The 56,808-nt window shown below is 44.9% G+C and carries 61 protein-coding genes (1 of these 61 only partly in view); 16 read left to right on the top strand and 45 right to left on the bottom strand.

The features are described 5' to 3' along the window. A protein-coding gene (gene aceE, locus A3IE_RS0114345; protein ID WP_020396316.1) for a pyruvate dehydrogenase (acetyl-transferring), homodimeric type crosses the window boundary here: on the bottom strand, positions 1-550 show its 5' portion. Its footprint begins 2,114 nt before the window's first position; 550 of the gene's 2,664 nt are visible here — the first part of the coding sequence; the start codon lies at positions 548-550; its stop codon lies beyond the left edge, outside the window. 169 nt (positions 551-719) lie between these two features. Here aceE and rnt point away from each other — a divergent pair, with 169 nt between their 5' ends. After that, positions 720-1,361: a ribonuclease T gene (gene rnt, locus A3IE_RS0114340; protein ID WP_020396315.1), complete on the top strand. Its 642-nt coding sequence runs from the start codon at positions 720-722 to the stop codon at positions 1,359-1,361. 67 nt (positions 1,362-1,428) lie between these two features. Here rnt and panC read toward each other — a convergent pair whose 3' ends face one another. From panC to guaB, 6 genes are all read right to left on the bottom strand, one after another. Further along, positions 1,429-2,304: a pantoate--beta-alanine ligase gene (gene panC / locus A3IE_RS0114335; RefSeq protein ID WP_020396314.1), complete on the bottom strand. Its 876-nt coding sequence runs from the start codon at positions 2,302-2,304 to the stop codon at positions 1,429-1,431. 13 nt (positions 2,305-2,317) lie between these two features. Continuing rightward, complete coding sequence (gene panB, locus A3IE_RS0114330; RefSeq protein WP_020396313.1) at positions 2,318-3,145, bottom strand: 3-methyl-2-oxobutanoate hydroxymethyltransferase; 828 nt, start codon at positions 3,143-3,145, stop codon at positions 2,318-2,320. Between the two features lie 299 nt (positions 3,146-3,444). Beyond that, a complete protein-coding gene (locus A3IE_RS0114325; protein WP_020396312.1) occupies positions 3,445-4,734 on the bottom strand; it encodes a hypothetical protein in 1,290 nt (429 codons plus the stop codon). Continuing rightward, entirely contained in the window at positions 4,734-6,311 is a 1,578-nt protein-coding gene (gene guaA / locus A3IE_RS0114320; RefSeq protein ID WP_020396311.1) for a glutamine-hydrolyzing GMP synthase, read from the bottom strand. Before guaA ends, A3IE_RS0114325 begins: the two co-directional genes overlap by 1 nt. Before the next feature lie 52 nt (positions 6,312-6,363). After that, on the bottom strand, positions 6,364-6,768 hold the full coding sequence (locus A3IE_RS0114315) for a GNAT family N-acetyltransferase (RefSeq protein ID WP_020396310.1): 405 nt from the start codon (positions 6,766-6,768) through the stop codon (positions 6,364-6,366). Positions 6,769-6,843: 75 nt separating this feature from the next. Continuing rightward, complete coding sequence (gene guaB / locus A3IE_RS0114310) at positions 6,844-8,301, bottom strand: IMP dehydrogenase (protein WP_020396309.1); 1,458 nt, start codon at positions 8,299-8,301, stop codon at positions 6,844-6,846. A gap of 114 nt (positions 8,302-8,415) precedes the next feature. Between guaB and A3IE_RS20790 the strand changes: the two genes are divergently transcribed. Continuing rightward, on the top strand, positions 8,416-9,846 hold the full coding sequence (locus tag A3IE_RS20790) for a S1C family serine protease (RefSeq protein WP_083900652.1): 1,431 nt from the start codon (positions 8,416-8,418) through the stop codon (positions 9,844-9,846). Continuing rightward, positions 9,833-11,161, top strand: a complete 1,329-nt coding sequence (xseA, locus tag A3IE_RS0114300) for an exodeoxyribonuclease VII large subunit (RefSeq protein ID WP_020396307.1) — start codon at positions 9,833-9,835, stop codon at positions 11,159-11,161. Before A3IE_RS20790 ends, xseA begins: the two co-directional genes overlap by 14 nt. Here the strand turns inward: xseA and A3IE_RS0114295 are convergent. From A3IE_RS0114295 to A3IE_RS0114270, 6 genes are all read right to left on the bottom strand, one after another. Beyond that, positions 11,141-11,803: an HAD family hydrolase gene (locus tag A3IE_RS0114295; RefSeq protein ID WP_020396306.1), complete on the bottom strand. Its 663-nt coding sequence runs from the start codon at positions 11,801-11,803 to the stop codon at positions 11,141-11,143. The genes xseA and A3IE_RS0114295 overlap by 21 nt on opposite strands. Then, positions 11,796-12,293 carry a CYTH domain-containing protein gene (locus A3IE_RS0114290; RefSeq protein WP_020396305.1) on the bottom strand — a complete coding sequence of 166 codons (498 nt, stop codon included), beginning with the start codon at positions 12,291-12,293 and terminating at the stop codon, positions 11,796-11,798. The genes A3IE_RS0114295 and A3IE_RS0114290 overlap by 8 nt, the downstream gene beginning before the upstream one ends. Positions 12,294-12,304: 11 nt before the next feature. Next, positions 12,305-13,273, bottom strand: a complete 969-nt coding sequence (locus tag A3IE_RS0114285) for a beta-ketoacyl-ACP synthase III (protein WP_020396304.1) — start codon at positions 13,271-13,273, stop codon at positions 12,305-12,307. Next, the gene (plsX, locus tag A3IE_RS0114280; protein WP_026154956.1) at positions 13,270-14,304 is read right to left on the bottom strand and encodes a phosphate acyltransferase PlsX; all 1,035 of its coding nucleotides are present in this window, start codon (positions 14,302-14,304) and stop codon (positions 13,270-13,272) included. Before plsX ends, A3IE_RS0114285 begins: the two co-directional genes overlap by 4 nt. 109 nt (positions 14,305-14,413) lie before the next feature. Next, entirely contained in the window at positions 14,414-14,614 is a 201-nt protein-coding gene (gene rpmF, locus A3IE_RS0114275) for a 50S ribosomal protein L32 (RefSeq protein ID WP_020396302.1), read from the bottom strand. A gap of 6 nt (positions 14,615-14,620) precedes the next feature. Then, positions 14,621-15,139, bottom strand: coding sequence for a YceD family protein (locus A3IE_RS0114270; RefSeq protein WP_026154955.1), 519 nt, complete (start codon positions 15,137-15,139; stop codon positions 14,621-14,623). Positions 15,140-15,337: 198 nt separating this feature from the next. Here A3IE_RS0114270 and A3IE_RS0114260 point away from each other — a divergent pair, with 198 nt between their 5' ends. Together A3IE_RS0114260 and A3IE_RS0114255 are read left to right on the top strand one after the other, a co-directional pair. Further along, positions 15,338-15,931, top strand: coding sequence for a Uma2 family endonuclease (locus A3IE_RS0114260; RefSeq protein WP_020396299.1), 594 nt, complete (start codon positions 15,338-15,340; stop codon positions 15,929-15,931). Between the two features lie 9 nt (positions 15,932-15,940). Continuing rightward, on the top strand, positions 15,941-16,531 hold the full coding sequence (locus tag A3IE_RS0114255; protein WP_020396298.1) for a Maf family protein: 591 nt from the start codon (positions 15,941-15,943) through the stop codon (positions 16,529-16,531). Here the strand turns inward: A3IE_RS0114255 and aroE are convergent. Then, complete coding sequence (gene aroE / locus A3IE_RS0114250; protein ID WP_020396297.1) at positions 16,526-17,350, bottom strand: shikimate dehydrogenase; 825 nt, start codon at positions 17,348-17,350, stop codon at positions 16,526-16,528. The genes A3IE_RS0114255 and aroE overlap by 6 nt on opposite strands. Before the next feature lie 32 nt (positions 17,351-17,382). Then, complete coding sequence (locus A3IE_RS0114245) at positions 17,383-17,742, bottom strand: hypothetical protein (RefSeq protein WP_157832881.1); 360 nt, start codon at positions 17,740-17,742, stop codon at positions 17,383-17,385. 285 nt (positions 17,743-18,027) lie between these two features. On the opposite strand from A3IE_RS0114245, the gene A3IE_RS0114240 reads away from it, so the two are divergent. After that, a complete protein-coding gene (locus A3IE_RS0114240) occupies positions 18,028-18,519 on the top strand; it encodes a hypothetical protein (protein ID WP_157832880.1) in 492 nt (163 codons plus the stop codon). A gap of 12 nt (positions 18,520-18,531) precedes the next feature. Here the strand turns inward: A3IE_RS0114240 and A3IE_RS0114235 are convergent, their stop codons facing one another. Further along, on the bottom strand, positions 18,532-19,695 hold the full coding sequence (locus A3IE_RS0114235) for a UbiH/UbiF/VisC/COQ6 family ubiquinone biosynthesis hydroxylase (protein ID WP_020396294.1): 1,164 nt from the start codon (positions 19,693-19,695) through the stop codon (positions 18,532-18,534). A gap of 135 nt (positions 19,696-19,830) precedes the next feature. Between A3IE_RS0114235 and argB the strand changes: the two genes are divergently transcribed. Further along, complete coding sequence (argB, locus tag A3IE_RS0114230) at positions 19,831-20,694, top strand: acetylglutamate kinase (protein WP_020396293.1); 864 nt, start codon at positions 19,831-19,833, stop codon at positions 20,692-20,694. On the opposite strand, the gene A3IE_RS0114225 is transcribed toward argB, so the two are convergent. The 6 genes from A3IE_RS0114225 to cmk form a co-directional block, all read right to left on the bottom strand. Beyond that, positions 20,691-21,047: a YajD family HNH nuclease gene (locus A3IE_RS0114225; RefSeq protein ID WP_020396292.1), complete on the bottom strand. Its 357-nt coding sequence runs from the start codon at positions 21,045-21,047 to the stop codon at positions 20,691-20,693. The two genes, argB and A3IE_RS0114225, sit on opposite strands and share 4 nt — an antisense overlap. Before the next feature lie 19 nt (positions 21,048-21,066). After that, positions 21,067-21,765: an orotidine-5'-phosphate decarboxylase gene (gene pyrF / locus A3IE_RS0114220; protein ID WP_020396291.1), complete on the bottom strand. Its 699-nt coding sequence runs from the start codon at positions 21,763-21,765 to the stop codon at positions 21,067-21,069. 9 nt (positions 21,766-21,774) lie between these two features. Further along, positions 21,775-22,914, bottom strand: a complete 1,140-nt coding sequence (locus A3IE_RS0114215; protein WP_020396290.1) for a hypothetical protein — start codon at positions 22,912-22,914, stop codon at positions 21,775-21,777. A gap of 57 nt (positions 22,915-22,971) precedes the next feature. Further along, positions 22,972-23,280 (bottom strand): integration host factor subunit beta, encoded by a 309-nt coding sequence (locus A3IE_RS0114210; RefSeq protein WP_020396289.1) that lies wholly within the window; start codon positions 23,278-23,280, stop codon positions 22,972-22,974. A gap of 155 nt (positions 23,281-23,435) precedes the next feature. Continuing rightward, positions 23,436-25,103 (bottom strand): 30S ribosomal protein S1, encoded by a 1,668-nt coding sequence (gene rpsA / locus A3IE_RS0114205; protein ID WP_020396288.1) that lies wholly within the window; start codon positions 25,101-25,103, stop codon positions 23,436-23,438. Between the two features lie 131 nt (positions 25,104-25,234). Continuing rightward, positions 25,235-25,888: a (d)CMP kinase gene (gene cmk, locus A3IE_RS0114200; RefSeq protein ID WP_026154953.1), complete on the bottom strand. Its 654-nt coding sequence runs from the start codon at positions 25,886-25,888 to the stop codon at positions 25,235-25,237. A gap of 136 nt (positions 25,889-26,024) precedes the next feature. On the opposite strand from cmk, the gene A3IE_RS0114195 reads away from it, so the two are divergent. Beyond that, positions 26,025-26,450 (top strand): GFA family protein, encoded by a 426-nt coding sequence (locus A3IE_RS0114195; protein ID WP_020396286.1) that lies wholly within the window; start codon positions 26,025-26,027, stop codon positions 26,448-26,450. A gap of 81 nt (positions 26,451-26,531) precedes the next feature. Here the strand turns inward: A3IE_RS0114195 and htpX are convergent, their stop codons facing one another. The 6 genes from htpX to A3IE_RS0114165 form a co-directional block, all read right to left on the bottom strand. Then, positions 26,532-27,419, bottom strand: coding sequence for a protease HtpX (htpX, locus tag A3IE_RS0114190; RefSeq protein ID WP_020396285.1), 888 nt, complete (start codon positions 27,417-27,419; stop codon positions 26,532-26,534). 77 nt (positions 27,420-27,496) lie between these two features. Beyond that, positions 27,497-29,737, bottom strand: coding sequence for a DNA topoisomerase IV subunit A (gene parC / locus A3IE_RS0114185; protein ID WP_020396284.1), 2,241 nt, complete (start codon positions 29,735-29,737; stop codon positions 27,497-27,499). A 95-nt stretch (positions 29,738-29,832) separates the two neighbouring features. Next, positions 29,833-30,930 (bottom strand): agmatine deiminase family protein, encoded by a 1,098-nt coding sequence (locus A3IE_RS0114180; protein WP_020396283.1) that lies wholly within the window; start codon positions 30,928-30,930, stop codon positions 29,833-29,835. A gap of 29 nt (positions 30,931-30,959) precedes the next feature. Next, positions 30,960-32,078 carry an agmatine deiminase family protein gene (locus tag A3IE_RS0114175; protein ID WP_020396282.1) on the bottom strand — a complete coding sequence of 373 codons (1,119 nt, stop codon included), beginning with the start codon at positions 32,076-32,078 and terminating at the stop codon, positions 30,960-30,962. Between the two features lie 68 nt (positions 32,079-32,146). Next, positions 32,147-33,361 (bottom strand): sensor histidine kinase, encoded by a 1,215-nt coding sequence (locus A3IE_RS0114170; RefSeq protein WP_020396281.1) that lies wholly within the window; start codon positions 33,359-33,361, stop codon positions 32,147-32,149. Further along, the gene (locus tag A3IE_RS0114165; RefSeq protein WP_020396280.1) at positions 33,354-34,028 is read right to left on the bottom strand and encodes a response regulator; all 675 of its coding nucleotides are present in this window, start codon (positions 34,026-34,028) and stop codon (positions 33,354-33,356) included. Before A3IE_RS0114165 ends, A3IE_RS0114170 begins: the two co-directional genes overlap by 8 nt. Positions 34,029-34,158: 130 nt before the next feature. On the opposite strand from A3IE_RS0114165, the gene A3IE_RS0114160 reads away from it, so the two are divergent. Then, complete coding sequence (locus tag A3IE_RS0114160; protein WP_020396279.1) at positions 34,159-35,325, top strand: YbfB/YjiJ family MFS transporter; 1,167 nt, start codon at positions 34,159-34,161, stop codon at positions 35,323-35,325. Here A3IE_RS0114160 and A3IE_RS0114155 read toward each other — a convergent pair. The 5 genes from A3IE_RS0114155 to A3IE_RS0114130 all read right to left on the bottom strand — a co-directional run bounded on the left by A3IE_RS0114155 (position 35,309) and on the right by A3IE_RS0114130 (position 41,388). Then, a complete protein-coding gene (locus A3IE_RS0114155; protein WP_020396278.1) occupies positions 35,309-36,259 on the bottom strand; it encodes a DMT family transporter in 951 nt (316 codons plus the stop codon). The genes A3IE_RS0114160 and A3IE_RS0114155 overlap by 17 nt on opposite strands. 33 nt (positions 36,260-36,292) lie before the next feature. Further along, positions 36,293-37,387, bottom strand: coding sequence for an ABC transporter ATP-binding protein (locus tag A3IE_RS0114150; protein WP_020396277.1), 1,095 nt, complete (start codon positions 37,385-37,387; stop codon positions 36,293-36,295). A gap of 42 nt (positions 37,388-37,429) precedes the next feature. Next, positions 37,430-39,076: an alpha-glucosidase gene (locus tag A3IE_RS0114145; RefSeq protein ID WP_020396276.1), complete on the bottom strand. Its 1,647-nt coding sequence runs from the start codon at positions 39,074-39,076 to the stop codon at positions 37,430-37,432. A gap of 215 nt (positions 39,077-39,291) precedes the next feature. Next, positions 39,292-40,257 (bottom strand): carbohydrate porin, encoded by a 966-nt coding sequence (locus tag A3IE_RS0114140; protein WP_020396275.1) that lies wholly within the window; start codon positions 40,255-40,257, stop codon positions 39,292-39,294. A 297-nt stretch (positions 40,258-40,554) separates the two neighbouring features. Then, positions 40,555-41,388 carry an alpha/beta fold hydrolase gene (locus A3IE_RS0114130; protein WP_020396273.1) on the bottom strand — a complete coding sequence of 278 codons (834 nt, stop codon included), beginning with the start codon at positions 41,386-41,388 and terminating at the stop codon, positions 40,555-40,557. 157 nt (positions 41,389-41,545) lie between these two features. Here A3IE_RS0114130 and A3IE_RS0114125 point away from each other — a divergent pair, with 157 nt between their 5' ends. The 3 genes from A3IE_RS0114125 to A3IE_RS0114115 are packed head-to-tail and all read left to right on the top strand — an operon-like array spanning position 41,546 to position 44,490. Then, entirely contained in the window at positions 41,546-41,740 is a 195-nt protein-coding gene (locus A3IE_RS0114125) for a hypothetical protein (protein WP_020396272.1), read from the top strand. Positions 41,741-41,756: 16 nt separating this feature from the next. Then, positions 41,757-42,737, top strand: a complete 981-nt coding sequence (locus A3IE_RS0114120) for a magnesium transporter CorA family protein (protein ID WP_020396271.1) — start codon at positions 41,757-41,759, stop codon at positions 42,735-42,737. 1 nt (position 42,738) lies between these two features. Next, positions 42,739-44,490: an ABC transporter ATP-binding protein gene (locus A3IE_RS0114115; RefSeq protein WP_020396270.1), complete on the top strand. Its 1,752-nt coding sequence runs from the start codon at positions 42,739-42,741 to the stop codon at positions 44,488-44,490. Here the strand turns inward: A3IE_RS0114115 and A3IE_RS0114110 are convergent. Then, the gene (locus A3IE_RS0114110) at positions 44,487-44,987 is read right to left on the bottom strand and encodes a GNAT family N-acetyltransferase (protein WP_020396269.1); all 501 of its coding nucleotides are present in this window, start codon (positions 44,985-44,987) and stop codon (positions 44,487-44,489) included. The two genes, A3IE_RS0114115 and A3IE_RS0114110, sit on opposite strands and share 4 nt — an antisense overlap. Before the next feature lie 5 nt (positions 44,988-44,992). Continuing rightward, positions 44,993-46,054 (bottom strand): alkene reductase, encoded by a 1,062-nt coding sequence (locus A3IE_RS0114105; RefSeq protein WP_020396268.1) that lies wholly within the window; start codon positions 46,052-46,054, stop codon positions 44,993-44,995. A 174-nt stretch (positions 46,055-46,228) separates the two neighbouring features. On the opposite strand from A3IE_RS0114105, the gene lhgO reads away from it, so the two are divergent. Continuing rightward, the gene (gene lhgO / locus A3IE_RS0114100; protein ID WP_020396267.1) at positions 46,229-47,437 is read left to right on the top strand and encodes an L-2-hydroxyglutarate oxidase; all 1,209 of its coding nucleotides are present in this window, start codon (positions 46,229-46,231) and stop codon (positions 47,435-47,437) included. Here lhgO and A3IE_RS0114095 read toward each other — a convergent pair. From A3IE_RS0114095 to A3IE_RS0114085, 3 genes are read right to left on the bottom strand one after another with little or no spacing between them, the layout of a single operon-like run. Next, the gene (locus A3IE_RS0114095; protein ID WP_211206838.1) at positions 47,434-48,357 is read right to left on the bottom strand and encodes an alpha/beta hydrolase; all 924 of its coding nucleotides are present in this window, start codon (positions 48,355-48,357) and stop codon (positions 47,434-47,436) included. The two genes, lhgO and A3IE_RS0114095, sit on opposite strands and share 4 nt — an antisense overlap. 11 nt (positions 48,358-48,368) lie before the next feature. Then, the gene (locus A3IE_RS0114090) at positions 48,369-48,926 is read right to left on the bottom strand and encodes a YqiA/YcfP family alpha/beta fold hydrolase (protein ID WP_020396265.1); all 558 of its coding nucleotides are present in this window, start codon (positions 48,924-48,926) and stop codon (positions 48,369-48,371) included. Further along, positions 48,917-49,963 carry an NADP(H)-dependent aldo-keto reductase gene (locus tag A3IE_RS0114085; protein WP_020396264.1) on the bottom strand — a complete coding sequence of 349 codons (1,047 nt, stop codon included), beginning with the start codon at positions 49,961-49,963 and terminating at the stop codon, positions 48,917-48,919. The genes A3IE_RS0114090 and A3IE_RS0114085 overlap by 10 nt, the downstream gene beginning before the upstream one ends. Before the next feature lie 128 nt (positions 49,964-50,091). On the opposite strand from A3IE_RS0114085, the gene A3IE_RS0114080 reads away from it, so the two are divergent. Both A3IE_RS0114080 and A3IE_RS0114075 read left to right on the top strand, forming a co-directional pair. Beyond that, positions 50,092-50,859, top strand: a complete 768-nt coding sequence (locus A3IE_RS0114080) for an inositol monophosphatase family protein (protein ID WP_020396263.1) — start codon at positions 50,092-50,094, stop codon at positions 50,857-50,859. A gap of 23 nt (positions 50,860-50,882) precedes the next feature. After that, positions 50,883-51,887 carry an adenosine deaminase gene (locus tag A3IE_RS0114075; RefSeq protein WP_020396262.1) on the top strand — a complete coding sequence of 335 codons (1,005 nt, stop codon included), beginning with the start codon at positions 50,883-50,885 and terminating at the stop codon, positions 51,885-51,887. 22 nt (positions 51,888-51,909) lie between these two features. Here A3IE_RS0114075 and A3IE_RS22895 read toward each other — a convergent pair whose 3' ends face one another. Together A3IE_RS22895 and A3IE_RS0114065 are read right to left on the bottom strand one after the other, a co-directional pair. Continuing rightward, positions 51,910-52,050 (bottom strand): hypothetical protein, encoded by a 141-nt coding sequence (locus A3IE_RS22895; protein WP_020396261.1) that lies wholly within the window; start codon positions 52,048-52,050, stop codon positions 51,910-51,912. A gap of 222 nt (positions 52,051-52,272) precedes the next feature. Beyond that, positions 52,273-52,680, bottom strand: a complete 408-nt coding sequence (locus A3IE_RS0114065) for an Imm32 family immunity protein (RefSeq protein ID WP_020396260.1) — start codon at positions 52,678-52,680, stop codon at positions 52,273-52,275. Positions 52,681-53,246: 566 nt separating this feature from the next. Here A3IE_RS0114065 and A3IE_RS0114060 point away from each other — a divergent pair. After that, positions 53,247-53,570 (top strand): hypothetical protein, encoded by a 324-nt coding sequence (locus A3IE_RS0114060; protein ID WP_157832879.1) that lies wholly within the window; start codon positions 53,247-53,249, stop codon positions 53,568-53,570. 39 nt (positions 53,571-53,609) lie between these two features. Here the strand turns inward: A3IE_RS0114060 and A3IE_RS0114055 are convergent, their stop codons facing one another. The 5 genes from A3IE_RS0114055 to A3IE_RS0114040 all read right to left on the bottom strand — a co-directional run. Continuing rightward, positions 53,610-53,954, bottom strand: coding sequence for a hypothetical protein (locus A3IE_RS0114055; RefSeq protein ID WP_020396258.1), 345 nt, complete (start codon positions 53,952-53,954; stop codon positions 53,610-53,612). Positions 53,955-54,113: 159 nt separating this feature from the next. After that, positions 54,114-54,500, bottom strand: coding sequence for a hypothetical protein (locus A3IE_RS21680; RefSeq protein ID WP_020396257.1), 387 nt, complete (start codon positions 54,498-54,500; stop codon positions 54,114-54,116). Between the two features lie 54 nt (positions 54,501-54,554). Next, positions 54,555-54,752, bottom strand: a complete 198-nt coding sequence (locus tag A3IE_RS23090) for a hypothetical protein (RefSeq protein ID WP_211206837.1) — start codon at positions 54,750-54,752, stop codon at positions 54,555-54,557. A 259-nt stretch (positions 54,753-55,011) separates the two neighbouring features. Next, entirely contained in the window at positions 55,012-56,094 is a 1,083-nt protein-coding gene (locus tag A3IE_RS0114045; protein WP_020396256.1) for a hypothetical protein, read from the bottom strand. A 435-nt stretch (positions 56,095-56,529) separates the two neighbouring features. Continuing rightward, on the bottom strand, positions 56,530-56,808 hold a 279-nt coding region (locus A3IE_RS0114040; protein WP_020396255.1), incomplete at its 5' end, for an IS1 family transposase.

The raw sequence follows: 56,808 nt of genomic DNA, 5'->3' as shown, positions 1-56,808 counted from the left end.
TTAACCAAGGATGTGGATAGGAAGATAAACCGTTTCCGCCCACTTCTTGACGAAAATTATTTAATTCCTCTTCCCCTAAACGCCCTTCTAAAAAAGAACGTGCATACATGCCTGGAGCAGCATGGCCTTGGATATATAATAAATCGCCACCGTGTTGTGGGGTTGGCGCGTGCCAAAAGTGATTCATGCCCACATCATATAAAGTCGCAGCGGAAGCAAAGGTCGCAATATGCCCCCCTAACTCAGTACTTTTTCGATTGGCCTTTACCACCATGGCAGCGGCATTCCAACGAATATAAGAACGTAAGCGAACCTCAATGGCTGGATTTCCCGGCGTATATTTCTCTAAATGGGGGGGAATCGTGTTAATGTAGGCAGTTGTAGCAGAATACGGTAAGTTAGCACCGTTGGAACGCGCAGTAGCAATTAATTGTTCGAGCAGGAAATGGGCACGCTCTATACCTTCAGCTTCGATAACCGCGTCCAATGAATCAATCCATTCATTGGTTTCTTGAGTATCGATATCTTGGACAGTTTTTTCTTTACTCATGACATCCTCCTAGTTGGTAGTCGCGCGAAAACATAACATCAATAGTGCTAAAAAGAAAGAACCAAAAATACAACAAAAAAAACAAACTTATTTATCAGATAGTTAGAACGGAGAAATAAATATTGAGCCCATGCTATGCGAATAAAACAACTTGCGCTACGCTTAGATTATGAGTGATGAAATCGAAATTATTCCACTGGCCAATCGCTTTCGTGGATTTTTACCCGTAGTTGTCGATGTAGAGACAGGTGGTTTTAATAGCCGTAAAGACGCCTTGTTGGAATTGGCGGCCGTTATTTTGCGCATTGATGAAAAAGGTGAGCTATCCCGCTATCGTACCCACCATTGGCATATCGAGCCCTTCCCGAATGCCAACATGGATCCAAAGTCTTTAGAAATCAATGGCATAAAACCTTTCAGCCCGCTGCGACTAGCGATACCTGAAGAGCGTGCACTGAATGAGTTTTTTAAAGTCGTGCGTAAAGAATTAAAGTTAAATCGCTGCAACCGCTCTATTTTAGTGGGGCATAATGCACCGTTTGACTTAAATTTTTTAAATGCTGCTTCAGAACGTATTGATTGTAAAAGAAATCCTTTTCACCCATTCAGCACACTAGACACTGTAACGCTCGGAGCATTGGTCTATGGGCAAACCGTTTTGGCACGAATTGCTCAAGCGGCGGGCATGGGATGGGATGGTGAGCAAGCGCATTCAGCGGTGTATGATGCTGAAAAGACAGCAGATATTTTTTGCCATATCGTGAATACTTGGCAAACCATGGATGCTGCTATGAAATCTGTGACCGATTAAAACAGTAAAAATTTCACTCGCCAGTGTTTCATATAAACACTGGCTAATAGTCTAGCTGTGAACGGTATTAGACGATACGCCCATCGCGTAAGAACACTTGCACATTATCAATTAAACGTGCCTTGCCTAGCCAAGCTGACACCAAAATTACTAAATTTTCATCGCCTGCTTGAGGGGGTTGTAAGTCGTTGCTACGCCGCACCTCAAAATATTCAGGGCGAAAACCATTTTCAGCTAAGCGCCCCATCATAATTTGTTGGATAGGCAAATAGTCCTCACTATTTTGTGAGCCTAAACGTAATAAATGGGCAGCGGCTTCTTGCAAAGTTTCATGTAAAAACGGCGCGCGCAGACGTTCTTCACTGGTCAAATAGCCATTACGCGAACTCATCGCGAGGCCATCATCCTCACGTACGGCGGTTACCCCTTCAATTTTCACAGGAAGATCCAAATCGCGCACCATTTGGCGCACCACTAATAATTGCTGGAAATCCTTCTCACCGAACACCGCAACATCAGGCTGCACGATATTAAACAATTTAGCTACAATCGTGGCAACACCGGTAAAATGCCCTGGGCGCTTCTCACCTTCTAATACATCACTGATCCCTGGTGCTTCAACTTTGGTGCGTAATTGTCCGGTTGGGTACATCATCTCTGCACTGGGAGCAAAGACTAAATCGGTACCGATGCGGCTCAAATGTGTGCAATCCGAATCTAAGGTTTTAGGATAGGCTGCCAAATCCTCTGGGCGATTAAACTGTGCAGGATTGATAAAAATAGACACTACGACTTTGCTACCTAAGGCTTGAGCACGCTTCACTAAAGCAAAATGGCCGCCGTGTAAATTCCCCATGGTAGGCACAAACGCAATAGTTTCACCCGATTTGCGCCATGCCCGAATTTGTTCTTGTAATGCTGAAATCTCATGAATCAACTGCATGTTTAATCCTTTTTTAAACGAAACAATGCTCAGCTGCAGGAAAACCTCCTGTTTTTACCGCGTCCACATAAGCACGCACAGCCTTTTGAATCGTGCCCGTATCCTGCATAAAATCACGTGAGAAACGGGGTGCTTTCACACTAACCCCTAACATATCGTGTAACACCAGCACCTGCCCATCACAATCCGAACCTGCACCAATTCCAATCACTGGCACATCAACCTCTTTAGTAATGTCGGCAGCTAAAGCAGCGGGAACACATTCCAACAACAACATATCTGCACCCGCCTTTTGCAGAGCCTGTGCATCCGAGCGCATCTGATCCGCCACGGCCTGATCGCGACCCTGCACCCGATACCCCCCTAATTTATGCACTGATTGCGGTTGTAAACCCAAATGGGCACAAACTGGAACCCCATGATGGGCAAGCTGACGCACTGTTTCGACTTGTGGTGCACCCCCTTCGAGCTTGACCATATGTGCCATACCTTCTTGCATTAAACGTGCACAATTACGCAAAGCCATTTCGGGTGAGGTATAGCTCATGAATGGCAAGTCCGCCAACACCAAACTGTATTCGGTGGCACGAGCAACAGCTTTAGTGTGATAAATGGTTTCATCCATCGTCACTGGAATCGTGGTCGCATGGCCTTGAATTACCATCCCCAGCGAATCGCCGATTAGTATAATATCTACCCCTTGTGCATCAAGAATTCGGGCAAAACTGGCGTCATAGGCCGTTAGCATAGCGATTTTTTCGCCTGCTTGTTTCATCTTGCGCAGCGTATTTACATTTACTTTGCTGCGAGTGGTTAATGTTGTAGCTTTATTTTGGCTCATGAATAAGCTCCTCCGAACGACGCCTACAGTATAACCTGAATAAACTTCCCTACTTCAAGCTATTTTATGGTGCAGTGAACAAGTCCACAGCTTGCCTTTTGCTATATTTTTTTACATTCGGTTACAAACAAACTTAATAAAATTCGAACCTAAATTACCTAATTCTTTACTAAGTGCAGTAGGAAGACAAACATGAGGCAGGAAGCTTCTCATGCCCAATTAAACCTGCCTTCGCCCCCCTGAAGGCGGGTACATTTTTGATACTAAGGACTTAATTAATTAGAAAAGTTAATGTTTTCTTATAGGTTTTTTAGTAAAAAAAGGAAACAAAGCGAAAATAAACTCCACAGTATCCAAACGTAGTGAAAATTCCACCGGAATACATCCCAGCTAGAAATTCCAAACTGCCCCCGCAACATGGCATACGTGCCTGAAAAGGGTGTTGCCACCACACCTAAACTCCACATACTTAAAAATAAGGCGGCTAATAGACTAGGCGGTAAACTACCATGGCTTAGTAATTGGCTACACACGGCCACACTAATAATCGGATGTACGCCAATAAAAGAAACCAAAATCGCTAAACCCAACCATATAGGTGCTTGCAAAAGACCGAGTTGGTCAAACCTAGGTAGCTGCTCAATGGTACTTAACCAAGTCTGCAAACCGACGGTTAATACCCCTGCGCCTAAAAACAACGCTAACTCACGAGCCATACGCTCACTCGATCCTAGTAGATGCTGCTTAAGGCGCGTCAAATCTTCTTTCCCTTTAGCAATACGCCAATACACCACAGACAAACTCAAACTAATGGCAGTTGATGACACCAAAATCAGCACAGGTGTCTCGGGAAAAATTGCATGAAAGCTTAAAACTGATACGGCTAATAAGATAGGGATGAATAAGCTATCCACTTGAATGGGATAACCTGAAAAAGACTCAAGTTTTTTCAAATGTCTTCCTGCTGCTAACATACTCATGACTAGGAAAGCGACTGTAGTCAACACTAGGCCATAGGCCATCACGGTGAACAATTGAGCGCCTTGGGCGTAAGTCAGTGCGACCCCCATGGAGGCAAAAAATGGCGACCATAATGCAGCGGCAGAAAACGCTTGCCCCATCAGTGTTACTGTAGCGCGGTTTAATAAACCATTAGCTTGATAACGACTAGCCACCAACATCAGCATGGATAAATTAATAATCGCGCCTAGTATGTGAATACCGAATAGGGTTTTGAAAAAAGCGGTGCGTCCGACCGGCAAATGCTCTGAAGCTTGTTCTGGCACCGCCACCAAACGCAAAAAACTTACGCTAAACAACATCACCAACAGGCTATTATTTTGCGCTAAGAGTGCTTGCCATGACAAATGCGCCCCATTATTTATACCGGCATATAAGGCGATACAACCGGCTACGCTCAAAAGTAAAAACTGAGTAAAACTACGCAGGGGCAAGACGAAGAATAATAAGAGCAACGCCAACCAGCCCATTACACCACTGAGCCAGTTTGGAATAGGTGGAATAGCCAGATGCAGAAATAGCAACCCAGCCATTGCTACTAGCAATAGGCTAGCAGCGTATTTAAGCATTACTCCCACTCAATAGTGGCTGGTGGTTTTCCAGAAATATCATAGACCACGCGCGAAATACCTTTGATTTCATTAATAATTCGGCGTGAAACTAAATCAAGGAATTCATAAGGTAAATTGGCCCACCGTGCCGTCATGAAATCAATGGTTTCCACAGCACGCAAAGCGATCACATAGTCATAACAACGACCATCCCCCATTACGCCTACCGATTTTACGGGCAAGAATACGGCAAAAGCTTGTGAGGTTTTGTCATACAAGTCGTGCTTATACAGTTCTTGAATAAAAATATGATCTGCTAAACGTAACAAATCGGCATATTCTTTTTTCACTTCCCCCAAAATACGCACCCCTAAACCAGGGCCTGGGAAGGGATGGCGGTAGACCATTTCATGCGGTAAACCGAGTTCCATCCCGATTACACGCACTTCATCTTTGAATAGTTCACGCAAAGGTTCGACCAGTTTGAGCTTCATATTTTCTGGTAAGCCGCCAACATTGTGGTGTGATTTAATGACATGCGCCTTACCCGTTTTGCTGCCCGCCGATTCAATAACATCGGGATAAATAGTCCCTTGGGCTAGCCACTTGGCATTACTGAGTTTTTGTGACTCCTCATCAAAGATCTCAACAAATAAACGGCCAATAATTTTACGTTTCTTTTCAGGATCGACCTCGCCCGCTAACGCCGCTAAAAAGCGCTGCTCAGCATTCACCCGAATAACTTTCACACCCATATTCCGAGCGAAAGTCGCCATCACTTGATCGCCTTCTTGATGACGCAATAGACCTGTATCGACAAATACACAAGTTAATTGCTTGCCAATGGCGCGATGCAATAAAGCAGCGACTACAGAGGAATCAACACCACCCGATAAGCCCAAAATAACCTCATCGTTGCCAACTTGCTCACGTACTTTTTCAATACTATCTTCAATAATATTGACGGTTGTCCAAAGGTGAGCGCAGCCACAAATGTCCGTCACGAAACGATCTAATAAACGTTTGCCTTGGCGTGTATGGGTCACTTCGGGGTGAAATTGCACTGCGTAAAACTGACGTGCTTCATCCGCCATTCCTGCAATGGGTGCGCCCTCAGAGCTGGCCATGAGCTTAAAGCCAGTGGGCATTTCGGTCACTTTATCACCATGTGACATCCAAACATCCAAGAGGCCATAGCCTTCCGGTGTCACATGATCCTCGATTCCCTCCAGCAATTTAGTGTGACCTCGCGCTCGTACTTGCGCATAACCAAATTCGCGATGATCAGAAGATGCAACTTTACCACCCAGTTGGGCTGCCATGGTTTGCATGCCATAGCAAATCCCTAATACAGGAACCCCTAAAGTAAAGACATTTGCAGGGGCAAAAGGCGCATCGCCTGCAGTCACTGATTCAGGTCCACCGGAAAGAATAATGCCTTTCGCGCCGAAGGCGGCTACCTCGGCCTCAGTCACATCCCAAGGGTAAATTTCGCAATATACGCCAATTTCACGCACACGCCGTGCAATGAGCTGGGTATATTGTGCGCCAAAGTCGAGGATTAAAATGCGTTGGGAATGAATGTCTTGGCTCATAGAATCAGTTCTCAAAAAAAAATCCCCTTGTCGGGGAACGGAACATTGCTGCTTACAGCATTAAATATTTAGTTTCATAGTAAGTGGCAAACCCAGATTTTTGCCAAAAATGGCTCGCTAAGGGGTTTTGAGTCGATACACTCACTTCAATGCGCTGAATAGATTTGTCGATACACCACGCTTTAAGCGCAGCCAGTAATTGCTCACCAATACCTTGGCGACGAAATGTAGCATGGATATCTAAGTCGGTAATATAGGCATATTGCCTTGCTTGAAAGTAAGGATTAGCGGACTCAACCACCACAATACCATAGCCCGCAATCTGATCCTCAAGCTCAGCCACCATCACTGCATGATGAGCAGCATCGTTTATACACTGCTCAACAAAATCCCTAAAAACCCGCTCTCCCTGCTCCCCCAAACGAAAAACGGTTTCATAATGCCCTGCCAGCGCCATGGATTCCTTCCATAGAGCAACAATGCTAGCACTATCAGCAAACCTAGCTGCGCGTATGCTAAGACTCACGTAATCTTAAACTCGATAATTAGGGGATTCTTTAGTGATAGTCACATCATGTACATGCGATTCGCGCATTCCCGCGCTCGTGATACGCACGAAAGAGGGCTTACTGCGCATCTCGTCCAAATTAGCACAACCCACGTATCCCATACTGGCACGTAAGCCGCCCATCAGTTGATGCACGATTTGGTTCAAAGGCCCTTTATGTGGCACACGTCCCTCAATACCTTCAGGGACTAATTTATCAATCGCATTTTCCGATTCTTGGAAATAACGATCACTCGAACCTTGTGCCATAGCACCTAATGATCCCATACCACGATAAGATTTATAGGAACGCCCTTGGAACAGTTCCACTTCGCCCGGCGCTTCATCTGTACCAGCGAATAAACCACCTAACATCACCGTATGCGCGCCCGCCGCCAGAGCTTTAGCTACATCCCCAGAGAAACGAATTCCACCATCAGCAATTAAGGGTACATCCATTTTTTCCAAGGCTTTTGCCACATTCATAATGGCGGTAATTTGTGGCACACCAACGCCAGCGACAATACGAGTGGTGCAAATAGAGCCTGGACCTATACCGACTTTGACAGCATCCGCACCCGCTTCCACCAACGCTAAGGCCGCTTCACCCGTGGCAATATTGCCGCCGATGACTTGGATATGAGGGAAATTTTGCTTTACCCACCGTACTCGATCTAGCACACCTTGGGAGTGACCATGCGCCGTATCAACCACAATGACATCCACCTCAGCTTCCGCTAATGCTGCCACGCGGTCTTCTGTACCATGCCCCACACCAACAGCGGCACCTACCCGTAAACGTCCTTGCTCGTCTTTACACGCATTCGGATAATCACGTGACTTTTGAATATCCTTTACCGTTATCATGCCACGCAAATGAAAGTCATCATTCACGACGAGCAGTTTTTCAATACGATGCTTATGAAGTAAGCTCAACACTTCTTCTTTATCGGCACCCTCTGCCACAGTAACCAAACGTTCTTTGGGGGTCATAATGGTGCTAACGGGTGCATCAAAATGTGTTTCAAAACGTAGATCACGTCCTGTCACGATACCCACCAAATCCTTGCCTTTCACCACAGGGACACCCGAAATACGCCGAGCGCGTGTTAATTCCAGCACCTCACCAATTGTCATTTCCGGTGCAACGGTGATGGGTTCTTTAATAATACCGCTTTCGTATTTTTTGACCTCGCGCACTTGCTGAGCTTGCTGTTGGTGGCTCATATTTTTATGAATAATACCCAAACCGCCTTCTTGTGCTAATGCAATAGCTAAACGATACTCGGTGACCGTATCCATGGCCGCCGATAAAACCGGAAGATTTAATGCAATAGTGCGCGTTAATCGGGTACGCAAATCGGTATGAGCTGGCATCACCGTCGAGTGAGCAGGCACCAAAAGGACGTCATCGAAAGTAAGAGCTTCCTGAAGAATTCGCATAACTGAGTCCGAGTTCCTAAATGAGGCGGCTTATTATAGGGATTGCCAGACAAGTGGTAAACTAGCATTATTTTTAAAGGCTTAGGCCGCCCCAGCCAACTAGAGACCTATAGAATGAGAGTGTGCACTTTTTTAGTGATGCTATGGAGTTTATTAGCGTTTAATAAGGCTTTATACGCAGCACCTGCTCTACCCGATGTATTCGAAATATCAACCACATCAAAAACTTACACTCCTGAAACCCCTTGGAATGTCAGCCTAGATAATGCGGTGGGAGCAGGTTTTTTAGTCGAAGGCAATCGCATTTTAACCAACGCGCATGTTGTGAAAAATGCTGCTTTTATTACGGTACGTAGCAATGCTGCTGCAAAATTATACCTCGCTGAAGTTGAAGCCATTGCGAATGAAGTGGATTTAGCCTTACTTAAAATCGATGACCCGAGTTTTTTTGAGGGTAAACAAGCTTTACCCTTAGGCGAACTACCGAATTTAGCCCAAGAAGTATTTATTTATGGCTACCCAGGAGGCGGCAATCATCTGAGTGTAACGCGTGGCATTATTTCCAGAATTGAATACCGTGCCTACAAAAACAGTGACTTACGCTATCAATCGATTCAAGTCGATGCCGCCATTAATGTCGGTGATAGCGGTGGCCCTGCCTTAGTAGACGGTAAGGTCATAGGTGTCGTTGCGGAAACAGACAAGGACTACGAAAATACCGGCTACTTAGTCCCTATTACTTTAGTGCGCCAATTTCTTAAAGATATCCAAGATGGCAAACAAGATGGTTTTCCTTGGTTCACTGCCTATTTTCAAACCCTAGCCAATCCGGCTTTACGTGCCCACTATAAACTCAAGCCCGATCAGTCAGGCGTAGTCATTCGCAGTTATTGTTCAGGCACGGACGCGGCCACTAAATTAACGGTTAACACCGTATTGACCCATATTGATGGGTATCCTATTGCTGATAATGGCTTGGTCAAACAGGGTGATTTATATATGGATTTTCAACATTATATCGATACCCATCAAGTAGGCGATAAAGTTGCACTGACGATTTGGGATGGCAGTAGTTCAAAAGTCGTTGATATTAAATTGGATCAACATATTGTGCCGGATCGCAGTGCACCTAGCGCACCGCGTTATTTTATTTTTGCTGGCTATGTGTTCACTGCCACGAAGCAAGCACCTAGCTGTGTGAGCACAACAGAAAAGGAAAGTGCGGAAGAGCAACAAGCGGCTGATCCACCTAGCCTCAATGACAAAGTTGAATTAAGCCAAGTCCTACGCAGCACGACGAATATGGGTTTTTATAATATCGCCCCGGTCACGATTAATGCCGTTAATGGCAAAAGTTTTAGTACTTTCCAAGAATTTTATAAATTACTGCACGATCCCCAAACTGACTCGCTGATTCTCGACACCTCGGACGGCACGCAAGTATTGATTGATCGTAAACAAGCTATGGCAGAACAAGCCGCTTTATTAAAACGCTACGACATTCCTAAAGCTGCCTCAGCCGAGTTTGATCATGTCAAACCCTGAGCGTATTAGTTTAACCATTAGCCAACTCAATCAAGAAGTTGGCCAATTATTACACCGTGGTTTTCCAGCGCTCTGGGTGGAAGGTGAAATCTCTAATCTAGCGCGCCCTGCTTCAGGCCATTTATATTTCTCCTTGAAAGATGCTTCAGCCCAAGTCAAATGCGCGATGTTTCGTGCCAAAATGCTGGGTTTGAACTTGCGTCCTGAGAATGGTAGCCATATATTGGCTTATGGGCGTGTCGCCTTGTATGAACCACGCGGTGACTATCAATTTATCGTTGAGCGCATGGAAGCTTTAGGCGAAGGCGAACTACAACGCCGCTTTGAAGCACTAAAACGACGATTACAAGAAGCGGGGTGGTTTGATCCTGATTCGAAACGTCCTTTACCGCCTTATCCTCGTTGCATTGGCGTGATTACTTCGCCATCGGGCGCGGCCATTCGCGATATTTTGCAGGTGTTGCGCCGCCGCAGCCCACATATTCCGGTACTTATCTATCCTGTGGCTGTACAAGGCGATAGTGCTGCACCGCAACTGGTGCGCGCCATTCAACAAGCTAATCGTGAAACCCGCTGTGATGTCTTAATTCTTGCTAGAGGCGGTGGCTCGCTGGAAGATCTCTGGCCGTTTAACGAGGAAAGCGTGGCGCAGGCGGTACATAGCAGTCAGCTACCGATTATTAGTGGCGTGGGACATGAAATAGATTTCACTATCGTAGATTTTGTCGCAGACCGTCGCGCTCCGACACCGTCAGCAGCAGCCGAATTAGTCAGTCCCGATCAAGCGCTATTGCGCCCCCAGTTGCAACATCTCTATCAGCAATATACTAAGCATTTTTTGCACAAACTACAGCGCGAGCAAGCTCAACTAACACAACTCACCCAGCGCCTATCCACGCAACAACCGGCTCGAAAAATCCAACAACAAATTCAACGACTTGACGAGTTAGCTTATCGTTTGCAACGTTCAATACAAGGTAGAGTGCAACAAAACCAAACACGTTTACAGTATCTGACGCAACGCATCCACCGGCAATCACCGCAATATCAACTGACGAAATACCAGCAAACCCTCAGCCAACAAGCCCAAAAGCTAAGCTACTCTATGCAACAATACTTAGCACAGCAACAAAAGAGCTTGGCCTTGCAAGCAGCCCGTTTACAGCTACTAAGCCCCCTAGCAACCTTAGAACGTGGCTATGCACTGGTATTTGATGAACAGGGCAATTTAGTTAAAGATGCTGAAAGGGTAACAGCAGGACAGACATTACAGATACAATTGGCACAAGGAAAATTACATTGCAGGGTAAATTAGCTTAGCCCGAGCGAGAGCATCCTGCCAATCGACTGCTACATAACTTGCTTTCGCAAAATCATGACGCTCAGACATCGCATTGGGAATAGCAATCACTGGAATACCTGCTGCCGCTGCGGCATTCACACCGTGCTCGGTATCCTCAAAGGCTAAAGCTTGTTCTGGCTTTATACCTAAACGCGCTAAGGCCAAACGATAGCCATCCGGAAATGGCTTACCACGCTCTACATCTTGGCAAGAAACCAGTGTTTTAAAATAAGACAGTAAGTGATGATGGGCAAGACTCTTTTCCACTTCCTCACGCCCTGCACCCGTCACAACCGCTAAGGGCAAACCCAAGGCGTAGAAATAGCCCAAGACCTGCTGAGCGCCTGCCATTAAGGGAAATCCTTGTTGCTCTAAAAAAGCCCTAGAGTAAGCGAGCTTCATATCCACCAACTCAGTCACACTCGGCACTAATAGAAATTCGCGCTTTAAACGCTCGGCATTAGCGTGTGAAGGTAGACCCGAATAATAAACCATATAGTCGCTTTCACTGAGGCATTTTTCGTATTGCGCCAAAATTTTTGACCACAAAGCATAGTGGGTCGCTTCAGAATCAACCAAGGTGCCATCATGATCAAATAACACCGCTTTAAGCATTTTTTCCTTGGCGCTCGGCTTCAGTCCAGTCGGAGAAAGGATATTTCTGCAAACTCACATTATAGTAACGCACAATGCCTGACACTTCTTCACCCGCCCATGCAGGTTTTTCAAAGGTTTCACCGACTTGCTTCAATTCCAACTCAGCTACAATCAAACCTTCATTTTCACCAGTAAATTCATCAATTTCCCAACGTCTTCCGGCAAATTCCACCAAATGCCTCGTTTTATCAATCAGCGGTTTGGTACACAGTTTGTCAAGTAATTCATTGGCTTGTGCAAAGGGAATCGGATATTCATATTCAAGGCGTTGAATGCCCAGCGTCATACCTTTGATATTAATATTCGCTTCCTGCCCTTCAATGCGTACACGCACCGAGGCTTGAGGGTTATTGCTCAAATAGCCTTGGCGTATAATTCTGGATTCAAAGACCTGACTACGCCATTCCTCCGACACAACTAAAAACTTATGTTCAATTTCCAGCGCCACAACTTTTATTCCTAGTAACGAATCAGGGCAGAGCCCCACGTGAAACCGCCACCAAAGGCTTCGAGCAGCAATACATCACCCCGTTGAATGCGTCCATCGCGAATAGCCGTATCTAAAGCAAGGGGAATGGAAGCAGACGAGGTATTTCCATGCTCAGCCACGGTCAGTACGACCCGCTCCATAGGCATATCCAGTTTCTTGGCCGTAGCTTGAATAATGCGAATATTAGCTTGATGCGGCACGAGCCAATCTACATCAGTTTTGCTCATATTATTCTTCGCTAAGGTTTCATCCACAATGCGTCCCAAGGTATTCACAGCCACTTTGAACACTTCATTACCCCTCATGCGCAAAAAAGCACCTTCACTACGCAATAACTCGTAATGACGTGAAATGCCTGCTGAAACATTCAAAAGGGATTCGTATTGACCATCCGAATGGATATGGGTGGATAAAATACCCGCTTGCTCCGACGCTTCCAATACTAAAGCACCGGCACCATCGCCAAATAATACGCAAGTACCGCGATCATTCCAGTCCATAAGGCGCGTCATGACCTCGCTACCAACTACCAAGGCGCACTTGCTCGCACCACTGCGAATAAAGTTGTCAGCCACACTTAAGGCATACACAAAACCGGAACACGCTGCATTCACATCAAACGCTGCACCACCATTGCGAATGCCTAAACGGCCTTGCAACAGACAAGCCGTGCTGGGAAAAACAAGATCGGGCGTTGAAGTGCCCATGACGATTAAATCAATATCTTCACGGTTTTTACCGGCGGCTTCGATAGCGCGCAACGCAGCAAATTCGGCTAGATCAAGCGCTGTCGCATCATCAGCCATATGACGCTGACGAATACCAGTACGCTCTACAATCCACTCATCCGTGGTGTCAACGCGACTTTCCAGCTCTTTATTGGTCACGATATGTGGCGGCAAATAACTACCAGTACCGATAATTCGCGAATAAGTCATGCACTCTTTCTCTGTAACAGCCATTCAGCCAGTTGTTTATCAATCCGTTGCGGAACCTGCTTAATGATTTCTTTACGCGCAATTGCAATCGCATTAGCAAACGCAAGCGCATCGGCACCACCGTGACTTTTAATCACAATGCCTTTTAGCCCTACCAAACTGGCACCATTATAACGTCTTGGATCCATGGCATGGCGAAAACGATTCAATACAGGCAATGAGAATAAAGCCGCTATTTTCGTGAATAAATTACGTTTAAATTCACTTTTAAGCTGATTGGAAATACGCTTGGCCAAGCCTTCGCTGGTTTTTAAGGCCACATTGCCCACAAAACCATCACATACAATAACATCGGCTTCCCCTGCATAGATACTATCCCCTTCGACGTAGCCAATATAATGCAGTGGCGAGGCTCTCAACAGACTATCCGCAGCCTTTACTTGCTCGTTACCTTTAATCGCTTCTTGACCAATATTCAATAAACCAATCTTCGGGTTGGGGATATCGTCAATCGCTTTACTAAGCTCCGAACCCATGAGCGCAAACTGATACAGATGCTCAGCGGAGGAGTCGACATTAGCGCCCAAATCTAGCATATGCGTATGCCCTTCTTTACCGATTGCAGGCAAAGTGGTGCAAATGGCAGGGCGATCAATGCCTGGTAGGGTTTTAAGCACAAAACGTGCGGTAGCCATTAATGCGCCTGTATTTCCAGCACTGACCGCAGCATCGGCTTGATCTTCCTTCACCAGATTAAGCGCGACGCGCATCGATGAATCTTTTTTGTTTTTTAAAGCGAGAGAGGGGGATTCATCCATACCCACTACTTGTGAAGCATGATGCAGCTGTAATCTGTCACTGCTACTGGCCTTATGTTCTTTTAGAATAGCCTCAGCTTGTGCTGTATCGCCCACAAGGATTAATTGAATATCTGGATAGTCCTCTAAAGCGCGTAAGGCGGCTGGCACGATAACGGTTAGCCCATGATCCCCACCCATTGCATCAAGCGCAATGCGGTACATGCTAGTCATAATTTGCCTTCAACTCCTGAAAAAAAAATCGCGGGTACAAAGCCCGCGATTTTTACTTCATCCCAATAACCGAAACGGCATGGTGCAAGATATACACTCAAAACTGATATTATGCTTCGTCGTCTTCAACCACAGCTGCCGCTGTTGGAATGATTTGACGACCACGATAAAAACCATCTTCTGTCATATGATGACGACGATGCGTTTCACCAGAAGCCGCATCCACGGATAAGGTTGGACCTACTAAGGCATCATGTGAACGACGCATGCCACGTCTGGCACGGCTTTTACGACTCTTTTGAACTGCCACGGCAATTTACTCCAATTTTTTCCAATCTTTTAAAACGGCAAAAGGATTTGGTTTGTCCTCTTGACCGGAAGGTGTAGGCACTTCCGCTTCACGCAAAGGTTTAAACGGCGCACAATCTTCATGCCGAGGAACTGTAGGCAACGCCAGCAAGACTTCATCTTCGACGAAAGCTAGCAAGGGCAAATGCTCATCCTCAACAATATAAACTTCATACCCCTCGTCCTCAGGCTGACGATCTGTATCTGAGGTAGTCAGAACCACTTCAGACTCAGTATTTACCACCCATGTGATGGGTTCAAGGCAACGTTGGCATTCCAGCTCAACTTCACCTTCCACATAGCACTTAATCATTGGTAATTGACTGGCTGAGTGGGTAAATTCCAAGGTCACCACAAAATCATCTTTAACGCTCAAAACTTGCTCACGCACACGCGGCATAGCTTGCAACGCCACCATACCTTTGAGAATACGACGTTGTTCAATCAAGCGAAAAGGATTGACTTCAATGGGCAATCTGTTTGACATAGGGGCGCGATTATATGAACTAAGCCACTTGACTGTAAAGAAAAATTCGAGGATTGCCGAGGAGAAACCCTTAGCTTTGCTGAAAAACTTAACTGCTACCCTGTATTACAGTTGACGAACGCAATCGCGGCAATGCGCTACTCAGCAAAACCCGCTAATTATGATAAAATTAGGCCAGTTTCCCAGTGAGAATACGCTATGCCCAACCTAGCCCACAAACTCGAAACGATCAGCTTAGCAGACTACTTAAGTCATGAAATGGATGCGACCGAACGCAGTGAATATGCAAATGGTCTAGTGTATGCGATGGCAGGTGCAAGCGAATTGCATAACACCATCACAGGTGATTTATACGCACATATTAATCTACATCTACCAACCAGTTGTCGCGTCTGGCAATCCGACATGAAAGTGGTGGGCAAAACGGCGGATGATACGACCTTTGCCTATTACCCCGACATTATGGCGGCGTGCGGAGAAAATACGGATCATCCTTATTATCGTACCAACCCGCTTCTGATTGTCGAAGTGCTATCCAATAGCACACAACGCATTGATCTATTGGAAAAATACAAACACTACACACAAATACCTTCACTCATCGAATACGTGGTGGTATCACAAGATACACCTTTTCTAAAAATCTTCCGTCGCCGCACCAATTGGCAAGCCGAAGATTTTTATGCTGAAGATCATTTTACGTTAGAATCTGTTGGTTTAACCCTACAAGTCCAACAGATTTATCGTCGTGTGCGTAAAGAAGTGGGCTTAGATATGCCTGCTCCACACTAAAGGACTCTCATGACCCAAACACTGGTACTCGCTTCCACCTCCCCCTTTCGCCGTGAAATCTTACAAAAACTACAAATCCCATTTACATGCGCCGCTCCCGATATTGATGAAACGCGCCTTTCTCATGAAAGCCCCTTTGAAATGGTGCACCGTCTATCTATTGCTAAAGCACGCAAAGTGGCGGAGCAATACTCAAATAGTTTGATTATTGGTTCGGATCAATGTGCGGTACTAGGCGAACAAGTTTTAGGCAAACCCCATACCCATGAAAAAGCTACGCAACAATTAATGGCTAGCTCAGGACAAACTGTGCGTTTCCTAACGGGTTTATGCTTATTCGATAGCCGCGACCAAACTTATCAAGTGGAAGTTGTGCCCTTTGATGTGGAATTTCGGGTATTAAGTGCGCAGGAAATCGAAAACTACCTACAACGCGAGCAACCCTATAATTGTGCTGGTAGTTTTAAGTCGGAAGGCTTGGGGATTACCTTATTTAAACGCTTAACCGGCGACGACCCGAATACCTTGATTGGCTTGCCACTGATTCGTTTGAGTGAGATGTTGCGTCATAAAGGTTTGATGATTCCAGCACCTTTATAAACTAGCGCGCAAGGTGGTTAAGACACTGGTCGTTTCTGGACGAATGCCACGCCATAATAAAAAGGCTTCGGCAGCTTGTTCCACTAACATGCCTAAGCCATCAATGCAGCGTTCTGCACCTTGCTGTTTTGCCCACTTTAAAAAAATTGTTGGCTCCTGCCCATACATCATGTCATAGCACACGGTATCAGCATCTAAACAAGTACTTGGAATGGGCGGCATATCGCCCTGCAGACTGGCCGATGTACCATTGATAATCAGATCGAAGCGCCCTTGAATCGCTGAAAAACCACTAGACCTTACCTGCCCTTGTCTTTCAAATAAGCCAACTAATTCGGCTGCGGTGGCTTCGGTACGATTAGCAATCCATACCTCGCTTGGGTTTGTTTCTAATAAAGGTTGCATAATGCCGCGCACCGCGCCACCAGCGCCCAAAATCAGTACACGCTGATTGGTTAAAGCGTACTGTTGATTGATTTGCAAATCACGAATCAAACCAATCCCATCGGTATTATGCCCATATAAAATGCCATCAGCTTGACGCATCAAGGTGTTGACCGCCCCCGCTTGTTCGGCATAAGTGCTACGCTGCTGCGCCATCTGCCAAGCCTCTTGCTTGAATGGCACGGTCACATTACAACCCAAGCCTCCGAAGAGAAAAAAGTCGCGCACCGTTGCACTAAAGCCATCCATAGGCGCAAGTACAGCCTTATATTCCAAACGCTGCTGGGTCTGTTGTGCGAATAAGCTATGAATTTTGGGTGATTTACTATGAGCTACAGGGTGACCTATGACAGCATATTGATCTGCCATGTCCATACGTGATCCTTCAGCAAAACTTACACTTGCCACTAATCCATCGGAACAACAATATTTTCTTTGGTGTTAGGCTTTACCGAAAAAGACTGACTGCGTTCTTTATTATTCAGAAAAGCAACAGCTTTATAATCGCCCGGCTTTAATTTTAAGGTGGCCATATGCCGTGAAATAGTGACAGGCGTAGCTTTGGCATTATCGAGGCGATAAACCCGCCAAACTACATTAGTGAAAGCTGGATTATTACGCAAAGTAGCCACCAGGCGCACTAAACCATCTTCTTCCATCACACCTATATCACCGGCTTGAACGGGAAGCATTAACGTTAATGCGATTAACCCGACACACACCTTAAGCCACTGACATCGTGCTACATATCTGATCGTTCCAAGCATGAGAACAACCTCCCTTTTACAACCCAGAGCTTTCGTTATTAATTTTACATACTGGTATATGTTATATATTTAACCAGATTTTAACACGACTAGCTATAAGCACTTGGCTAAGTTCTTACTTGTTTTTTGCCGTTTTCTTTTAGCTTTGCCACAGACTATCGGAAATTTGATGCAGCACCCTAAACTCTTCTTATATTGTTAGTCAACCTTTCAACTTTAACTAGACTACAACTCATAACAATGCCAGCTCAGTCTACTCCTAGCTATCTAAAACAAGGTCACTTTTTGTTTGGTACCCGTGAATTCATGATCAAGGGTGAGCAATCGTTATTGGTACGTGAGCGTTCCTTACTATCACAACATGAAACACTACTCCCCTTAAAACTACTGCATCCCAATCCTACTTACACTTCAACTTTTTCGATGAAATGGTTGTTGAATAGTCTGTTTATGGGCACTGTCAGTGGCTTCCTCATCTATTGGGGACATTACAAGTCTATGTTATTGTTATATTTATTGGGTGCCGTGTTTGGTATAACTGCTGTAGTTCTGTTATATCGTTTTTTCTTATATACCACGCGCCTCGTGATTTTTCGACATATTCAAACGCAAGAAAACTTTTTATATTTCTGGCGGGACAAACCACGAAAATCAGAGTTTGAGGCGTTTATTCATGAGTTAACACATTTAATTCACGCACAAAACACTATTAACCACAGCCACACTAGCAGTGACGCAGCGAATCAGCCTATTCCGATTCGTTCCAATCGTCATTAAGGTGAGCGCTACTTATAAACCCATCGCTTGTCGAGCTAGGCGATATTTAAAAGCTGGTAGCTGATTTAACGCGTTTAGCCCTTGATTACGCAATACTTGCCAAGGGGTTAAGTCGTTGCCGAACAATAACTTAAAGCCTTCCATTGCCTTTTGGGTCAGTTGATTATCGCCACGACGTGCACGTTCGTAACCACGCAAGGCCCTCAAACCACCCAGATCACGTGCACCTAGCAAGCTTTCCGCTAATGCAAGCGCATCTTTAAACCCTAAATTCACCCCCTGCCCTGCTAAAGGATGAATCGTGTGTGCCGCATCCCCTACCAAAGCAATGCGCTCTTGCACATAAGTTTGGCTATGTTGGCCGCGTAAAGGGAAAGAAGCTCGCACGCCACAATGTAAAATATCACCCAACTGATAATCCAAGGCATCAGCTAAGGCTTGCTTAAAACGAACGCCTTCCCATGAGCGCAGCTCATCAGCTTTATCGGCTGGTAAAGTCCATACAATAGAGCTGAAATCGGGTTTGGATAAAGGTAAAAAAGCCAAAGGCCCTGTTGGCATAAAACGTTGCCAAGCCGTTGCTTGATGGGGCAAGCTGGTCTGCACGGTACACACTAAACCTTGCTGCCCGTAATCTTCAGTCGTTAAAGTAAATCCAGCCCACTCGCGAACATAAGAACGTGCACCATCAGCCCCTACTAATAGAGCAGTATTTAAGATGCGCTCATCCCCTAAATGTACTTGAATACTATCGGCACTACGTTGAATTTGCGTAATGCGCACAGGGCAACATAATTCAACAGTAGGGTAATCTTTTAAGGCCTCTTGCAAGGCAGCTTGTAGCACACGATTTTCGACAATATGACCTAAATCTGGTTCGCCTAACTCGGCTGCCTTAAAGCTAATCTTGCCATCACCAGTACTGTCCCAAACCACCATCGTTTCATAAGCGCAAGCTCGCCGTTTTAAAACCTTATCCCAAGCTCCAATCGAGGCTAATAAACGCTGTGAAACACGACTAATCGCTGATACGCGCAGATCAAAATCGGCATCTGGTGCTATATCCACTGGACAGATGCTTTCTAGCACCGCCACCCGCCGATCTTGCTGACCTAATAAAGCAGCGAGCGCTAAGCCAACCATGCCACCACCCGCGATTACAATGTCATATTGCATGACGCCTATCTCTATCATCTAAAATGCCAACTATAACAGGAAAGCACAGCGAACCAATTCAACCCTAGTCATAAAATCGTTATACTGCGCGCCATTTGTGGAGCACGCCACGTTCAACTTAAGGAAGCTATCAGTATGACCAATTCTGCGCTTGACACCGCTAATGTATTAATCGAAGCCCTGCCCTATATTCAACGCTATGCGGGTAAAACGATTGTGATCAAATACGGCGGTAATGCGATGGTCGAGGATAAACTCGAGCAAAGTTTTGCCCGTGATATCGTTTTATTAAAACAAATCGGTATTAATCCCGTCGTAGTCCATGGCGGCGGCCCTCAAATCGGCAATATGCTCAAGCGCCTTGGGAAGGACAGTCAGTTTATTGATGGAATGCGCGTCACCGACAAAGAAACCATGGAAGTGGTGCAAATGGTGCTGGGTGGTTTTATTAACCAACAAATCGTTAATATGATTAATCAAGCGGGTGGACGTGCGGCTGGCTTAACAGGCGTCGATACTAATTTGATTATTGCCAAAAAAATGCAAATTGAAAAAGCAGACTTGGGTTTTGTGGGAGAAATTGAAGAAATTAATCCGCGTGCTGTGCGTTTATTAGAAGATGATCGCTTTATTCCGGTGATAGCGCCTATTGGCGTTGGACGTGATGGCAGTACTTACAATATCAATGCTGATTTAGTCGCGGGTAAAATGGCCGAAGTGTTACATGCCGAGCGCTTATTATTACTCACCAATACTCCAGGTGTACTTAATAAACAAGGTGAACTGATTTCGGCTCTTACTGAAACGGATATTGCGCGCCTGAGTGCAGACGGCACTATTCAAGGTGGCATGTTACCTAAATTGCAATGCGCCTTAGAGGCAGTTAAGGGTGGTGTTGGCAGTGCTTCCATTTTAGATGGCCGTGTAGAGCACGCCCTGATTCTTGAATTACTCACGAATCAAGGCGTTGGAACCATGGTCGTGCAACAAAAAGCTTAAGTTTTTTTTAGCAACGATTTCAAATCCGCAAAGGGATTATGGGTTGCCTTGGCAGGTGTTCCAGTATCGCCTGCCGAACCACCATAACCCGCCTCAGTCAATTTTTGATGCTCGTAGTCATGGCAATATAAACAAAGCAATTCCCAGTTACTGCCATCCGGTGGATTATAATCATGGTCATGATTGCGATGGTGCACGGTTAGCTCATGCAAATTGGCGCGGGTAAATTCGCGGCTACAACGCCCGCAAATCCACGGATACATTCCAAGTGCTTTTTCACGATAACCTTGCGCGCGTTCTTCAGCTTGCTTACGCGCTTTGGCAACGACCGCCTCTGCATTTTTATCGAGCATTACTAAGCCTCCTGTTTTTTTAACGTAAATCCTGATTAATCGCAGCAATGACCGCGAGAGGGTCAGGCGCTTGGGTAATCGGTCGTCCCACTACCACATAATCAATCCCAGCTTGGCGTGCGGCTCGGGGGGTCATAATTCGTGTTTGATCATCGGCCTTGCTGCCTGCTGGACGAATACCTGGCGTGACTAAAATAAAGTCTTGCCCTAAAGATTTTTTCAAAGCCAACGCTTCTTGTGCGGAGCAAACAACACCATCCAAGCCCTGCGCTTTAGCCAATTTCGCTAAATGCTCTACTTGTTGCCAAGGCTCTTGAACCGGCACTCCAGTGGCTTGTAATTGGGCTTGATCCATGGAGGTCAATACGGTTACAGCAATTAATAAAGGCGGTTTAGCTAAGTCTAATTCAGTAATCGCTTGGCCTGCCGCTTGCAACATCGCTGGGCCTCCTGAGGCATGTACGTTCAGCATCCAAACCCCTAAACGTGCGGCGGACTTACAAGCGCCTGCCACGGTATTGGGAATATCGTGAAATTTTAGATCAAGGAATACATCAAAGCCACGCGCTACCAAGACACGAACAAAGTCAGGCCCAGCCGCTACAAAAAGTTCAAATCCCACTTTGAGTTTGCACTCTTGGGGATTTAATGTTTTAACAAAAACCAAGGCTTGTTCCGCACTAGGAAAATCGAGGGCAATAATCAAACGACTTGACATAAATTCCTTTTAAAGATGATGTACTGTTTCCCAGCGATGACAAGCGGGACAGCGCCATAAATAATCCTGCATTTTATAACCGCAACTCACACATTGAAAGCGTGGCTGACTTTTTACTAAACGCGCTAAAGCCACATGGAGAGAGTGGAGTGGCTCATCTTGAGGTGCTTGCTGAGCCTGCCATTCTGCTGCACGCGCCACACTTTGCAAGGATAGATTGCCCTGTTGCAAATGCGTTTTAACTAACGGTTCGACAGTACTAGCTTCTCCACCCGTTTGACTTAACGCTAATAAAGCGGGAAAAAGATGGGGATCAGGTTGGCGTGCATACTCATGACGCAAGAACGTTTGAAGCTGTTGAGCCTCATAAGACTGCTGGAAAACCTCTAAAAAGCGTTTAGTTAAAGTGCTGGTCAAACGCGCATCGTATTCAATGGCCTTTTTGAAATACTGCAAGGCGGCTTGACGCTCACCCCGAGCCAAAGCCAATTCAGCATATAAGACTTGAATTCTTGCTAATTTGGGCTGAATGGCTAAAGCCTTTTTGAGGGTTTCTTCGACCTGATAGAGTTGCTTAGCGTCAAGCGCGTCTTCGGCTTGCTCACACAAATAATGTGCGAGCAGTTTATTGCGCTCAACTTTATCCTCAATCCCACAGGCAGCCAATTCAATGGCTTTTTCCCATTCTTGCAACTGCTCATAAATATGGCGTAATGGCTCGCAGGCTTGGGTATTTTTAGGATAGTGGCGCATAAACTCACGAAAAACATTTTCCGCCCGATCCAATAAACCAGCAGCGAAAAAGTCCTCGCCTAGTGCCAACATAGCGGCTTGACGTTCACGCGTACTGAGTTCAGGACGCGCGATGACATACTGATGCACCCGTAAAGCACGATTCACTTCGCCGCGATTGCGAAATAATTTTCCTAAAGCAAGAAAAGTATCGGCTGTTTGAGCATCCCAACTGGGTGCATTTAGAAATAAATCTAAGGCTTTATCAGGTTCTTCATTGAGTAAAAAATTAATCCCTCGCACAAAGCGCGCGGGCACAGGTTTTTCCTGTTCCTGCGGTAATTTGCTTTGCCGATTAGCAGAACGCCAACCTGAGTAAAATGCTAATGGCAAGAGCAAACACAGCAGTTCAATCATCTAACAGTAGGCTCGTAAAAATAAAATGCACCATGGCTTAGCCTAGCTAAGCAAACCTTACTCCTCCTGAATAGGATAAGACACACGCGATTCATTCACCCGTTCACGCAGTTCTTTACCGGGCTTGAAATGCGGCACACATTTAGGCGCAAGGCTAACTTGCTCACCCGTTTTAGGATTACGCCCTTTGCGAGCAGTGCGATGATGCAGCGAGAAGCTGCCAAACCCACGAATCTCGATACGTCCACCTTCTGATAAGGTTTCACTCATCATTTCCAGCAGTAATTTAATAGAAAGCTCAACATCCTTACTGCCCAGGTGGCTTTGTTTACGGGACAAAATGTCTATGATCTCAGACTTGGTCATCCGTTACACTCCTGAATTACGCGACCGGAATTTTAGGCTTATGGCTCTTAGCGGTGGAAACCGGGCAGTTATTTGACCCAAACAACTGCCGGTAGGGGATTTCTACGGCCTTCCATGGCCTTTATTATTCCTTAGCCCGGTTTTAAAACCGGTTATTAATCATTCATCTGTTCTTTGAAGATATCGCCCAATGAGGTTGACGCTGAGCCGGAACCTTTGCTGTATTCCCGCATCACGCGCGCTTCTTCATCAGTATCTTTCGCTTTGATCGACAAATTGATGGCACGAGTCTTACGATCAACGCCCATGAACTTCGCTTCGATGTCATCACCTTCTTTTAACAAGGTGCGCGCATCTTCGACACGGTCTTTAGACAGTTCAGAGGCACGTAAAATGCCTTCAATACCATCACCCAGATCAATACGTGCCGACTTAGCAGTGACTTCCACTACCTTGCCTTTTACGAAGCTACCTTTAGCATGAGCGGCAACGAAACTAGAGAATGGATCTTGTTCCATTTGTTTAATACCAAGCGAGATACGCTCACGCTCAGCATCAACACCTAAAACGACCGCTTCGACTTCATCACCTTTCTTGTAATTACGCACGGCTTCTTCGCCCGGTACGTGCCAAGAAATGTCAGACAAATGCACCAAACCATCAATGCCGCCATCTAAACCAATGAAGATACCAAAATCAGTAATCGACTTGATCTTGCCAGAAACCTTGTCACCCTTATTGTGTGAGCTGGAGAACTCACCCCATGGGTTAGGTTGACACTGTTTCATCCCTAATGAAATACGACGACGTTCTGCATCGATGTCAAGGATCATGACTTCCACTTCGTCACCCAAGGTTACGACTTTCGCTGGGTTAACGTTTTTGTTCGTCCAATCCATTTCAGAAACGTGTACTAAACCTTCTACGCCATCTTCAATTTCCACGAAGCAACCGTAATCTGTGAGGTTACTAACCTTACCGAATAAGCGAGTTTCTTTAGGATAACGACGCACCAAATCTTGCCATGGATCTTCGCCCAATTGCTTGAGACCAAGTGATACACGGTTCTTGTCTTTATCGAACTTAAGGACTTTAACTTCGATTTCATCACCAATGCTAACCACTTCAGAAGGATGTTTAACACGCTTCCAAGCCATATCCGTAATGTGTAACAAGCCGTCGATGCCACCAAGATCAAGGAACGCACCGTAATCAGTGAGGTTTTTAACCACACCTTTAACCACCTGACCTTCTTGTAAGTTATCCAATAAGGCTTCACGTTCTGCGCTGTATTCTTCCTCAACCACCGCACGACGCGATACCACCACGTTATTACGTTTTTGGTCTAACTTGATTAATTTGAATTCTAATTCTTTACCTTCGAGGTAAGCCGTGTCACGTACTGGACGTACATCGACTAAAGAGCCAGGTAAGAAGGCACGGATATCGCTCAACTCAACGGTGAAGCCACCTTTAACTTTGCCGGTAATAATACCAGTAACGATTTCGTCATTATTGAAGGCTTCATCTAAGACTTCCCATGCACGCATACGACGCGCTTTTTCACGGGATAAACGTGTCTCACCGAAACCGTCTTCTACCGTGTCTAGTGCAACTTCTACCAGATCACCGACCTTAACGGTAAGCTCGCCTCTTTCGTTTTTGAACTGTTCAGCCGGTATGACACCTTCTGATTTCAAACCAGCGCTAACGGTTACGAAGTCTGGGCGAACTTCAATAACAGTTGCATTAACGAGAGAACCCGGCTTCATCTGGGTATAGGACAAACTCTCTTCGAACAGTTCTGCAAAACTTTCAGTCATGAATAAATTTACCTGTAGTATAAATCTCTATCGTCACCGCATCCTTGCATGACGGGAAAAACAAAAAGCCCAAACATTCCTTGTCTGGGCTCCGTGTACGCTCACAGCGCAAGAGCCAAGTCTTCAGCTTGTCATCTTAAGCGGTGTAAGATTTGTTCCAGCACATCATTGGGGCTTAAATAGCTACTATCAATCACCCAGGCATCAGTTGCTGGTTTTAAGGGCGCGACCGGACGATTACTATCACGTTCATCACGAATATTAATCTCCCGCTCTAACTGACCAATACTAGCAGAAATGCCCTGTTGCCTCAACTGATTATAACGCCGCTCCGCTCTAACGCTGGGACTTGCTGTCAAAAATATTTTTACACTGGCATCAGGGAAAACTACGGTTCCCATGTCACGCCCATCAGCGACCAAACCGGGCAGTTTATGAAACGAACGTTGTCGCTCTAGTAAGGCGGCACGCACGGCGGGCAAGGCTGAAATTTTCGAAGTTGCCTCAGCACATTCTGGTGTGCGAATGGCTAAACTCACATCCTCACCGTCGCACAGCACCTGCTCGCCTGAAAACTCCATGTTTAGACCTTGAATCAACTGGACTAAGCCCCGCTCATCACTCAGATCCATGTGGTTTTGCAAAGCTGCATACGCCGCAATACGATAAATAGCGCCACTGTCTAGTAAGTGCCACGCTAATTTCTTAGCTACCATAGACGCAATCGTCCCCTTACCCGAACCGGCGGGGCCGTCGATCGTAATTATGGGAGGAGTTGCACTCATGATTAATAGCACTTTGTCAAATTGCGCGATATTTTACACTAAATTTCCAAGAAATGTTAAACACATCGCTATGATTAAGGAAATAAATTCATCAATATAGATCAAGTTTTTTAAAACTAAGGCAAGGGATTATTCTATGTCAGATAAAATTTTTGCCAGTGGACATTGTTTATGTAACGCAGTTCAATTCATTGTGAAGAATGAACCAGCCATTCCCGGTGGGCATTGTCACTGCGAACACTGCCAACGTTCTTCCGGCTCTGGGCATATGTCGATTGCCTTTTTCAAAGAGGACGACTTAGTCAGTACGGGCGAAGTCAAAGGCTATACGATCACTACCGATACGGGCAGCCAATACACCCGAACCTTTTGCCCTACTTGCGGCAGCCGCTTGTTTGGTTATAACAGTGCACGCCCTGGTATTGTGACCATTGCGATGGGTGTTTTTAATGAGAAGGATTGGTTTAAAGCCAATCGGATTGTTTATCATCGGAATAAACCTGCATGGGATTTTATGGATCCTGACTTACCTAGTTTTGAAACCATGCCGCCTATTAAATAAAAATTAAAAAGCATAAAAAAGGAGGATCATTAAATCCTCCTCTTTGATAAATCAATACACTAATCCGTAGAATAGTCAGCTTTAAGCAGCATTTTGCAAGGCTGCAATTCTTTCTTCTAACGGTGGGTGAGTCATAAATAGTCGACCTAAGCTAGAACTTAAACCACCCGAAATACCAAAAGCAGCCATTTCTCCGGGCAACTGTTCCACTTCATGGGCTTTTTGTAAACGACGCAACGCAGCAATCATTTTTTGCTTACTCGCTAAAGTAGCCCCCGCTTCATCGGCACGAAACTCGCGATAACGCGAGAACCACATCACAATCATGGTCGCCAAAAAGCCTAACAAAATTTCAGCGATCATCGAGCCAATAAAATACCCGATACCCATACCACTATTTTCTTCATTCGAACTTCGGAAAAAGCTATCAATTAACATCCCAATAACGCGTGCAAAGAAAAATACGAAGGTATTTAACACCCCTTGCAATAAAGTTTGGGTAATCATGTCGCCATTGGCAATATGACCAATCTCATGCCCTAATACCGCTTCAACCTCATCAGGCGTCATACTTTCCAATAAACCCTGACTCACGGCCACTAACGCATTATTTTTATTGGCACCGGTTGCAAACGCATTGGGAGATGAGGAGTAAAAAATACCCACCTCAGGCATACCGATACCCACTTTCTCCGCTTGGCGACGCACAGTCTCTACTAACCAACGCTCTTGGTTATTACTGGGTTGTTCAATAATTTGCACCCCCATGCTGCGCTTGGCCATCCACTTGGACATCAGCAAGCTAATGAAGGAGCCGCCAAAACCGAATAGCAGCGCCATAAATAACATGCCAGACATGCTACCACGCGACATATTAATGCCGAATAACGCCGCTAACACATTCATTGTCACAAATAACACCGCCATCACAGCGAAGTTCGTTATGACTAATAAAATAATTCGCATCATTGTGAAGCCACCTCTAATTATTAGTTAATGCCTCAATAGTAGGAAAGTGCCATACATTTGCAAGTAACCATGGCCGATTATTCACTTACGCTCAGATGAGACACTTGTTGAAAACCTTTAGGCAGTAACTTGCCGCGTTGGGCACGCTCGCCTCGATATTCAGCCAGTTCCGCTCCTTTCAACACTAAAGGCTTCTTACGATTATCCACTTGTATCACTAACTGATCGGCCTCGCTTAACACCAACACAAAGGCTAAAGCTTCGTCCGCAATTCCCAAACCACTTTTTTTCAAACTCATCAGCTTATTGCCTTTGCCTTTGGCTAGGATCGGCAATTCAGCCGCATGCATGAGTAGCAAATAACCCGTAGTAGACACCAAAGCCAGCCAATCGGTTTCTACATTGCGCAGCGCCACTGGCGGCAAAATTGTTACCTGCTCACCGGCTGTCAAGGTGACCTTACCCGCTTTATTGCGACTTTGCATATCCTCCAAGGAGCAAATAAAACCATAGCCTTCTGCAGAAGATAGTAAATATTGATCGCTATCCTTACCCAACAGGGTATTAATAAAGCGCGCACCACTCGGTAAAGTAAGTTTACCGGTTAGCGGTTCCCCCTGACCGCGTGCTGAAGGCAAAGTATTGGCAGGTAAAGAATACGTGCGCCCCGTGCTATCCAATAACACTAATTGCTGATTGGAACGTCCGTACGCAGCAGCTAAGAAGCCATCGCCTTGCTTATAACTCAACGCCTCTGGCTCAATATCATGGCCTTTGGCCGCACGAATCCAACCCATCTTGGACAGTACTACGGTAATAGGTTCAGCGGGGGTGAGTGCAGTTTCATCTAAAACTTGTGCGGCTTCACGTTCTACTAAGGGCGAGCGCCGTTCATCACTATAGAGTTTTGCATCTTCTTTCAGCTCTTTGCGAATTAGGCTCGTCAGCTTTTTATCCGAACCTAATAAGCCGATAATTTCTTCGCGTTCTTGTTCCAAATCCACTTGTTCACCACGAATTTTCATCTCTTCCAAACGCGCTAATTGGCGCAATTTGGTATCCAGAATATAGTCGGCTTGAAGGTCACTCAGCTTGAAGCGCTTGATTAGCTTCGGCTTTGGATCATCTTCGCTGCGAATAATGCGAATCACTTCATCCAAATTGAGGAAAGCAATCAACAAACCTTCCAATAAATGTAGGCGCTTGTCGACTTTGTCTAAACGCCATTGCAACCGGCGTGTCACCGTTTGACGGCGATATTGCAGCCATTCGCTGAGAATCTGGCGCAGATCCTTCACTTGCGGGCGACCATTAAGACCAATCATATTCAGATTAGCGCGATAACTTTTTTCCAAGTCCGTGCTAGCAAACAAGTGCGACATGAGCTGCTCAACGTCCACGCGATTGGAGCGCGGCACAATAATTAAGCGCACCGGCTGCTCATGATCGGATTCGTCTCGCAAATCCTCGACTAGCGGCAATTTTTTAGCCTGCATTTGCTGCGCAATTTGCTCTAAAATTTTCGAGCCTGAGACTTGATAAGGCAGCGCAGTAATGACGATATCACCGTCTTCAACTTCGTAGCGCGCACGCATTTTGAAGCTGCCATTGCCCTTTTCATAAAGCGTCAAAAAATCGGCAGCAGGGGTAATAATCTCTGCTTCAGTCGGGAAATCAGGGGCAGGAATAAACCTACATAAATCCGCTAACGTGGCTGTCGGGTGATCGAGCAAATGAATACAAGCATTGACCACTTCACGCAAATTATGTGGCGGAATATCCGTTGCCATACCAACCGCAATACCGGTCGCACCATTCAATAACACATTGGGCAAACGTGCAGGCAAAGTCACCGGCTCTTCTAAAGTACCATCGAAATTGGCTTGCCAGTCGACGGTACCCTGCCCTAATTCTTGCAACAATACCTTGGCATAAGGCGTCAAGCGCGACTCGGTATAACGCATGGCGGCAAAAGACTTGGGATCATCCTGTGATCCCCAGTTTCCTTGACCGTCCACTAAGGGATAGCGATAGGAAAACGGCTGCGCCATCAATACCATGGCCTCATAGCAGGCTGAATCACCATGAGGATGATATTTTCCCAACACATCGCCCACGGTACGCGCTGATTTTTTATGCTTGGAAGCAGCCGACAAGCCTAGCTCCGACATCGCATACACAATCCGCCGCTGTACCGGTTTTAAGCCATCGCCAAGATGTGGCAAGGCTCGATCCAAAATGACATACATGGAATAATCCAAGTAAGCTTTTTCGGTATAAGCCTGTAGCGGTAAAGTCTCGATCCCGTCGTAATTCATGCTAATCCTTCTCGTTTTGGCTGGGCGAATTATAGCAGCTTCAACACCAGCGCACGAACGAGACGCATAAAACTAGGGACTCTACCTCACTGCTATTAGGCCGGTTCTTGTTGGGTGGCACAGTGAATGCTGCCACCACCCGCAGCAATACCATCAACATTAAGCTGTTCAATTTTTCGATCAGGAAAGGCTGTTTTCACAGCAACCCGTGCGGCTTCATCCGCTGCTTTATCGCCAAACTCCTGCATAATCACTGCACCATTACAAACATAGAAACCAATGTAGCCACTCGCAAACTCATTATTCGCATATTTGGGACGAACCTGAGTGGGCGCTTCTAAGGTAATAATTTGCAACTTTTTACCCTGTGCATCCGTAGCGGCTTTAAGGATTTCCAAATGCCGCACAGTTACCTCATGATCATAGGATTTCGAGTCTGGGTCGTAACCTGCTAGCACTACCCCTGGCCGCGCAAAACGCGCATAAAAATCGGTATGTCCATCGGTTATATCCTTGCCTCTAATCCCAGGTAGCCAAATAATTTTTTCTAAGCCCAATAGCGGCATCAGCAAATCTTCAAATTGGGATTTTGAGACCTTGGGATTACGATTGTTATTTAATACGCAGCTCTCAGTGATAATCGCTGTACCCTCGCCATCGACTTCTATACAACCGCCTTCCATCACTAAGGTAGTGCGTAAGAGTGGCACGCCTGCTTGAGCAGCAACGAAACCCGCCACGTTGGCATCTAAATCATGCACTTGTTTATTGCCCCAACCATTAAAATTAAAATTCACTGCCGCTTTTTTACCTTGCTCATCCAGCACAAAGGTAGGCCCTGTATCGCGAATCCATAAATCATTTAAGGGGCTAATCACCAACTCCACCCCATCATTCACTAAGCTTTCTGCAATAGCACGTTCTTCTTTGCGCACCAATAAGGAAACCGGTTCATATTTAGCAATGGTATTCGCAATCAACGCCAAACTGCGCTGGGTTTCGGGCAGCAGTTTTTTGCCCCAAATCTCAGCACTTGCACCAAAAGCCATCCAAGTACGTTGATGTGGCTCTCCTTCTTCCGGCATACGCCATTGCTGCTCTTCTTGCGGATTCGCGAACACACCTTTCATACCAAACATAGCACTCCCAGAAACTAATAAACTGGCAGATAAAAAACGACGACGGCTAAGCATAAGGGTAACTCCTTAAAAGTATGACTGATTTAATGGGCTAGCGGCTGTTGTTGGGTCACACAGTGCACCATACCACCATTGGCAAACAAATTACGCACATCAATGCCCACTATCGACCGGGTTGGATAAAGCTTTTGTAGAATGGCTTTGGCAGCACTGTCATTAGCATCTTGATACTGTGGTACAAGCACTACTGAGTTCGCCACATAGTAATTCACATACGACCCTTTATAACCTAGATTTTTGCCATACGTGGTCACTACATTTTTTGCGGTCAAAGGTAATATCACTTTGCGATAACGCATGCCGTTTACATTGCTGGCACTCGCTAAACGATTAATATCGGCCTGAGAAATGCCCCAATAAGTTAAGTCGCTATTACTCATAGTCACTACCGTATCTGGTGTGCCAAAACGGGCGAAGCCATCAATATGCGTATCGGTAATATCTTCTTTGCCGCCGGGCGCACCCTCTAGCCAGATAAATTTCTTCACACCTAACTGGACTTTTAAGTTAGCTTCTAAGGCCGCTTGCGTGAGATTAGGATTGCGCTTCGGTTCAAGAATCGCGCTTTTCGTAGCCAAAAAAGTACCTTGACCATCAATCTCAAACGCGCCCCCTTCGAGCACGATTTTATTCAAATCAATACGCGGCAAGCCTAACTGCTGAGCCACACTGCTGGGGACAGTATTATCCAATCTGTATCGGGTGTCGCCCCCCCAGCCATTAAAGCCCCAATCGGTAATTTGTAACTGGCGACTGTCATTCAAGGTAAAAATCGGTCCATTGTCACGCACCCAAACATCGTCAGTTTTCTTAATCAAAAAACTAATCCGTCCTAATGGCACGCCTGCCAATGTCAATAAGTTCTGGATACGTGCCTTTTCCGTTGCATCATAGGCGACAATCCGCACCATTTCGCTAGTCGCTAAGGCACTGGTCATCGCTACCCAAGTGGCATCCAAGCGATTACGATAACTCAGACCATAAGTATATTGATGCGGCCATTGCAACCACGTACTGTCATGCAAGGCAGTTTCATCAGGCATATAGTTAGCCGCTTGTACGTTATTCATGGTAGTAAGCCCTATAACACTTAAAAACAGTGGCGCAACAAAACGGGCAAGGATAGTGGATTTAAAGGTCATGTCAGCACTCCAGCAATAGTTACAATGGAGCTAGCTTAAGACGCAAAGCTGATAGTTAGCTGACAGCGTTAAGAGAAAGTTAAAAGGATACGTGCGCCTTGTGCTGTATTTGTTAGCTGAACCTTACCACCATGTAAGCGCATGATTAAATGAATAATCGCTAGCCCCAAACCTGTTCCACCTTGACTAGGCGAAATCGCAAAATCACTGAAGTGTCTGGTTAAAAAATCCGGCGGAAAGCCCTGCCCTGCATCGTCGATGCTTATTTGCTGCTGCGTGACACGAATATGAATGGGTAGTTTTCCATGCTTATAGGCATTTTCCAACCCGTTACGCACCACAACACTTATTAGCCGTGGATCCACGTTTACAATAGTGGCCTCGCCTTCAAATTTAATTAAATCAGCCTCCGGCAATAAACTTTCCACCAACAAATCAAGGCGTACCGCCTCCCGCTGCAAGCCAGCACCTGCATCAAGACGCGCAAACAGCAGCAAATCATTTAAGGTGTTACTGGCTTCAGATAATAAGCTATTCATGCGCTTTAGGGCTTGCACAGATGATTCATCACCTTTTAAAGCTGATTCACAAACACTACGCAAGGCAGTGATTGGTGTTCGTAGTTCGTGGGCAGTGGCTGATAAAAAACGCTCACGTTGTCGAAATGAGTGAAAAGTGGGGCGCAAACTCCAATACGTTAAACCTAACCCCATGCCCAAACCGGCAAAACCTAACAAAACGGTGACCAATAAGATCTTTCGGACAAAAGACTCATACGCATTTTGCGCTGGACGTGGGTCAGCTACCACTACGATCATCGCTTTCGGTGTATGGCTTGCGGGGTTATCTAAGTAAGTGGGAATTGCATAAAGCCGAACTGGCATCCCCTTATCATCTACTCCATTCCAATAAACTTTCTGCGCTTGCTGCATCACTGGCGCTTGCAAAAATCTAAAATGGGCAAAACTAAATCGAGCGTTAGTGGGTGCCAGATAAACTATTGATTCCTCACTGACTTCGACCAGCCAAATATCATAAACAGCAGGGTGCAAATCTTTTTCAGCCCAATATAATTCAGGATGGAATTGGCCGCTGGCATCAAACCAAGTCAAACCATATACGGCTGTCGCATAAAGGGCTAATTGTGTATCCAAGTCTGCATCACGCTGCTCCGCCCTAAGATCAATTGCCACATTAGCCAAGATACTAAGCCCGCTCAGCCAAGCGAGCGTCCACGCCACTAACAAGGGCATGGCAAGACGCGCTAATTGGCTTTTATTCATGCATTAAACCAAGCTTGTAACCCATGCCACGCACGGTTTGAATTAGGCTTGGTTCACCTAGCTTACGGCGTAAGGAGGCGATAATGGTTTCCTCGACATTGGAGGCAGGGCCTTCCGCAGTATCCCAGCACGACTCTAACAGGTCATTTCGTGAAACCGCTCGGCCTTGGCGTATCGCTAATAACTCCAAGACTGCATATTCCTTGGGGCGTAAGGGTAATAACACACCAGCACGACGCACTTCCCGACTGCCTGTATCCAGCTCCAAATCAGCCACGCGCAGAATCGTGGCGCGCGGCAAACTATTACGTCGTGCCAACACTTGTAAACGTGCCACTAACTCATCCATCGCAAAAGGTTTTATCAGATAATCATCCGCACCAGCCCGCAAACCGTCGACGCGATCCTCAATACTGTCACGCGCTGTCAACAGTAAAATCGGGACAGTTACCACGGGCTGCTGTCTACGTAGCTCCTGCAATAAGTGGATAGAGTCACCATCGGGTAACATACGATCAAACACGAGCACATCGTAATGTGCATTCACTAGGTAGCGACGCGCTAACTTCAGCGAGTCAACACTATCAACACTATTGCCTAAAGCCATTAGCCGTTTAGCAATAGCTTCACGTAATTCTGTTTGATCCTCCACAACTAGCAAACGCAAACATCACCTCCTACCAACGCTACCAACATTTAATCTACGCTATCCCGCGCCAAACTATCACTGATCTAGCGTTAGGACAAAGTGATTAAGAAGTTTTACACTACGCGCCTTCGATACGTGAGCAGCCCCTATGTTGAATCATCCGATTAGCAAAGTTCTACTGGCCGGTATTTGCAGCCTAATTCTAACAGTGGGCATTGCCCGCTTTGCCTATACACCACTCTTGCCGGTGATGCGCGCTGAAACGTGGCTCACGGAAGTGGCTGGTGGCTGGCTCGCGACTTTTAATTACATGGGTTATATGAGTGGTGCTTTACTTGCGGCCTCTATTTCGAGCCTAGCGCTTAAATTTAAACTCTATCGTGCCGGTTTAATCATTGGCGTCTTAAGTGTGAGCGCGATGGCCTTCACAGAAAATATGTGGCTATGGTCGATCTTGCGCTATTTAGCTGGCTTAAGCAGTGCTGCCGGTCTATTAATTGGCTCGGGCTTAATGCTAAATTGGCTATTAAATAACGGACATAGACCTGAGCTGGGGATTCATTTTGGCGGACTCGGTGGCGGTATTATTGTGTCTGGCTTGGCAGCACTCATTATGCTGAGCCTGCACTTGAGCTGGGCACAACAATGGTTGGCCTTAGGTGGCTTAGCTTTATTATTACTCATTCCTGCTTGGCTCTGGCTACCAGCACCCGCGCCTGCCCATCAACAAACCAAACTGGAGCAAGCCCCTCCCTCGCGTCAATGGCTCAGCTTAATGATCCTAATGTATTTCTGTGCTGGCTTTGGCTTTGTCGTCAGTGCCACCTTCACAGTGGCTATGGTAGAAAAAATCCCTAGCTTAGCGGGTTGGGGTAATTGGGTGTGGATGTTAGTCGGCGTTGCAGCAACGCCCGCTTGCTTTATCTGGGATCGCATTTCGCGCAGAATCGGCGATTTACCGGCATTACAATTCGCCTTTGCTGGGCAAATTATTGCGATATTTTTGCCAGCGCTTAGTCTAAATCCATGGCTTAATATATTCGGCGCTGCGCTTTATGGTGCAACCTTTATTGGTATTGTGAGTTTAACGCTTACTATTGTGGGGCGCATGTATCCTACCAATCCGTCCAAAGCCATGGCACGCTTAACACTGAGCTATGGTGTCGCACAAATCGTCGCCCCCGCCATCACCGGCTATCTCGCCGAAGTCTCGGGGACTTACCAAAGAGGTTTATTATTAGCTGGGATCATTATGCTAGTTGGACTAGCTATACTTTGGAAACTGCGCCAACCACCTACTAAGACGCTGGGCTAGTGACAGCTTCAGCATCTTCGGGTTCAGGGGCACGAATATTGCCGGTTTTAATAATCGGCTGAACTGTGGAGGCATAGCTCTCACGCCATACCATGAGAATACCGGAGCAGGCGGTGATTCCTGCGCCAATCACTGTCATCACATCAATCGTTTCATGGAAAAATAAAAAGCCATAAAAAACAGCCCAGAGCAATTGGCTATATTGCATGGGGGCGACGACGGTAGCTGGTGCCTTGCGATAGGCTTCTAAAATGGCTAATTGTGCCGCTAAACTCATCGCTCCCATCAAGAACATCATGGAAAGATCAGCCAAGCTCATCGGTTTATACACAAAATAAAGTGCTAAGCCTGATGCTGTAATATTCATCAGCAAGGGGCTAAGAATCATGGTGGGTGCACTTTCAATTCGCCCAATCATGCGGGTAATAATGGCCACCCCTGCCCCACAAAACGCCGATGCTAAACCTAATAAATGCCCTATTTTGATGCTAGCTGGGGAAGGACGCAGTACGATCAAAACGCCCAACAGACCCAAAATAATCATACCCCAACGGAAGGCATGAATTTTTTCGCCCAATAAAGGAATCGCCAAAATCGAAATAATCAAAGGGGTGGTAAACAGTAAGACGTATACCTCCACCATCGGTAGCATCAAGAACGCCATAAAGGCACTTGCGGTTGCACCAACCACCAGTAAAGCACGCAAAAATACTAGAAAAGGATGAATCGGACGGTAGCGGACTTTACGACCATCCGTTAAGCGAATTAAAGAAAAAGGCACATAGACAAATAACATTGCAAAAAAAATAATCTGGAATACGGAGTAACCAGACAGGCTTTTTACAATCGCATCATGAGCAGAATAAATAGCATAACCTACTAAGGCAAAAATCAAGCCCTGTAGTGCCTGTGGTACATTATTATTAACCGTCATGTGCCCTTCTTAATGATTCTTTAATGATTAGTGTTATGTCCGTAAACGCGGATAAGCCAAGCCTTGTGCATTGAACAAATGACAACGATTCGCTGGCAAACCCACGGATAAACGCTGACCGACTTTTAATGGCGTGTCGTCTGGCGCGCGCACGATAATACGCTCACCCTGATCTAATTTTAAGTAAATAAAGTGTGCCTCACCCAATTGTTCTAAGACTTCAATCGTACCTTGCACACTGGAGTGACCATCAGCATGTTCTAACGTATGTTCGGGGCGAATCCCTAAAGTCACTTCGTCACCTACCTTAGCACCGTCTGATTGGACAGCGGCTAATAATTCAGTGCCATCTTGCAAGCTGACGCGCACACCATTCGCCTCCACAGCCTTTACTTTCGTTTTAATGAAATTCATTTGGGGCGAACCAATAAAACCTGCGACGAATTGATTGGCGGGATAATGATAAAGCTCCAAGGGTGCACCGACTTGCTCAATATAGCCCGCACGCAATACGACAATTTTGTCTGCTAAGGTCATGGCCTCCACTTGGTCATGCGTTACATAAATCATGGTCGCGCCCATTCTTTCATGTAACTTGGCAATCTCAATCCGCATCTGGACACGCAACGACGCATCCAAATTCGATAAAGGCTCATCGAATAAAAAGACTTTTGGATTACGTACAATAGCACGCCCGATGGCAACCCGCTGACGTTGACCACCCGACATCGCTTTCGGCAAGCGATCTAATAAGGGGGTTAATTCCAGAATTTCTGCGGTGTCACGCACACGCTTGTCGATTTCTTCCTTAGGTGTTTTGGCTAATTCCAAACCAAATGCCATGTTTTCATAAACCGACATATGCGGATAAAGCGCATAAGACTGGAATACCATGGCGATACCACGCTTTGCGGGTGGTAAATCATTCACCACTTCCCCGTCAATTAACAACTCACCCGATGTAATATCCTCTAAACCTGCAATTAAACGCAGTACCGTCGATTTACCACAACCGGAAGGGCCAACAAATACCGCAAATTCACCATCGAGAATTTCTAAATTAATTCCATGGATAGTTTCTAATTTACCGAATGATTTTCTGACATTTTTAAGAATGATGTGGCTCACAAGCTTTCTCCTCCAAAGCTAAATCTAACAATCGTTTGAACGCTATCTCTCAACTAAGATACCAAAAAAGGCTTCTTTAGCAGGCAAATTTAGTCTGCCGTGCTCACACTGCCCTTTAAACCCATGTCCTGTTAGGCTTTGTAATTGTGGTTGTTTCGTATCAAACTGCTCGGTCTTATCACCAAGATTAAAAGCACACAACAGCGTTTGTCCATGCACTGAGCGGGTAAAAGCCAAAACAGGTTCAGGCGCCTCCCAAAATACCATTTCACCTTCGCGCAACGCCGCATACTGTTTGCGCCAATGAATAAATTGCTGCATCCGATGGAGTATGGAGTTTGGATTAGCACCTTGAGTGTCTACTGCCAAAGGGTAATGCTCTGGGGAAACCGGCAACCAAGGCTTAGTGTCTGAGAATCCTGCATTTAACTGCTCTATTTGCCACGGCATAGGGGTGCGACAACCATCACGTCCTGCATATTCCGGCCAAAAACGGATGCCATAGGGGTCTTGTAAATCTTCATAAGCGACATTGGCTTCTGGCAAGCCTAATTCCTCACCTTGATACATACAAGCAGTGCCCCTTGCGCTCGTAACTAAGGCTGAAATGAAGGGTGCATGTTCTGGTTTTAACCCCCAACGGGTCACGACGCGCTTCACATCATGATTGGACACGGCCCAGCACGGCCAACCAGAACCAATGGCCTGATTCATGCGCTCAAAAACCTCACGCAAATGCTTAGCACTATATTCAGGCGTCATCAAATCAAAACTATAGGCCATATGCAGGCGCTTATCGGCTACGGTGTAATCCGCTAAAGCCCGATACATATCCGTCACCGCACCAATCTCACCCACCGTGGTCACAGCCGGATATTCATCTAGTACTTGACGTAAACGCTCCATAAACTCCAAGGTTTCGGGTCGATTGATATTGTAAATGGGATTTTGTCTAGCATAGGGGTTGTTTTTATCTATACCACTAATCCGCTGATGGGATTCTAGGACTGGGTTATCGCGCAATTGCGCATCGTGTACATACATATTCGCAGTATCTAAGCGAAAACCGTCTACCCCCCGATCCAACCAGAATCGCACCATGTCTAATAAAGTAGACTGTACTTCAGGATTATGAAAATTCAAATCCGGCTGGCTACTGAGAAAGTTATGTAAATAATACTGGCAGCGATGCGTATCCCACTCCCACGCTGAGCCACCGAAAATCGATAGCCAGTTATTAGGGGGAGTGCCATCTGGTTTAGGATCAGCCCAGACATACCAGTTCGACTTAGGATTATCGCGCGACGACCGACTTGCTTTGAACCATTCATGCTGATCGGAGGTATGCGATAGGACTTGATCAATTAACACCCGCAGGCCTAATTGATGAGCGCGTGCAATAATACGATCAAAATCAGCGAGAGAGCCGAATAAGGGATCGACATCGCAATAATCCGACACATCATAGCCGAAATCTTTCATGGGTGATTTGAAAAAAGGCGAAATCCACAAAGCATCAACACCCAACCACGCTAAGTAGTCGAGCTTTTGCTCAATACCGGCTAAATCGCCGACCCCATCACGATTGGTATCTAAATAAGAGCGCGGATAAATTTGGTAGATCAGACAACCACGCCACCAATCAGGACGTCCACCCAATTGATTAGCCCGCTGGGAAGTATGTTGCATCACTCACTCTCCTAAACCGCTTTACCTTTCCTGAATAAAGCTCATCATAGAGGAATCAGCACAAAATTCAAAGCGCTTTGAAAGTGCGTATCAGAAATACAGTGAGGGAGTTTGCTATAAAAATGACGGCTCAACAAACGCCAGCCTATTGTTAGGCTGGAATTGTTGAGCCAAAAGTTTCGGTGAAACGGGAACTGTGAAATTAAGTATGTTTATTAGAACGCATAGTTGAAGCGAACACGGAAGGCATTCACTTTGTCATCCGTAGTAACATTCTTAGCTTTAGAAGTACTGCCTGCAAACGTTACGGTAGCGTCTTTGAAACTGAATAAAGGTACTGAATAAGCTGCGTAAATGGTATCTACTTTAGGATCATCGCCAGAAGCTGTAGTTGCGTCTTGCTGATGGTGGATATAGCCTAAACCGAAGGGACCTTTCGTGAAGTTCGCACCGATAGACTTATGATCGACATTATCATTAGTACCTTGAGCATAGTTCAGATTAGCACTACCGCCCGCAACACTAACACCTGCTGAAATACCAGCGCCTTTTTTCTCTACTTCTTTACCACTGGTAGTAGTAGTCAAGTTCTCAGCACCTACACGGATGGCTGCAGGGCCTGCTTTGAAAGTAGCGGCAGGGCGATAACCGACTACATCATCATCACCATCTTTTTTATACATGGTGCCTAATTCAACCTGCACAGCCTCTGACGGTTTAATATGGACTGCGGTATGTAAAACATCATCCTTACGGCCACGTACATGGTTAGTACCGTAATGACCTAAACCACCTGCATGTTCAACGACGGTATCTTTACCAGCAGGGAATAAATCAATCCCTTCAAAGCGACCTAATTGCACATCCCACATTTTTTGACCAAATTGAAAATAAACGTCATCATAACCTAAATCGCTGCCTTTGAAGGGAACTAAAGGTTGAGCCACGCCTTTTACAAAATAATCACCACGATTCGCTTGACCGACAGCATTTAATTTAATGCGGCCACCGTGACCAAAGGTGTCATTTGAATCTGAAGGAGAGCGAGAAGTTATATCCAGTTCTACATCACCACCAAATGTGAAGGTATTAGAATAATCTCCATCAGCGGCTTGTACGCCCGTAGCTGCTAAGAGAGCTACTAAACCGCTCAGAATGCCTACTTTGAATGTCGTTTTCATCGCACTTACCTTTTAAGTTACATGAATGTGTCAGATAACCATCCGAGCACTAGGAATCCAGCCCATCCCCAAGCCAATAGATAGTGACATCGCAATAGCCACCTCTCCCTAGGACAAACTGTCGTTTTCAATAGTCAGTATTAAAACACACTTTGAAAGCGCTTTTAATATTTTTTCAGTCGATTTAATAAATTTTGTTGTAAAAAAACCAATAAGCCCTGTGTGACGCTTAAAAGTTAAGCGCAACACACCTAAACCTAGTTTGAATAGGCTATCATAATAAGCCATTTCATTGATTCAAGCGCTGCCCAGAAACTCAGCAACTTGTTGAATCTGCTTAGCATTCGCCAAGGTGGGCGCATGAGCCACCTTCGGTATCGTTATCGCTTGAGCCGATTGGTTTTCTTGCAACATTCGCTCAAGATGTTCCGGTAATAACACATCCGAATACTCACCCCGCAGCACCAAGATAGGGCAACTTAATAAAGGCCATAAATCCCACAAGGTCGCACCATCATAGTGTTGAAAGGGGATGACTAAGCGTGGGTCATAATGCAGGGTAATTTTGCCCGCATCTGTACGCCGTGCTGAAGTTCTGGCCATACGCTGCCAAAAAACATCGGTATTTTCCCCAAATGGTACATAAACCTGACGTAACCATGCTTCTAATTCACCCAGAGCATTAAATTCTGGCTGCAAGCCCGCATAATCACGAATCCGCTCTACCGCTGCTAAAGGCACTTCGGGGCCAATATCATTGAGTACCATACGCTGAATACGACCTGGTGCGATAGCAGCGACGACCATGCCGATTAAACCGCCCATAGAAGTACCTACCCAATAGCAGGATTCAATCTGCCATTGATCTAGCAAATCCAATGCCAACTTGGCATAAAAGGGAACGGTATAGGTGATTTCAGGGGTGTTACTCCATTGCGACAAGCCACGCCCTGGCGTGTCCGGACAAATAACGAAGTAATCTTTAGCAAGAGCACCAGCCAGTTCATCAAAATCACGCCCCGTGCGCGTCAAACCATGCCATGCAATAACCGCTGGTGATTGTGGATTGCCCCAACTGGTATAGTGAATTTCTAAGTCTAGGCAAGTCACAAAATGGTGCTGCGGCTGCATGATCCCTCCTCACTACATAAATTCTTGCTTACATCTTGCGATGCTTTACCAAAAGCCGCAACTATTTAAACCATAAATTTGCGTGCTATTCAGCAAATTTAAGCACAATTCGCTATGATCACGCCTATTTTAACCCGCTTAAGCCTGCACTGTACTTATGACCCATTTATTGCTTTCTATTGCTGTATTCCTAATTCTAATGGGAGTCGCTGCTGTGACAATTGGCGCAGCCCGTCATTTCTTTCCCACCCTAGAGCCCTTAGTGCCCGACAGCTTTAAACGCCCACTGTCGTTTAGCTTCGGCTCTTATTATTTGCTGGCTGGTTTATTACTCATCTTGTTATTGGGCTAATGTAGGAGCTTGCGCAATGGATGCTGTTTATTTCGACCCGATCCATCAACTCATTCAGACGGTGAGCCTTGCGGAGGCGAGTCAACGCAAGGATGGGCTTATATGGGTTGATATTTATCCATCCGATGAAGCTTGGGAAGCTGAGATCGAGGTGGCTTTTCAACTGAACCTAGATGAACAGCACAGCAGAGATGCGAATAATCCTTTGCATCCACCCTTTTTCGATAATACCGATGACTATGACATGTTGGTGTATCGAGCACTCACCCACACGGCTTTACAAGCTGGAAATTTTCAAGTCGAAACAGCACCTATCGTTTTTTTTATGCGAGAGTGCTTACTGATTACGCGCCATAGCACCACACAAACGAGCTTTCAGCTATTGCGCGAACGCTGGCTCAAACAAGGCCGCCTAAAAGCACCGTTAAGCACTATGGATATTGCTTCACGTTTATTGAGCTGGCTAACCGATCAATACCTCGCACTACGTGCCCCATTTGGGCAACAAATGCACCATTGGCAACATCAACTATTAGACAATAATAATGTGTTTCGCGACTGGCCAGCCTTAGTCAATGCTAGCACCCAATTACGTAATTATCGCCTCAATATCATCGAACCACAGGAAGAAGCACTGGATGAGTGGATTGATGAAAGCGAGCTAGTTGTCGAATCCCGCGTGATGGCACGCTTGAGTGATATTTTGGAACATTTTAGTCGTGTTAATCGCGATGCCACCGCGCTACAAAGTGATTTAGAAAATCTAGTACAAATTTATTTTTCGGCTACCAATCAACGCACGAATGAGATTATACGGGTACTCACCATTGCTTCGGTTATTTTTCTACCTTTAAACTTATTGGCCGGTATTTATGGGATGAATTTTGAATGGATGCCCGGCTTAAGAAATACGGCTGGCTTTTGGATTATGCTGGGCGCCATGAGCACTATCGTTATTAGTATTCTGGTCGTCCTGAGATTAAAACGCTGGTTATAATATGGATATTTTATTTCGCGAATATGGACGCGTCATTTGGCAAAAAAAATGGTGGTTTTTGTTAACTATCCTCAGTGTGGCGAGCGCCAATTTAATTACTATTATCGTACCCCTATTTTATAAAGACGTCGCGAATGGCCTAGCGGCACCGTTCAGCGCCTTGGTTGAGCAACAATTATTTTATGCCTTAAGTATGATTGCGCTGTGCTATTTGGCTATTTGGCTAAGCTGGCGTCTGGTCGAAATCGCCGTTGTACCTTTTGAAGCTGGTGGCATGAACTTATTGGACAAACGCAATTTCCAAGTGGTGCTGAAACAGCGTTATAGCTTCTTTGAAAATAATTTTGCGGGCAGCCTTGTTAAACAAGCAACGCGCTTCACCCGTTCTTTTGAAGCCATAATGGATTGGCTCATTTTCCAATTAATGAGCAATACCTTAGCGATTACCGTTTCCTTTATTATCTTTTACCAACAACAGCCGACTTTCTCACTTTATTTTCTGACATGGATTGGCTTATTTCTAGTCTGGAGCATAGGATTTTCTATTTGGAAACTTAAGTATAATGAGCGTACTGCCGCATGGGACTCTAAACTAGCCGGTATTTATGCGGACAATATTTCCAATATTTTTATTGTTAAGAGTTTTGCCCTAGAAACCCAAGAAAGCCAACGCGTCAGTAATACGGCTGATTCCTTATATCGCGCCCGTCGCATCGCTTGGTTGCTGGAGTTTGTGAACTTTGGTGTGCAAGGTGCGTTAACATTTGCCCTTGAGTTAGCGCTGGTTTATGCCATGATCAGCGAATGGCGTGAAGGTCATTTTGAAATCGGTGAGTATGTCTTATTTCAGTCGATTATTTTGGTATTGATTAATCGCATGTGGGATTTTGGACGTAACTTTCGCGCCTTCTTTACTGCCATTGCCGATGCACGGGAAATGGCGGAAGTTTTTCGTCAGGTCGATTTGGAAGAGGATGCACCCACCACACAATCGCATAAGATTAGCCAAGGGCAAATTGAGTTTCGCAATATTGGTTTTCGCTACAATGTCAAAGAAGGCCCAGACACTTTATTCGAGCAATTTGATTTGACCATTCGTGCAGGCGAGAAAGTGGCGTTGGTGGGACATTCGGGATCAGGCAAAACCTCACTGACCAAATTACTCTTCCGCTTTATCGACCCACAAACCGGACAAGTATTATTTGATGGAATCGATGCGAAAAATTTCACCCTCCATTCATTGCGCACGCAAATCTCCTTGATTCCGCAACAGCCCGAATTATTTCATCGCAGTATTCGAGACAATATTGCTTTGGACAAAGAAGTTAGCGATGAGCAATTGCGCCATGTAGCTCAGAAAGCACGTGCTTTAGAGTTTATTGAGCGATTACCACAAGGCTTTGATACCTTGGTGGGCGAACGGGGCGTGAAACTATCAGGGGGAGAAAAACAGCGTGTGGCGATTGCGCGTGCCTTCTTGGAAGATGCACCGATTGTGGTCTTGGATGAGGCCACCAGTGCTTTAGATTCGATTACCGAACAAGATATTCAAGTCGCGATTTTTGAGCTGATTCAAGATAAAACCGCGATTGTCATTGCGCATCGCCTAGCAACAATCTTACGGATGGATCGCATTATTGTGCTCGATCAAGGCCATATTATTGAGCAAGGCACGCATCAGGAGTTGCTAGAACAGCAAGGCCATTATTATCGTATGTGGCAGCATCAAAGCGGTGAATTTTTGGCAGATTAAAGATATTTCTCCCAAAACATGGCAATGCCTATCTCAGGATCGAGCTCATAACTTTCAAAGCCTAGTTTGCGATACGCCTGCTGGGCTGATCTATTACCTTGCAGTACTTCCAGCGTTATTTTGCAACAATCCCGTTCACGCGCTACCGCTTCAATTTTATTCACTAATAATTTAACAACACCCTGACCTCTGTGCGATTCCGTCACCACTAGATCATGAATATTAATCAGCGGCTGGCATTTGAAGGTGGAAAAACCTTGAAAACAATTGGCTAAGCCTACAGGTTGATTACCACAATAAGCCAACACACTAAAAGCATTTGGAATAGCCGCAAGTTTTCCAAGCAGTTGCTCATGCGCTTGCAGCGTCAAAGCATGACCCCCGCCCATAGGATGACGCGCATATTCATCCAGTAATTGAAGCAAATGCGCGCCATGTAGCGGATTATGATAATCAGCAAGCACAAGGCTTACTGATGCTAAAGCAGCGTTCGGCATATCCACTAGCTTTGTGGCAAACTCGGATAGTCAGTATAACCTTCTGCCCCTTGGGTATAAAAGGTCGCTGGGTCAGGCGTATTCATTGCGGCATTGAGCCGAATACGTTGTACAAAATCAGGATTGGCTAAGAAACCGGTACCAAAAGCCACGGCATCCAATTGATTGTCTTGAATGGCTTGCTCTGCTTCCGTAGCGCTATAGCCCATATTCCCAATCAAACTACCTTGATAATGGGCACGGAACACAGTCATTACATCGCCGTGTTGCACTCCAAAGAAATCCGCACGCATAACATGCACATAGGCTAGGTTAAACTGGTTCAAGCGTTCTGCTAAGAATTGTGCCAACGCCAAGGGTTGACTGTCGATCATGCTGTTATAGCTATTCAACAAAGACAAACGCAGACCGACACGATCACTGCCAATAGCCGCTGATACCGCCTCCAACACTTCAAACAATAAACGCGCACGGTTTTCCATTGAGCCGCCATAATTGCCGCTACGCTGATTCGAACCGTCACGCAAGAACTGGTCAATTAAATAACCATTTGCACCATGCACTTCCACTCCATCAAAACCTGCCTCACGTGCATTACGTGCAGCTTGCGCAAAAGCAGCCACAATCGCTGGAATTTCTTCATCCCTTAAAGCGCGTGGTACGACATAGTCGGCCTTACCTTTTGGTGTATGGGTTTGGCCTTCGATGGCAATGGCGCTCGCCGAAACGGGCTGCTCACCATTATTCATATCCGGATGTGCTGCGCGACCGGCGTGCCAAATCTGCATAAAAATCTTACCACCTTTGGTGTGTACTGCATCCGTCGTGGCTTTCCATGCAGCGATTTGCTCGGGTGCATAAATCCCAGGTTCGGCAATAAAGGCTGAAGTATTCGGCAAAATCATGGTGCACTCCGTGATGATTAGACCCGCCGTGGCTCGCTGCCCATAGTATTCAGCCATCAATTTATTGGGTAAATGCCCGACCGCACGCGAACGGGTCAAAGGCGCCATAATGGCACGGTTTTGTAGCGTTAGAGCGCCCAGCTTTACGGGTTCAAGCAACATTTTTGATTGTCCTTCGGTGGTTCGAGAATGTTGCGCAGCATAGAGGAGTGCTAAGGATGGAGGCAAATCAGACGAATTTTAGTGGGGCAATTGAGCTTTTAAATCAGCTAAAACCGTGAGCTCACCCCCAAATGAGGTTAAACTAAATATCACTTTTCTGGGGGCAAGATTTTTATGACTTACGACTATCTCATTATCGGTGGAGGCATTGTTGGCCTTTCTACAGCATGGCAATTACAGCAGCGCTTACCGCACAAAAATATTGTATTAATCGAAAAAGAAACCGAACTAGCGCAACATCAAACAGGCCATAATAGTGGTGTTATTCATGCAGGGATTTACTACCCGCCTACTAGTTTAAAAGCCAAATTCTGTCGCGAAGGCTCTGCAGCTACCATCCAGTTTTGCCGCGAGCATCAAATACCCTTTAATCAATGCGGCAAGTTGTTAGTAGCTACGAATGAAGTCGAATATCAACGCATGGAATCCCTCTTTCAACGCGCTCAAACAAATGGCCTAGCAGTCGAATGGTTAAATGAGCGTGAGTTAAAAATACAAGAGCCAAATATTACTGGGATTGGTGCCATTCTAGTTGCTAGCACAGGCATCGTAAGTTATCGCGAAATTTCCAAAAAAATAGCGCAGCAATTTATAGCATTAGGCGGAAAAATTCTGCTGGGAACCCAGCTCGTCAGTCTAAGTGAGAAAATTGATTCTGTAGAAGCCAAACTTGTTAGAAACCAACATATCGAAACCTTACAAGCTAATTTTATTGTGAGTTGTGCTGGTCTGCAGGCTGATCGTATTACTCGTATGATGAATTTAGAAACAGAGTTCCAAATTATCCCCTTTCGGGGGGAGTATTATCGACTGGCTGCTAAGCATAATCAGATCGTCAAGCATTTAATCTACCCAATTCCTGATCCTGACTTGCCATTTTTGGGTGTGCATTTAACGCGTATGATAGATGGTTCAGTCACAGTAGGCCCTAATGCGGTCCAAGGCTGGAAACGTGAAGGCTATGGCCATTGGAATTTCAGTCTAGCCGATACACTTGAAATGTTGGATTTTAGTGGTTTCTGGAAAGTACTAAAAAAGCATTGGAAAACTGGCTTACATGAAACCTACAATTCGTGGTTCAAATCAGGTTATATCAAAGAAGTACAAAAATACTGCCCACCAATTCAAGTGAGTGACTTATTACCCTATCCTGCAGGTATTCGTGCGCAAGCGGTTTTAAAAGATGGTACGCTAGTACATGACTTTCTATTTGCAGAAAGCACTCATAGCCTTCATGTGTGTAATGCGCCTTCACCGGCGGCAACTTCAGCCTTACCGATTGGGCAGTATATTGTGGAAAAAGTTTTGGCGAAAACCACTTAATGGTGTAGCTGTTTATCGAACCATTCTACCACTTGTTGAGCCAGTAAATTCGTATTATCCCAAGGCAACATATGACCTTCGTTCGCAATGACAAGTAATTCGAAGGGATGCTTTAATTGTGGCAAGATTCGCTTAGAATAGCTAAGTGGCAAAACCTCATCACGCTCACCGTGAATAATAGCCGCTTTAAAGGGGTAAGCATGTTCTAACACCCCAGCTCGATGCGTAAATACGCTCGACAAGGTACTGATGGGATAATCATAAACAAGGCGCTGATCATTTTTAATAGCCTCAGCGGCTGGATGATTACCAATCAATAACTCTATATTAATCAAATGAGCTAAAGGGACTCGTAAAGCAGGAACAAATAAAGAAGAGCTCCACAACCAATTCCATCCCATTTGATGCATAAAATCAGGTGGCACTTCAGTCAATAATAAAGTACCACATAATAAAGCTTTTACACGCGTATCGCGCTCAGCAAACGCCAAACCTAGCATCGCACCAATCGAATAACCAAATACGCCCAGTTCTCCTGAAAAACGCTCACGCAATTTAGTCACTACGGCAATTAAGTCGTTAACGGTTTCTTCGACTGAATAATCACCTCTTAGACCTTGCGAATAGCCATGCCCACGGTAATCAAATCCCACTACATTAAAGCCTTGCTCAGAAATTTTACTGAGTAATTCGGCATAAAGCTCACTATAAGTCGCTAAACCAGGTAGAAAGATAATAATAGGTGCTGTTTCGCTATGAACATATAATTCGCAATGAACCTTGCCCTGCTCCACTGTCAATATTTCACGCTTGGCCAGATACGCGGTGATACCTAATTGCTGGCGTAATAATTCGCGTTGTTGTTCGGTTTCTGGAACTTTATCCGAGCCGAAGGGCCAGCCAAATAGACCTAACATCATTTATCAGCCTTTTAGAATTTATCGATTAAGTCTAAAACATTTCGAAAACGAGTGAAACCGTGATCGCCACCCCGAAATATCAATTGATGGCAATCACGATAATAGGCAACAGCATCTCGCCAGTTCAAAACCTCATCACCTGTTTCCTGCATGAGCAATATATTTTCAGGACAAAGGGGAGCTATTAAATCCAAAGCATTCAATTCATCCAAATGCGCCTGCGTGAAATCGTAATAACTTTCGCCATGCCAACTTTTTTGCCGTCCCAAGGCTGGTCGCAACACTAAAGCCGGATGTACCGCCGGATTAATCAGTACGGCTTTAATATTAAAGCGTGCTACTAAAATCGTGGCATAAAATCCGCCTAACGAGCTACCAATCAACTTGGGTTTTTCAGGCAAGGACTGAATCAAGGTCTCTAATACCTGAACGGCTTGCGCAGGGCGATGCGGCAAATCAGGACACAGCCACTCATTGCCGCGCCTGCGTGCTTCTAGCCAACGCTTGGTTTCTTGCGCTTTGGCGGATAGGGACGAGGAATTAAAACCATGGATATAGATTAAGGACACGGATTCGGATGCTCCTCGTGAATGGCTTCAATGCCTTTTAATACTTCTTCTGAGAGCGAAAGATCAGCGCTCGCAATATTGCTTCGCAACTGCTCCATCGTGGTAGCACCAATAATATTAGCCGTCAAAAACGGACGTGAATTGACATAAGCCAGCGCCATTTGTGCGGGGTCAAGGCCGTGTTGCTGCGCTAAATCAACGTACTTCTGCGTCACGCGATAAGCGCGTTCGCTTAAATAGCGCGTGAAGTATTTAGCCCAAATCGTCAAGCGTCCTTTTTCCGGATTCTGCCCATTCAAATACTTACCGGATAACATCCCAAACGCTAAGGGCGAATACGCTAATAAGCCTACGTTCGAGCGATGGGCGAATTCGGCTAGACCAATTTCATAGCTACGATTTAATAAACTGTAAGGGTTTTGGATCGAAACGGGTGCAGTAAGCTGCTGGCTTTGTGCGAGACTTAAATACTGCGCCACACCCCATGGCGTTTCATTGGATAAACCAATATGACGCACCTTGCCTGCTTTCACCAGAGCATTCAGTGCGTGCAAGGTTTCCTCAATCGTTTCGTGATGATTATCTTTGGCATAACGATAGCCTAATTGCCCAAAATAATTGGTACTGCGGCTTGGCCAATGCACTTGGTAAAGATCAAGATAATCAGTATTCAGGCGCTTTAAGCTGGCATCGAGCGCTTGGGCGATGTGCTCAGCATTTAATTTGGGTCCACCCCGTACATGCCCAATCCAGTCTTTTGGCCCAGGCCCTGCCACTTTACTGGCCAGCACAAACTTATCTCGATGCTGGCGTGCCTTAATCCACGAACCAATATACTGCTCAGTGAGGCTATAGGTTTTGGCATTCACCGGCACAGGATACATTTCAGCAGTATCGATAAAATTAACACCTTGGCTCAAGGCATAATCTAATTGCTCATGAGCTTCGGCTTCGGTGTTTTGCTCACCAAAAGTCATGGTGCCTAGGCAAATCACACTCACCTTAAGATCGGTATTGCCTAGCGGGCGATAGTCCATCATGTTGCTCCTTTGAGGTAATGGTTTGGATTATACGGCATGGTAAAATAACACGCGAAATCCTTGACACTGCAAGGGTTTCCTGTTGAATTGAGCAACTTGTTTAATCAAAACTAGAAAACGAAACCATGAGTCCATTTCTTGAAACGGCGCTGGAAGCGGCTAGCGCAGTGCAACCACTCATTCTGCAATATTATAAAGGTGAGTTTGCAGTTGAGTTAAAACCCGATCAATCGCCCGTGACGGTGGCAGATGTCGAAACTGAAAAGCGCATTAAGGATATTATTTTAAAGCGTTTTCCTGACCATGGTTTTTTCGGTGAAGAAACCGGCAAAGTGAATCCAGATGCCGAGTATAATTGGTTGATTGATCCGATTGATGGCACTAAAAGTTTTGTGCGCCGCTATCCGATGTTTTCCACCCAAATCGCGCTCATGAAGGGTGATGAGTTGATCTTGGGTGTCTCGAATGCTCCTGTTTATGGCGATTTAGCCTACGCAGAAAAAGGCAAAGGCGCATTTTTGAATGGCCATCCAATTCGCGTTAGTTCGGAAACAAATTTGCGCAAAAGTGCCATGTCGTTAGGTAATGTCACCTCTTTAGCGGGCAAACCACAATGGGCTAACTTGGGCAAGATTATCACCGAAGTTCAGCGCCTACGCGGCTATGGTGATTTCCTGCATTATCATTTCTTGGCCTCAGGCAAATTCGAGCTAGTGCTGGAATCGGATGTGAATATTTTAGACATTGCCGCCCTGTCAGTCATTGTCAAAGAAGCGGGCGGTGTCTTCACCGATTTATACGGCAATGCTCCCAATTTGAATACGACAACCGTTTTAGCGGCGTGCAATAATGCATTGCATCAGAGCGTTTTGCAGCGCATCGCTTATACCTAATCCCTAAACCGCGAGTAAGAGCTATGAACGACTTCCACCGTTTTTTAACTGACTTACCCAAAGCCGAATTACATTTGCACCTTGAGGGAAGCTTAGAGCCAGAATTAATGTTCAAGCTTGCGCAACGTAATCACATTACTTTGCCATTTGATTCGGTGGAAGCGATTCGTGCCGCGTATCAATTCAGTAATTTGCAGGACTTCCTCGATATTTATTATCAAGGCGCAAATGTATTGCAAACCGAGCAGGATTTTTATGATTTAACGTGGGCCTATTTGGAACGCTGTGCGGCACAAAATGTAAAACACGTCGAGCCATTTTTTGACCCACAAACCCATACCGATCGCGGCATTAGCTTCGATACGGTCGTTAATGGTATTTCACGCGCTCTTGCCGATGGCCAAACGAAACTTGGTATTTCCAGTTATTTGATTATGTGCTTCCTGCGTCATTTGCCAGAGGCCGCTGCTTTTGACACCCTACAACAAGCCTTGCCATACAAAGATAAAATTATTGCAGTGGGTTTGGATAGCTCCGAAAAGGGTCATCCCCCGCATGATTTTCAAGGCGTGTTTGAGGCCGCCATCCAACAAGGTTTTTTAACCGTGGCTCATGCAGGCGAAGAAGGGCCACCGGAATACATTAAAGAAGCCTTGGATTTATTACAGGTGAAGCGTATTGATCATGGCGTGCGTTGTGTGGAAGATCCCGCCTTAGTCGAACGTTTAATTCAAATCCAAACGCCCCTCACCGTTTGCCCACTGTCAAATATTAAACTTTGTGTATTCAAAGACATGCGTGACCACAATATTTTACATCTGTTGGACAAGGGGGTGAAAGTAACTATTAATTCTGACGACCCTGCCTACTTTGGCGGTTATATGACCGAAAATTTTATCGCGGTAGCAGATGCCTTGCACATGAGCAAAGCGCAGGCCATAGAATTAGCGCAAAATAGCTTTGAGGCGAGTTTCTTGCCACCAAGCGAAAAGAAGACTTGGGTAGCCAAACTAAAGGCCATGCACTAAAGAGCACGGACTGATAATTAATTTATACCTTAGCCTGAATGCTTTTCTCTAATTCAATTTCAGAAAAATCATTCGCAAAAAATGTTTTCCAAGCCTCTTTTTGATTTGGCTTGCAGGGTAGTTTTTTAGCAGTTAATTTATTTTCTTCTGAAATTTTTCTCATGAAAAACAACCTAGTTTTCCCTTAGGAGCCCAGATTACTTCCCATATAATCTACCGATGCCTCGTATTTGAAATTGGAGTTTCTGGCTAGTAATGATTTGGTATATTAGCCCCCCTTCGAAATTCATTTTTTAAGCAATTTTATGAGATAAATTTTTCCAATACTGGGCAAAAGCGCTATACAGGGCAAACTTTAGCAGAAGAATGAAATAGCTCAATTTTTTCACAGGATGGCTACTATAAGCTCATAATGCTTTTTAATATCATCGTTTATACAATCCCCTTCTAAATGAAAATGCGTATGTCTACCTCTATTTGAATTAGCAAGATTAATACAGTTATAACCTAAACTGCGAAAAAATTCCTTAGATGCTATAAAGGTTATTTCTTCACTACTTGATTTAATCTTTAAATTTGCGTCAACCAATGCCTCATCTATTTCTACTAAACAGTTCGCATAAGATTGAGGGTAAGGACTATCTGGAATAGCCATTGCAAGCCTATTCAGATCAGACTCTAAATTAAGGAGAAAATGACCAAAGCATTTGAGGCTATCTTCTCCTCCCTCAATAGCTAGTTCTATATAGCTTGGTTGGTTATCTGTAAATATAGCCAAATCCTTTAAAAACATACAATAATCATCCATAGTATGAATAGCAGAGTATATCATAGGAGAATATAAGCTAGTTAGAGCTGATTCTGGAACTATTTACTCATTTATCTGTGTTTGTAAATTCAAATGTGGATTGCCTTGTCGAATTACATGCAATACTCAACTTACTCAAGGCAAGATACTAGCCTGTTGCTATAATCTATCCCACCTGACTGTCTCCTAACTTTTGAGTTAATTATTTAAAGGAGATAACTTCATTTAAATAACTATTGTAGTGTAACCCCGATTCCGCATCATAGGCAGTAGCATAGAAATAGGTGGCTTGTAATGCGTGGCCTGAATTAAATAAAAACTTAGGGCTCCTTTGATATAAATTCCAACCTGTGAAACACTAAAATTCGACATGCCGTTGGGTTTATCTCTTTACTTAAGCTATTCTAATCATGTGGTGTGAACAGGGTGACGCCTTACTTTATAGGGTTAACTTTGAAGGAGGTGCTAGAACAGTGAATGCTGACATCAATCAATTAGTACGTGGAAGAACCTTCATTTTTTGGGAGTGTCGACCAAACTTAAGTCAACTGGTGCTACGATCGCCAAAATCGAATCCATTAGAGGAAACGATTGATCTGTTATTTGTAGATGTACAGTTTTTGCAAATACCGATGTCGTTTGTCCTTGGTCAGCTAAGACGAGCCAGTGCTGAGGAAAGGGAGCGGATTAAAAAACTCATTCCCCATTTTAATGAAAGGGACGTCACGGGATTTTATGCCTTTGTGTGTGGTGAGGTAAGCCATTACATCGCTGCGTGGTGGTTTGGTATTCATACGCATGCCGAGGATTACCATCATGAGATCGCCTTTAATCTACAAATTTTACCGTGTCGATGGGTCGACGTCGATCAATGAGCTGTTAGCCGAGCAGGAAAAGCAGTAGTATCCGCGCCATCATTGCTCATGCTCATGCCGTGGAACGAATAGCTCTGCTTCAGCAGGTATCGGACCGCTCTGGCACACTTCTGAAAGAAGGGTCAAAGCGTCGCCATAAAGTTGAAAGTAAATATCCTCGATTTCGTTCTGGTCATTGAAAGTGATCGACATTTTTAGATCATCATTGACGTAGCTTTCAATACCACAATAGCTTTCCAAAAAGCTAAGCCTCAGTGACTGAATCAGATAATCTTTAATGGCTTCAGAAAGTCTGATGGGGCTTTCACACTCCCAACCATCTTCCCCTAAGACCTTATTGACCCCAACAGGAACAATGAAAGCTGCTTCATATCTTCCCTTCATCACGTTACTCCTACACCTGTACTGGCGTGTTAGCTAAGCCAGCTTGTATTAGCTTCTTAGAATTTATTGGTTTTCAACTGTGCGCTGTACGCCACTGCTGGCTTTACTATGACGATACACTATTTAGGAGCTAGATCGGGCATTCTCAGCCAATGAGCATTAGGGAATTATATTAAATCTGATTTGGGTACCATTCGGCAGGTCTTTCATTTGGTGTGCTAGGCTCGCCCTAAAACGCATTCCTGTTACAGCATCACCCAAATATAAGTTATCCAATATAAACTCACCACCGAGTACAAATGGAATTTTCGGTAGTAGACGTTTACCTGCAAGCAATGAACCATGTTGCTCTTGCCAGTGATGCGCGAACACATAGCCTGTGAGCATCTCATAATCACTGAGGATTGCTTTCGCCCATCCTTCCAGGTCATGCGCTAACCATTCGAATGCACCTGTTTCAGGATCAAAGGTATAAATCTGGCTATCTCTAAGGCAGAACTGCCCACCAAAAACATCTTCAGCAAAAAAAAGGCATTCATTGGCCATGCCTTCATAGGCATCTCGCCACAGAGCGCTTCCGTTCCAATCAGCCAGTCCTCTTTATTGCTGGCTCGAATGCGAGGGAAACACATGGAGTGCGCTTTCAAACGCATAAAATCCATTTCGATCTTGTAATAGGCTTAATAAGCTATCCGCCAATGACCCTGCCGACCGATACAGATAATCAGTCAGCGCGGGTGATTGATCGTTTAAAGACGAACTCGCCCTCGACAGTAATCGTTCTAAACTAGTTGGCATTGTTAATCCATCAGATTTATGCGAGCGCTCAACTGATCCATGCGTTCAAATAGCATCAGTAGACGTAGTTAAGCTGCTCCAAGCTTGCTCGGGTGGGTATGGGCAAGCATGATGTATGCCTCTAGCATAGCTCATTTTTAGGAGACTAAGTAGTTACGAAATTTAAAGATTAAACTAAAACACTACTTTCTAAAACCTTTCAGAAAAGTAGTGATATAGGTGTCTAATAAGATTTTTATTTAACTTTATAGCGAATCAACTAGGGCAAAGGATTTATTATACCTTTGCTTTGCAAAGTATCATAATTTTTAGTACTTATTAATTCATAATTTCCATCACCATCACTATCTAAAGATATGGTCAAATTAGTATCTTTAAAAGTTAGCAGTGCATTACTCTTAAATCCACCCTGTATCTTATACACCGCAAAAGCTGGTGGAGTCCAAGCATCATTATCTCTACGGGCCTCTATTGTACTTACTACATAGCATCCTAGATGGCTAAAACATATCTTTCCTTCTACTTTATCCGGCCAATCTGTTTGGAACTTACTCACTTGTCTTAATATTTTATAATAAGTTTGCGTATTCCTTGTTAAATCCCAAGTAAGCTCTTGCACATCAATATATATACCAGCATTTAAATCACTACTCATTTTAAACTTACCAGATACTTTGTACTGACCTGTATTATTTACTAATAACAGCTCACTATAATTTTTCTCATAAGTTATGGTGAAGCCAGTGCCTAATCTAGTTGAATAAGATGCTGACCTCAGCTTTTCTACTATCCCTGTAGCCGTATAGCCTTCAGTAGCACAGTTGTTATAGTTAGCCTTTTCACGGCTTTCATTAGAAAAATCATTTTTTTGATAGTAAACAGCATCCTCATGAAAAGCTCCAGTAGAATTACAACTTAAATCTTTACTAGAAGATCGGGCCAATTCAACGCCAGAAGCATTATTTAGTGATGATGAATTAACATTTAAAACCTCGTATTCATTAGCTGGCCTAATGCTTTTAACAGTTTTACCATTCACAGTGGTGCTAACAAAATTTTCACTTTCGTAAGCAATACTTTTACTATCTGTTTTAGGTAAATTACCCAAAAAACCACCATTAAACATTAGACCAATTGTTCTATCTAGATTATTTTTATCCAATAGTGGGGCACTTTCAATGCCATTGTAGTTTAATTTTAATACATCAACATTAAAGGTTGGTTTTAATTGTGATAAAATTTCTGAGCTAATAGATTTAGATGGAGATGAGTTATCATTACAGCCAATCATCAAAGATACTAGTAAAGTGACAAAACTGGCTTTACCTAAAAATCCTCTCATAAATAGAACTCCTTATATCCTAGACATGTCAAGTGATATATTTTTATTGATCGCAACTAATAAAAATTATTAATCCCAGTAACAATAAAAGATCAAAAAACCCGCTCGCAAATGAGATAATAAATTTTTTCACGAAATATTTCACTAGCTTTTATTGATCTATGTAGTAAAAAGTAGATAAAAGACAGAATCAAACATATTAGTACTATAATAGACCTAATTGGGAAAGTAGTGATGTAGTTATCATACGGTTGGCAAAAGCAGCGATCAATTTTGCCTTAAGTCAAAACCCCATAAACTTGATCTGTGGACAGTGCCACTACTTCTTCTTTGAAAGTCTGTGTATATTAGACCTCTTTCATAAATCAAAAATGTTGCCCCGTTGATCCTAGTAGAGAGGTGATTAGGGGTCATTAGCGTTTAACCTGAAGGGGGTCATGATTTAAAGGAGTTGAAGAAGCGTCTTTCGATACAGGTTCCAATGACTTTGTCATGAATCTCGATAGACTTAGAAAAACAGATCGTCTTGCGTGCTAGACGTTTAATCCAAATCCTCAAATTCAGGTTTTGCCGTTCAATGCTTTGTGTGTAGCGCTTAGTGATTAAATGCTTATCTTCAGGCAATAAACGCTCATAAGCGCCCCAATCATCCGTGCAATACAATGCCAGTTTGAAAGGTGTCAACCGTTCCAAGAGTTGCTTCAAGGTGCTATC

This window comes from Thiolinea disciformis DSM 14473 (genome assembly GCF_000371925.1).
GTDB classification, from domain to species: Bacteria; Pseudomonadota; Gammaproteobacteria; order Thiotrichales; family Thiotrichaceae; genus Thiolinea; species Thiolinea disciformis.
Note: the sequence above shows the minus strand (reverse complement) of the source record. Positions and strands in the feature narration are given on the sequence as shown.

What these genes read in the sequence shown, in the direction of transcription:
- A3IE_RS0114065 (WP_020396260.1), bottom strand. Translation starts at nt 52,680, where the DNA reads ATGTTTTTAAAGGATTTGGCTATATTTACAGATAACCAACCAAGCTAT.
- argB (WP_020396293.1), top strand. Translation starts at nt 19,831, where the DNA reads ATGACCAATTCTGCGCTTGACACCGCTAATGTATTAATCGAAGCCCTG.
- A3IE_RS0114085 (WP_020396264.1), bottom strand. Translation starts at nt 49,963, where the DNA reads ATGGACTATCGCCCGCTAGGCAATACCGATCTTAAGGTGAGTGTGATT.
- A3IE_RS0114140 (WP_020396275.1), bottom strand. Translation starts at nt 40,257, where the DNA reads ATGAAAACGACATTCAAAGTAGGCATTCTGAGCGGTTTAGTAGCTCTC.
- A3IE_RS0114110 (WP_020396269.1), bottom strand. Translation starts at nt 44,987, where the DNA reads ATGCCGAACGCTGCTTTAGCATCAGTAAGCCTTGTGCTTGCTGATTAT.
- A3IE_RS0114260 (WP_020396299.1), top strand. Translation starts at nt 15,338, where the DNA reads ATGCCCAACCTAGCCCACAAACTCGAAACGATCAGCTTAGCAGACTAC.
- plsX (WP_026154956.1), bottom strand. Translation starts at nt 14,304, where the DNA reads ATGACTAGCATGTACCGCATTGCGCTTGATGCAATGGGTGGGGATCAT.
- A3IE_RS0114045 (WP_020396256.1), bottom strand. Translation starts at nt 56,094, where the DNA reads ATGAGAGGATTTTTAGGTAAAGCCAGTTTTGTCACTTTACTAGTATCT.
- A3IE_RS0114195 (WP_020396286.1), top strand. Translation starts at nt 26,025, where the DNA reads ATGTCAGATAAAATTTTTGCCAGTGGACATTGTTTATGTAACGCAGTT.
- A3IE_RS0114235 (WP_020396294.1), bottom strand. Translation starts at nt 19,695, where the DNA reads ATGCAATATGACATTGTAATCGCGGGTGGTGGCATGGTTGGCTTAGCG.
- A3IE_RS0114145 (WP_020396276.1), bottom strand. Translation starts at nt 39,076, where the DNA reads ATGCAACATACTTCCCAGCGGGCTAATCAATTGGGTGGACGTCCTGAT.
- A3IE_RS0114055 (WP_020396258.1), bottom strand. Translation starts at nt 53,954, where the DNA reads ATGAAGGGAAGATATGAAGCAGCTTTCATTGTTCCTGTTGGGGTCAAT.
- parC (WP_020396284.1), bottom strand. Translation starts at nt 29,737, where the DNA reads ATGAATTACGACGGGATCGAGACTTTACCGCTACAGGCTTATACCGAA.
- A3IE_RS0114075 (WP_020396262.1), top strand. Translation starts at nt 50,883, where the DNA reads ATGAACGACTTCCACCGTTTTTTAACTGACTTACCCAAAGCCGAATTA.
- A3IE_RS0114325 (WP_020396312.1), bottom strand. Translation starts at nt 4,734, where the DNA reads ATGCTTAAATACGCTGCTAGCCTATTGCTAGTAGCAATGGCTGGGTTG.
- A3IE_RS0114130 (WP_020396273.1), bottom strand. Translation starts at nt 41,388, where the DNA reads ATGCAGCCGCAGCACCATTTTGTGACTTGCCTAGACTTAGAAATTCAC.
- A3IE_RS0114180 (WP_020396283.1), bottom strand. Translation starts at nt 30,930, where the DNA reads ATGCTTAGCCGTCGTCGTTTTTTATCTGCCAGTTTATTAGTTTCTGGG.
- A3IE_RS0114080 (WP_020396263.1), top strand. Translation starts at nt 50,092, where the DNA reads ATGAGTCCATTTCTTGAAACGGCGCTGGAAGCGGCTAGCGCAGTGCAA.
- A3IE_RS0114315 (WP_020396310.1), bottom strand. Translation starts at nt 6,768, where the DNA reads ATGGCGCTGGCAGGGCATTATGAAACCGTTTTTCGTTTGGGGGAGCAG.
- A3IE_RS0114170 (WP_020396281.1), bottom strand. Translation starts at nt 33,361, where the DNA reads ATGAATAAAAGCCAATTAGCGCGTCTTGCCATGCCCTTGTTAGTGGCG.
- xseA (WP_020396307.1), top strand. Translation starts at nt 9,833, where the DNA reads ATGTCAAACCCTGAGCGTATTAGTTTAACCATTAGCCAACTCAATCAA.
- A3IE_RS20790 (WP_083900652.1), top strand. Translation starts at nt 8,416, where the DNA reads ATGAGAGTGTGCACTTTTTTAGTGATGCTATGGAGTTTATTAGCGTTT.
- A3IE_RS0114215 (WP_020396290.1), bottom strand. Translation starts at nt 22,914, where the DNA reads ATGATTGAACTGCTGTGTTTGCTCTTGCCATTAGCATTTTACTCAGGT.
- guaA (WP_020396311.1), bottom strand. Translation starts at nt 6,311, where the DNA reads ATGAGCCAAGACATTCATTCCCAACGCATTTTAATCCTCGACTTTGGC.
- A3IE_RS0114160 (WP_020396279.1), top strand. Translation starts at nt 34,159, where the DNA reads ATGTTGAATCATCCGATTAGCAAAGTTCTACTGGCCGGTATTTGCAGC.
- guaB (WP_020396309.1), bottom strand. Translation starts at nt 8,301, where the DNA reads ATGCGAATTCTTCAGGAAGCTCTTACTTTCGATGACGTCCTTTTGGTG.
- panB (WP_020396313.1), bottom strand. Translation starts at nt 3,145, where the DNA reads ATGAGCCAAAATAAAGCTACAACATTAACCACTCGCAGCAAAGTAAAT.
- A3IE_RS0114120 (WP_020396271.1), top strand. Translation starts at nt 41,757, where the DNA reads ATGGATGCTGTTTATTTCGACCCGATCCATCAACTCATTCAGACGGTG.
- htpX (WP_020396285.1), bottom strand. Translation starts at nt 27,419, where the DNA reads ATGATGCGAATTATTTTATTAGTCATAACGAACTTCGCTGTGATGGCG.
- A3IE_RS0114095 (WP_211206838.1), bottom strand. Translation starts at nt 48,357, where the DNA reads ATGATGTTAGGTCTATTTGGCTGGCCCTTCGGCTCGGATAAAGTTCCA.
- A3IE_RS0114175 (WP_020396282.1), bottom strand. Translation starts at nt 32,078, where the DNA reads ATGACCTTTAAATCCACTATCCTTGCCCGTTTTGTTGCGCCACTGTTT.
- A3IE_RS0114155 (WP_020396278.1), bottom strand. Translation starts at nt 36,259, where the DNA reads ATGACGGTTAATAATAATGTACCACAGGCACTACAGGGCTTGATTTTT.
- A3IE_RS0114285 (WP_020396304.1), bottom strand. Translation starts at nt 13,273, where the DNA reads ATGACTTATTCGCGAATTATCGGTACTGGTAGTTATTTGCCGCCACAT.
- A3IE_RS0114125 (WP_020396272.1), top strand. Translation starts at nt 41,546, where the DNA reads ATGACCCATTTATTGCTTTCTATTGCTGTATTCCTAATTCTAATGGGA.
- A3IE_RS0114115 (WP_020396270.1), top strand. Translation starts at nt 42,739, where the DNA reads ATGGATATTTTATTTCGCGAATATGGACGCGTCATTTGGCAAAAAAAA.
- A3IE_RS0114225 (WP_020396292.1), bottom strand. Translation starts at nt 21,047, where the DNA reads ATGCTCGATAAAAATGCAGAGGCGGTCGTTGCCAAAGCGCGTAAGCAA.
- cmk (WP_026154953.1), bottom strand. Translation starts at nt 25,888, where the DNA reads ATGAGTGCAACTCCTCCCATAATTACGATCGACGGCCCCGCCGGTTCG.
- A3IE_RS22895 (WP_020396261.1), bottom strand. Translation starts at nt 52,050, where the DNA reads ATGAGAAAAATTTCAGAAGAAAATAAATTAACTGCTAAAAAACTACCC.
- A3IE_RS0114295 (WP_020396306.1), bottom strand. Translation starts at nt 11,803, where the DNA reads ATGCTTAAAGCGGTGTTATTTGATCATGATGGCACCTTGGTTGATTCT.
- A3IE_RS21680 (WP_020396257.1), bottom strand. Translation starts at nt 54,500, where the DNA reads ATGGCCAATGAATGCCTTTTTTTTGCTGAAGATGTTTTTGGTGGGCAG.
- rpsA (WP_020396288.1), bottom strand. Translation starts at nt 25,103, where the DNA reads ATGACTGAAAGTTTTGCAGAACTGTTCGAAGAGAGTTTGTCCTATACC.
- A3IE_RS0114210 (WP_020396289.1), bottom strand. Translation starts at nt 23,280, where the DNA reads ATGACCAAGTCTGAGATCATAGACATTTTGTCCCGTAAACAAAGCCAC.
- A3IE_RS23090 (WP_211206837.1), bottom strand. Translation starts at nt 54,752, where the DNA reads ATGCCAACTAGTTTAGAACGATTACTGTCGAGGGCGAGTTCGTCTTTA.
- A3IE_RS0114105 (WP_020396268.1), bottom strand. Translation starts at nt 46,054, where the DNA reads ATGTTGCTTGAACCCGTAAAGCTGGGCGCTCTAACGCTACAAAACCGT.
- lhgO (WP_020396267.1), top strand. Translation starts at nt 46,229, where the DNA reads ATGACTTACGACTATCTCATTATCGGTGGAGGCATTGTTGGCCTTTCT.
- aroE (WP_020396297.1), bottom strand. Translation starts at nt 17,350, where the DNA reads ATGGACATGGCAGATCAATATGCTGTCATAGGTCACCCTGTAGCTCAT.
- A3IE_RS0114270 (WP_026154955.1), bottom strand. Translation starts at nt 15,139, where the DNA reads ATGTCAAACAGATTGCCCATTGAAGTCAATCCTTTTCGCTTGATTGAA.
- panC (WP_020396314.1), bottom strand. Translation starts at nt 2,304, where the DNA reads ATGCAGTTGATTCATGAGATTTCAGCATTACAAGAACAAATTCGGGCA.
- rnt (WP_020396315.1), top strand. Translation starts at nt 720, where the DNA reads ATGAGTGATGAAATCGAAATTATTCCACTGGCCAATCGCTTTCGTGGA.
- A3IE_RS0114255 (WP_020396298.1), top strand. Translation starts at nt 15,941, where the DNA reads ATGACCCAAACACTGGTACTCGCTTCCACCTCCCCCTTTCGCCGTGAA.
- pyrF (WP_020396291.1), bottom strand. Translation starts at nt 21,765, where the DNA reads ATGTCAAGTCGTTTGATTATTGCCCTCGATTTTCCTAGTGCGGAACAA.
- A3IE_RS0114245 (WP_157832881.1), bottom strand. Translation starts at nt 17,742, where the DNA reads ATGCTTGGAACGATCAGATATGTAGCACGATGTCAGTGGCTTAAGGTG.